Source organism: Variovorax sp. LjRoot84 (assembly GCF_964254305.1).
Lineage (GTDB): Bacteria > Pseudomonadota > Gammaproteobacteria > Burkholderiales > Burkholderiaceae_C > Variovorax.
On sequence record NZ_CAXUTE020000003.1, the window covers coordinates 278,216 to 333,517 of the forward strand.

The following is a 55,302-nucleotide window of genomic DNA, read 5'->3' on the forward strand; positions in this document are numbered from 1 at the left end:
CGGCCAACATACTGCGACGCCGCGCTCGATTGCTGACGCGGAGAGGATGGGCCTCTCCATTGTGGCATTCGGCGAAAACGCTGGAGAAGACATGCTCGCAAAATCTCTGAGGTTCCTGTTCCTGGTAGCAGGCGTGCTGTCCGCTGCTACAGCGCAAGTCTCGGCCCAACCCATCAAGGTCGGCGTCCCAATGATTCTTTCGGGGGCGGGCGCCCAGTTCGGCGCCCCGATTCTGGATGGTGCGCGCCTGTATGCAGATCAGGTGAACGCCAGTGGCGGCGTGCTTGGCCGCAAGATTGAACTGGTGCCGCGCGACACGAAGTCCCGCCCGGAGGAAGCCGTGCGGGTGGCCCGGGAGCTGATCCTGCGCGACAAGGTGAATTTTCTCGTCGGCACCTTTACTTCGGCCGAGGGAACGGCGATCTCGCAGGTCGCAAAGGAGAACGAGATCGTTACGATCGTTCCGGGGCCCAAGACTGACCGCCTGACCGCGCCGGATCAGCTGCATCCCTACATCTTCCGCACTTCCGGAAACACGACCACCGAGGGCCGAGTGGCGGCGGAGATCGTCGCCTCGATGAAGGTCAAGCGAGTAGGGACAATCGCTCCGGATTTTGCCTATGGCCGTGACGCGGTGACGGCCTTTGCCGCGCATCTTCGCAAGCTGGTGCCCGATGTGCAGATCGTGGACCAACAATGGCCAAAGCTCAACGAGTCCGACTACACGGCCTTCGTCACCGCACAGCTTGCAGCGAAGCCAGAGGCAGTGTTCTCGGTAATCTGTTGCGGCAACTTCGATGCTTTCGCCAAGCAGGCCAGCGCGCTTGGCTACTTCAAGCAGCTTGGGCCGCGCCTGGTAGCCGTCGGCGAGGCGGGATCCGTGGAGATGTTGAAAGCGCTGCGTGACGAATATCCGCTAGGCATCTGGGGTAACACCTACGACGCCGACAACTGGGAGTCACCGCCGGCGCACAAGGCATACCTCTCACGCGTGCGCGAGGTCACCAAGCAGGCCGTTCCTTCTTCATGGGTCATCCAGGGCTATATCTCCATGCAGTTCCTGGTCGAGGCGATCAAGAAGGCCAACTCAGTCGATGCCGTGAAGGTTTCAGCGGCCATGAAGGGATTGACCATCGCTTCGCCGCAAGGGCCGATCACGATGCGCGCCAAGGATCAGCAGGCCGATCGGGCGCATCTATGGGGCCAAGCGGCCAAGGTCGCCGGCTCGGAGACCCCGGTTCTCACCAACATCCGCAGCATCGCCGTCGGCGGCCTGATGGACTAGTCAGCCGGATGCGGGAGAAGCCATGGACCTCTCTTTTGTTCCGGCACAGCTGGTCAGTGGACTGACGACGGCCATGACGCTGTTCGTCACGGCCTCAGGCCTGTCGCTCATCTTCGGTGTGATGGGGATTCTCAACTTCGCGCATGGCAGTCTGTTCATGCTTGGCGCTTTCCTGCTCGCCTCGCTGGCGCGGCTGCTTGGCGCCTCGGGCGTCGGCTTCGTGGCCGCGCTGTTCATCGCATCGGTCGCGGTGGGGGTGATCGGGGCAGCCCTAGAACGCTGGCTCATCTCACGTCTTTACGGCAAGGAGGAGCTGTTTCAGCTGCTCTTCACCTATTCGCTGGTCCTGGTGCTGGCCGACTGCGTCCGGATGGTGTGGGGAGTCAACCAGCAATCCGTGATGCGACCGGCGATGCTGTCCGGATCCTTCGAACTCGCTGGTGCGACACTTTCCCACTACAACCTGCTGCTCATTGGCGTGGGTTTCGCCATCGTGCTCGGCCTGTGGTTCCTGCTGCATCGCACCCGCATCGGGGAGCTGATCCGCGCTGCGTCGCAGGATCGAGAAATGCTGTTGATGCTCGGCAAGAACGTGCGCTGGATTCAGACCGGCGTCTTCGCGCTCGGGGCCTTCCTCGCCGGCTTGTCGGGTGCGCTGATGGCGCCGCTGGTGTCGGTGGTTCCAGGCATGGACTCCGAGATCATCATCGTACTGTTCATCATCGTGGTGATCGGCGGGCTTGGCTCACTGGCCGGCACGCTTGTGGGTTCGCTCGTCTACGGCGTCGCCTACTCATTCACCGTGTACTTCTTCCCTCAGCTTGCCCTGTTCGTTGTCGCAGCCCTCATGGTGATCACCCTCACCTTGCGCCCGCAGGGCCTGCTCGGTCGGCGGATTGGCTAGTGCTCCCGCAGATAGGTGCATCATGAAGAGTCATATTGAAGCCACGCTCGCGCTGATCCTGTTTCCTTTGGCGCTCGGCATCGGCATCTTCGGCTCCCGCCTCTGGCTGAACTTTGGCGCCGAGGTGGCGATCTGGGCATTGTTCGCCGTCAGTCTGAATCTCCTGGTTGGCTTTGGCGGCATGGTGTCGTTCGGCCATGCCGCCTACTTTGGCCTCGGCGCCTATGGCGCGGGGCTCGCCGCCATGCGCTGGGGCATCGGGCTCGTTCCGGCCACATTGATCGGCATGGGCTTGGCGGCACTCTTCGCGTTGCTGTTCGGCATGCTGTGCGTGCGGCGATCGAAGGTCTATTTTGCGATGTTGACACTCGCATTCAGCCAGCTGGTGTGGGCGGTGGCCTTCCGATGGAACGACCTCACCGGCGGTGATCAGGGGATCAATGGCTTGCCGATGCCGCAGTTCGGGAACCTGCTGGGGTGGACCAATCAACGCTGGTTCTACTGGATCTGCCTCGTCCTGCTGTGCGCCGTCCTGTACCTGTTGTATCGTCTGGCGCGCTCTCCATTCGGCACCCTTCTCAATGCGGCGAAGCTCAACCCGGAGCGGGTGCAGTTCCTCGGTACCTCGGTGCCGAGGGTGCAGCTGGTGGCCTTCGTGATCGCCGGTGCGCTGGCGGGACTCGCTGGCTCGCTGTTCGCCTTCCATACCAGGGGACTGTTTCCCGACTATCTGTTCTGGACAAAGGGTGCCGAGGCGCTGAACATGGTCGTTCTGGGCGGCATGAATCAGTTGCTCGGACCGGTGCTCGGAGCCGCCACACTGCTGTTCATCAATCAGGAGGCTACCGCCTTCACCGAGTACTGGTCCGCAGTGACCGGTGTGATGCTTGGTGCGCTGATCCTCTTCGCACCCGGGGGGCTTGCGGGCGGTCTGCAGCGATTGTTCGAGCTAACCAAGCGCAGGGGTGCACGCAAAGCCGGCCAATCCGTGCCCGATCTTGAAGCCGATCTCCGGAGGCCTCAATGAGCGTGCTGATCGAGATCGAGGGCCTGAGCAAGACCTTCAGCGGCTTCAAGGCACTGAGCGATGTGGGTTTTGCCATCCCCGAAGGCAAGATCACGGCGGTGATTGGGCCGAACGGCGCTGGGAAGTCGACCTTGTTCAATCTCATCACGGGCAAGCTTGTGCCCACCAGCGGGGCAATCCGACTTCGGGGCCGCGATATCACCACGCTGCCACCGGAGGCGCGGGTACGCAGCGGGTTCGGCAGGACTTTCCAGCGCACCAGTGTTTTCGGTGAAATGAGCGTGCGGGAGAATCTTCGGACCGCGCTGTTGTGCCAGGGGCGTCACGTCTGGTCGTTCTGGCGCGCGGCAACTGCTTTCTTCGAGTCGGACGTCCAGGCGCTCGCGTCTCGCTTCGAGCTCGGCGACGCGTTGGATCTGCAGGCCAAGACCATGTCGCACGGCGATCAGAAGCAGCTCGAGCTGGCCATGGCCGTCGCCCAAACGCCCAAGGTGCTGTTGCTGGACGAGCCTCTGGCAGGAATGTCGCCGGTGGAAACACGAACAGCCGTCGCAGCCATCGTCGACGAAGTTCGCCAGCGCGGCATCACGCTCCTGTTCACTGAACATGACATCGATGTTGTGTTCGAGATTGCCGACGTGATCGTGGTGCTGGACAAAGGGCGCTTGATCGCCAGTGGGCCAGCGGCGCAGATCCGTGCCGATGCGAGGGTGCAGGCTGTCTATCTCGGCCAGAGCGACGCGCTCGAGGCGCCGGCACTGCAGTGACCAACAGGCCTTCTCCGAACCTATCCGACCATGGAACCAATCCTTGAAGTTCTTGCGCTGAAGGCTGGCTATGGCTCCAGCCAAATTCTCTTTGACATCACATTCAATGTCTATGACGGTGAATGCGTCTGCCTGCTCGGCCGTAACGGGATGGGCAAGACGACCACGATGCGCAGCGTGCTCGGCCTGACACGCCGCCTCGGTGGCAGCGTGCGCTTCCGCGGTCGCGATCTCGGCCGAGCTTCGGGCTTCGAGGTTGCCAGGCTGGGCATCAGCCTCGTCCCAGAGGACCGACGCATCTTCGCTGATCTGACCGTCGAGGAGAATCTGCGAGTTGCGGATGCGCGCGGAGAATGGACGCTGTCACGCGTCTATGCGCTCTTTCCCGAGCTTCAGGAGTTCGCGACTCGCAAAGGCGGGCTGCTGTCGGGTGGACAGCAGCAGATGCTGACCATTGCGCGTTCGCTAATGACATCCCCCCGCCTCCTGCTGCTCGACGAGCCGTCGGAAGGAATCGCCCCCATCGTCGTGCAGCGGCTGCGCGACCAGATCCGGGAACTCAAGCGGTCTGGGCTGACCCTGGTGCTGGCCGAGCAGAGCCTGGCATTCTGCCTGGCAGTGTCTGACCGGGTCGTTGTGCTTGAGAAAGGACACGTGCGCTACAGCGGAACAACCTCCGCATTCTCGAGCGATGCTGCATTGCAGAAGCGGCTGCTTGGCGTAGGGCACTGATTCACACTACCGAAGAAAACCATATGACAGCAAAGATCACCGAGAACGCGCCGGCGGAAGCCTACGGCCCCTCAGATCGCCGATTCCCCTTGCGCAAGCGCGAGGGATTCGTTCCCCAAGTGCAGCGCTGGTCCTTCCAACTGCCGCCCGACTGCATGCAGATGCGCGTGGGGTTCCTGGCGGTGCAAGGCCTGGACGATGCAGCGCTCGAGCAAAGCGCCTTCTTTCGATGGGCACAGAGTGCGCTGTCGCATGCTGCCGGGCCGACGACCTTTGATCACGCTCGCTTCACCGACGCGCAGGGATTGCGCAATCACGTGATCGCAGCCTACTGGGTTGACGAGCGTCGGTTCGAACGCTGGCGCTCTGACGACGTGCTGCAGTCGTGGTGGGCCTCGAATGAGCGTCTGCACGACAAGACGGGCGTGTGGCGCGAGATACTGCGCGTGCCGCGTGAACGCCAGGAGAGCATCTACTGGCGGGACTATCCGGCAGGCCTGATGTCGAGCGACGAGGTGGCGATCTATCCGACCCCTTACTGTGGCTACTACGGTGCGATGCGCGATCGCATTCCGCTGGCCGCGCGTGATCCCCTGGATGCGCCGGAAGACTCCGGGCTTGTTGAGCGGACCGGGCGTGCTGGGTACGGCGAACGCTGGCGTATCACCCCGCCTCACAATCTGGCCGTGATCCGCTCAGCCAATACGTGGGGACGCATGGACGAGGAGCAACTGGCCGACTACGAGAAGAACCTCAGGCAGCCGCTGGACAACGGCATGGCCTACTTGCGCGAATCACCGTTGCCTACCGGATGTGCCTCGTTGCGCATGCAGCGCAAGTTCGACACGCAGGGGCGCCCACTGCCCGAGGAGCATGCGCTCGGGCATTTTCTTTCGCTACGCCACATGGAGGCTTGGGCGGAGAACCACGCGACGCATGCGGCAATCTTCAAAGCCGCGATATCTCGCTACAAGCGCTACGGCACGGACAATCAGCTGCGTACCTGGCATGAGGTCTATGTGCTTCCGGCCGGCGATCAGCTCTTCGAGTACATCCATTGCGGCCCGGAAACCGGTCTGCTGCGATGGTTCGACGGCGAGCGTGTGGGCTGAGAAAGCCTGTTTCGCGGCGCCGGGGGCTTGCGCCACGCGAGCGGGCAGCACGTGGGGGAAAGTCCGCGGGGCAACAAACCGGGCGCGGTCCTGAGGACCCCGTTGCCGATGCTGCATTCTGCGTGCCCCACACACGAGGCCAGATGCGGGCGCGTCGGCTAGCCGCGCGGCTTCACGTCGGGGGGGCCGTTGAGCCATTCTTGCTTCGACTCAAAGAGCCGCTGCAGGTAATCAGTGACGGCCCGGATTCGGGCGGAGTATTGGAGATCATGGTGCACGCTCACCCAGAGCGTTCGCATCACCCTCGCCGTATCGGCTAGCACCGGCACCAGCGTTTCCTCTTTCACGACGGAGAACTTGGGAAGCAACACCAGGCCCAGCCCAGAGGCTGCGGCGGCCATCTGCGCCAGCATGCTGTTGGACTGGAAGCTCATCTGAGGTCTTGTGATCAGTTCATCGAGCCAGCGTACGGCGTCGAGCTGGATCAGGTCGTCCAGATAGCCCACGAACTGATGTTTCGGAAGGTCGGACAGCCCCGCGGGTGTTCCGTGGTTCTCGAGATAACTCGGCGACGCATACAGGTACAGCGCGAAGGAGCCCGCTGTCTCGCATGCCAATCCTTGCCCGATCGGTTTGAAAAAGCTGACGAAGACGTCGGCTTCCCTGCGACTGACATTGACGATGGAGGGGGAGGTCACGAGTTCCACCCGCAGCTTGGCGTACTTGCGCAGCAGCGACGCGAGTTGGCGAGCCACGAAGGTGGTACCGATACCCTCCATCATGGCGATGCGCACGCTGCCCGATGGCTCTCTGTCGGTTCCGCCGAGCTCCTCCTGCAGCGACAGGACTGCGCGCTCCATGTTCTCGGCCTGAAGCGCGAGGACATGAGCCAGCTCGGTAGGCTTGAGTCCGGCGCGGCGACGTTCGAACAGGGGACCGCCCAAGCACAGCTCCAACTGCGACAGCCGGCGGCTGACCGTGGAGTGATCGATGTGGAGCTGCCTGGCCGCCTGGGACAGGCTGCCGGTGCGGTTGATATGCAGGAACAGGCGCACATCGTCCCAATTGAGATTGGTGAGAGGTACCTTCTTGGTCGTCATGCAGCCTTCGTGGTCGTATGCAATGTTGCTCCTCTGGGCTTAGATATCAGTTTGTACAGTGATGCGCAATACAGAAGAACACTGCGCTTGAACCACGGTGGGAGTGGGAAAGCAATTTGCGTTCCGTCGCCAGCGGCGGTGTGCCACGGCATCGCTGGGCCATGGCGTTTGACGCATGGGCTGGCGCGCGAGGGGGCGAGCGGCCGTTTTCTTGGCGAAGAGGGGTTCTCAGCCCGAGGTTGAAGGTTGGGCTGGAGAACGGGGCGGAAAAATTCAGCCCGTGGGCTGCTCGACGTGCGCCTGGCGTCGGTACAGGAAGTCCATCAGTGCCCGCCTGCACTCTGCGTAGGTCGGGTCGGTGGCCAGGCTGACGCGGTCGCGTGGGCGTTCGATCGGGACGTCCAGGATCTCCCCGATGCGTGCCGCCGGACCATTGGTCATCATGACGATGCGGTCCGCAAGGAGCACTGCTTCGTCCACGTCATGCGTGACCATGACGACGGTGCTTTCGGTTTTCTCGACGATGCCGAGCAGCTCGTCTTGCAACTTGGCGCGCGTGAGCGCGTCGAGCGCACCGAACGGCTCGTCCATCAGCAGGACCTGCGGTTCCATCGACAGTGCCCTGGCGATGCCGACGCGCTGCTTCATGCCCCCTGAGATTTCGCTGGGCTTCTTGTGCGCGGCATGAGCCAGGCCGACCATCTCGAGCGCCGCCTCGGTGCGGCGATCGACCGCGGAAGCGGACTCCCCCCGAAACACGCTGCGCACGGCCATGCGCACGTTGTCGAAGCAGCTGAGCCACGGCAGGAGAGAATGGTTCTGGAAAACCATCGCGCGCCGAGGGCCCGGTCCACGGATGACCTCCCCATCGCACGAGACGGTTCCTGCGGTCGGGGATGCCAGGCCGGCGAGAAGATTGAGCAGCGTGGATTTGCCGCAACCGGAGTGGCCGATCAGGGCGACGAACTCGCCTCTGCGGATTTCCAGATTGATCTCGCTGAGCGCAGGAAATTCGCCCTTGGGCGTGCTGAAGGTCTGCTGCACACCGCAAACCCGCAGGAACCCAGGCGTCGCGCTCGAGGCCATCAGGGCAGTGGAGAAAGTTGGCCGCAACATCGTCTGACCTTTCATTCGCGAAAGCTCAGCTGCTTCATCAATGCGCCCAGCAACTGGTCGAGCACCAGGCCGACGATGCCGATCATCACGATGGCGACGATGATGCTGGAGATCTGCAAGTTGTTCCATTCGTTCCACACGAAGAAGCCGATCCCGCTCTGGCCCACCACCATCTCCGCCGCCACGATCACCAGCCAGGCGATACCGATCGAGATGCGCATGCCCGTGAGGATCATGGGAACTGCTGCCGGAAAGACGATCTTGCGAGCGCGTTCCAGTGGTGTGAGTCCGATGACGCGACCGACATTGGTCCAGTCCTGACGCACGCTCGCGGTGCTGTAGAGGGTGTTGATCAGTATGGGCCAGATTGAACAGATAAAGATGATGAAGATCGCCGAGGTGCCGCTGTCCTTCAGCGTATAGAGCGCGAGCGGCATCCAGGCCATGGGGGATACAGGCCGCAGCAACTGGATAAACGGATTCAGCGCCTGGCCCAGCCATGGAACCAGTCCCAGCAAGAAGCCCAAGGGCACGCCGACCAGCACAGCCAGGGCGTAGCCGCTGAACACGCGCCTGAGCGAGTCAAGCAGGTGCCAGGCGATGCCCAGGTCGTTCTCGCCGTTGCGGCGGAATGGATCTGCAAACAGTTCGCCGGCGCGCTTGAACACTTCCGTCGGGGCCGGAATGGCTGAGCGCTCGACGGATGCTCCGGGACTTTTTCCCATCAGCCTGTCGTACTCCGAAATCTCCGCCGGCGCACTGCCGCCTTCGCTGGAGGCGAGAGCCTGCCAGACTGCCAGCAAGAGCAGGCCGATCGCCAAGGTGGCCAACCACGAGCGTGAGGTCGAGCTCTGCATGATCACGTCCTGCTCAGTGACTTCAGATATTCGGCGGGGCGGTCGGAATCAAAACTCTTGCCCAAAATGGTTTCCTTGCGGAATCCGACCTCGGGTGCCCTGCCGCCGCGCTCCTCGATAAGGCGCTTTGCATCGGTGGCCAGCATGACCTGGCGGGCGAGACCCTTGTAGTCCAGATCCTCCTTGATCATGTTCCATCTGCGCATCTGGGTCAGAAGCCACACCGCGCTCGAGTAGTGAGGGAAGGGCTGAAAGTCGACGCGGCGCGGTAGGGTCTTCACGTTGCCAAGTCCATCGGCATACCTGCCGGTGAGGACCTGGTCCACGACCGTTTCGGGTTGGTTGAGATACTGGGGCTGGGAGAGGATCTTGGCCATCCCCGCGCGGTTGGCAGGCTCGGACACATGCAGGCTCGCCGCGATGATCGCGCGGTAGGCTGCCATGAAACTGTTCGGATGGGCCTTGATCCAGGCCTCGGTTGCTGTGACCGAGCAGCAAGGATGCTCCGGCCAGATCTCGCTTGAGACCAAGTGAATAAAACCTGCACCTTCGTACACGGCTCGCTGACCGCCCGGCTCGCCGCCGAAGAAGCCGTCGATGTTGCCCACGCGGAGGTTGGAGACGTACTCGGAAGGAGGAACGACGCGGTAGGACACGTCCCTGTCCGCATCCAGCCCCGCCGATGCGAGGTAGTGGCGCAGCTGGAGCATCTGGTGGGATTGCTCGAACGGCACGGCGAATCGGAAGCCCTTCCAGTTCTTCGGGTCGCGGTTGTCCTTGTGCTTCATCGCAAGGACCAGCGAATTGCCGTTCTGGTTGAGCACCGTCATCACCCGGGCCGGGATGGGAGCGCCGCCTATGCCGACGGACATGGCCAGCGCAACGGGCATCACCTGCTGGGAGATATCCAGTTCGCCGTTGACCATCTTGTCGCGGATCAGTGCGATTCCGGCGATCTTCTGCAAACTCAATTCAAGCCCCTCGCGCGGGAAAAGTCCGAGTTGCTCCGCATAGATCAACGGCGTCGCGCATGTGATGGGCAGGAATCCGACTGCGAGTCGCTTCTTCTCCGGCGCACCCTTGCGCTCCTGCGCGACAGCGGCAAGCTGGGTCAGGGGCGTGAGGGCCGTGAGTGCGGCCAGCGTCCCGGCCCGGCCCAGCGTCTTGACGAAGGCTCGGCGTAGGCTGCGCTCGGGAAAGAGGCCGTGCAGCATGCCCTCGGCCATAGCGCCGGCCAGCGCCTTGTCGGCATTCGCCGGCGTTCCTGCGAGGCACTCTTCGCTGTCACCATGCGTGCTGCCGCATGCGCAGAGGCCTGCGCTGGAAAGGCGAACGTACTCGTGAGATGGGTTCATAGTCCCTCCAAGCTGGGTTTTACGGAGCGGATCCGCGACATCGTGATGGTGAGCATGTTTCGTGCAAACGACCGCCAGGAAATTCGCAACCCTCTGTGCACAGATCCTCCATGGCGCGAGCGTGGGCGGCGCATTCACACGGAGCGCGCTGCTTGAATCGGCGGTCGCCATTCGGACGGACTTGGGTTGATTGGACGCACTTGAAAGGTTCAAGGACTTCGATCCAGTGGAGCCTGCAAAAACGCACCTCTCATTGCGTTTTTTGAGCATCTACGCCGCCGTACTGGCAACTATCCTGTGAGCCTCAGCAACGCAAGCGAGTACCTGTCATGAGTTCATTGCCCCGGGTGAAGGTTGCCGCCGCCCACGCAGCGCCGGTGCTGCTGGACAAGACCGCCACGACCGAAAAGGCGGTTTCCATCATCAAGGAGGCCGCGCTCCATGGCGCGCAGGTGATTGCGTTTCCAGAGACCTATATTCCGGCGTTCCCGGTCTGGGCGGCCCTGTGGGCGCCCATCTACAACCATGATCTGTTCGAGGCGATGGTCGAGAACAGCGTCTACGTGCCGGGGCCCGAGGTGGCCTTGATCGCCGCGGCGGCCAGGCGCTTCGGGGTCTGCGTGTCGATGGGCATCAGCGAACGCAGCACGGCCAGCGCCGGCTGCATCTGGAACTCGAACATCCTGATCGGCGAGACGGGCGAGTTGCTCAACCATCATCGCAAGCTGGTGCCGACCTTCTACGAGAAGCTGGTCTGGGCGCCCGGAGACGGCCAGGGACTTCGAGTCGCCGAGACACGTTTCGGGCGCATCGGCGGCTTGATCTGCGGCGAGAACACCAACCCGCTCGCACGCTACTCGCTCATGGCCCAAGCGGAGCAGATTCATGTATCCAGCTGGCCTCCGATGTGGCCCACGCGCAAGCCGTCGGGAGGCGGAAACTTCGACAACGTTGCGGCGAACCGCATTCGAGCGTCCGCTCATTCATTCGAGGCCAAAGCTTTCGGGATCATCTGCGCGAGCTTCATGGACAAGGCCATGCGTGATTTTCTGGTGGATCGTGATCCCGCCGTGGCGGAAGTGGTCGACGGCACTCCGCGCGGCGCATCGATGTTCGTGGACCCCACCGGCACGCAGATCGGGGACACGCTGCAGAACGAGGAGGGGATTGCTTATGCCGAGTTCGACCTGAACAAGTGCATTGAGCCGAAGCAGTTCCATGACGTGGTGGGGTACTACAACCGATTCGATATCTTCTCGCTTGGCGTCGAACGCCGCCGCCACGAGCCGGTTGTGTGGTCGGGGCAGTCCAGCCCCCAGTTCCCCCGCTTGCTTGACGATGAGTTGACGGTTGGGGTCCAGAATGAGTAGCTCCGCGTGCCTGCCACCGTTCCTGCCGCCACTTCCCGAAGGGGAGGAGCGTCGGTCGGTGGTCCACGGGGGGTCTCCCGGATTCCATCTGAAGCCGCCGCCTGATCCTGCGATGCTGCGCGACTTCATCACGTCCGATGCGCATCTCTTCGAGACGATCCACATGGGGTCCGTCGAGGTCGACGTCGAGCGCTGGCGACTGCAGGTGGACGGGTTGGTTCGCAGGCCTTTCTCGATCGGGCTGGAGGGCCTGAGGCGGCTGCCCACAGCCTCCGTCACCGCGTTCCACGAATGCTTCGGCAGTCCCCTGGTGCCGGCCAGCGGCAATCTCTTGCGGGTGGGCAACGTCCGATGGACGGGCGTGCGACTGGCGGTGCTGCTCGAGCAAGCGCAGCTCGAGACGGGTGCCACCCATGTCTGGTCGGACGGGCTCGACAGCGGCGAATTCGGCGGCCGCAAGATGAACCGGTATCGCAAGGATCTGCCGATCTCGAAGGCGCTGTCCCACGAGGTGCTTGTGGCTTACGAGATGAATGGCGCACCCCTGACGCGCGAGCGGGGCGGGCCGGTTCGGCTCATCGTGCCTGGCTGGTTCGGCACCAACATGACGAAGTGGCTGTGCAGGCTGTCGGTCCGGCGCCGGCGTGCGAGCGACCCCTTCACTACCGTCTGGTACAACCGTGACATGGAGCGCGGGGGAGCGGTGGTTCGCGAGCCGGTGTGGGAAGTCGAGCCCAATTCGCTGATCACCCAGCCCGCTCCCGGCGATACCATCTGCACGGACAAGGTGGAAGTCAAGGGCTGGGCTTGGAGCAACAACGGCGTCAGCGGCGTGGCTCTCAGCACCGATGGCGCAGCAACGTGGCAATCGGCCGAGGTCCGGCCCCGTCACGAATTCGAATGGCAGCAGTTCGCAGCGACGCTTCCGCTGCCGCGAAGGCCCAGCTCAGTGCGCATCATCGCGAGGGCCCGTGACGCCGATGGATCTATTCAGCCATTGAGCGGGGCGCGAAACACGGCCCATTCGGTCCAAATTGAGAGACGCCTGGCCAGCTCCTGAAGGGAGTGACGATGTCTTCGCAGCCCCGAACAGAATTGAACACCGCCGTCAAAGCTAGGAGGTCGATATGAATGCATCTTGTCTTTGTGGCGCGGTCGGCGACGAGGTGGATGGGTTTGCCGGCCCCATCATGCATTGTCACTGCGCGACATGTCGCAAGGCGCAGGCTGCGCCTTTCGCGACGACGGCACGCGCGGGTGGGAAGAGCTTCCGCTGGCTGAGCGGCGCCGACGAACTCGCATCGTTCGAGTCGACACTGCGGAAGCTGAGGCATTTCTGCACAAGCTTCGGTTCTGAACTGATGGATGAACGGGTGGCCCAGGCGCAAGTGATCGTGCATGCCGCGACATCGAGCTCGGATCCTGGCGTTCAACCCTCGGCACATACCTGGACTTCGCACGACGTGCCGTGGTGGTTAGCCTTCGACTACCCGCTGACCTCTTTCGCATGGGCCGTGCCGCCAAAGGCCGGTGGTTGAGGGGCGGTTCGATCCTCGAGGCCACGTTCTCTACAAGTCAGTCGGACGCGAATAGCATCGTGCGCGGTTCGCGATGCATTCGTAGCAGCAAGTGGAGGAAACATCCGTGAACGCACTCTGTATGGGACAGTCCACGTTGTCCGCCTTTGGCGGTCACGCATTCCCCAGGTTGCTGCGCGCTCTGTCGATGAATTCAGATCCCCGGACGCGATTGCGGAATGGGTCAAGAGAACTCTGAGCGAGCATTGAGGCGCGGGCGCAGCGGCAGCAACCCCGCGACTCAATGAGTGGCTCGCCTGCGTTACCCCTTGTCGCTGGCAACGGCGCGGTACTCCCCGACCAGATGACTGACCAACGTTGCCGCGGGAAGGCCGGGTGCTGATGGTGCGCCTTGGCGGCATCGTAGGCAGTCCTACCAGTTCTTCGGCGCCCTGATCGTGCTGGGCCTGCTGTACTGCCTCTGGTGGCACGCGAGGAGCTCCCATTAGCAGGGTGCGGAAATACTCCCCTTCAAAGCGAGTCCTCCCTGCCGGCCGAGGGTTCGCTTTTCACATGGTGCGTCAGGCAGGGTTTTTGCGAGCCGTTTTCTCTGATTTGAGGATGTTTTGCGCGCCTCTGGTTGCCTCAGAGCCCCTGCGGACGGATTTGTCCCAGCGAACGCATGCGCGTCAAGTTGTAGGCCGTCATCGTCAGCACGAACAGGTGGTCCACGCGCTTGAGTCCACGCACCATCACCTGACGAATTCCGCCCACCGTCTTGGCCCAGCCGAAGCCCTGCTCGATGAGTTTTCGTTTGCGCTGTGACAGCGCATAGCCTTCGCTCGCAGCGATGGCATCGGGCACCGCGGAGCGCCGCCCCGAAGTGTTCTGGGCTACGTGCGGTATCACGCCCATGTCCTGACATGCCTGGACGAACTCCTGCGCGTCGTAGCCCTTGTCTGCACCGAGTGTGACCTCGGTATCCGGACTCGCGGCCGCTTGACGGGCATCCTTGATCATGACCTTGGCCGCTTCGCGCTCGGCAAAGCCGTCAGCCTGTGTGACCATCGCGTTGGCGATCAGGCCATGGCGGTTGTCCGATAGGGTATGACCCATGTAGCGCAACTCGCTGGCGGTCTTGCCCTTGCGGTACAGACGCGCATCGCCATCGGTGCGCGAGGCGTGAGTGTCGTTGCTGCGGCTCTGGCCTTTGAAGCTGGTGCTACCCGTTGTGTTGTTGCCCGCATCATCGTCGCCGCCGTCCTTGCGCACAAAGCTCCTGTGGCTGGCCCACGCCTGAATAAGGGTGCCATCGACGCTGAAGTGCTCGCCCGACAGCCAGCCCTTGCGATCCGCGGTTTCGACGATGTGGTTGAACAGTTCGATGATCGCGTCGTGCGCGATCAGCCGTTCGCGGTTCTTGGTGAAGACGCTGGGCACCCAGACCGCATCGTCCATGGCCAAGCCAATGAACCAGCGATACAAGAGGTTGTACTGGGTCTGCTCCATGAGTTGACGCTCCGAGCGGACGCTGAAGAAGATCTGCAAGAGCATCGCGCGCAGCAGCTTCTCTGGTGCGATGCTGGGACGCCCGCCCTTGATGTCGGCCTCATACATGCCGGCGAATAGGTTGTCCATCTTGAGCAGCGCTTCATTGACCATCGCGCGGATCGGGCGCAGAGGATGATTCGCGGGTACGAAGTCCTCCAGGCGGCGCATCGTGAACAAGCTCTCGGTGAAGGTGTCGGCTCCGCGCATCGTCTGGGGTCTTGTCTTGCAACTGTCGGGGGATCAACTTCCAACGCTTGAGGGCCGTCGCACGCCGACCGGCGGGAGAGGTATTTCAGCACCCTGTTAGGCGGTTATGACGAACCGCATCCCTCAGCAGCATTCACCAAGCCAAAGGGCTCGAATGCGAACCAGCAATCCGCAGGGCGATCCGTCGAAGGTGCGCCGACTACGCTCCGGCCAGAATCCACGCAGCGGCTTTTTCCGCGATCATGAGCGTAGGACTGTTGGTGTTGCCGCTGGTGATGGTCGGCATTGCACCGGCATCTACCACGCGCAAACCGGCGACGCCCCGCACCCGAAGATGGCTGTCGACCACTGCCGTGGGGTCGTCCGCGCGCCCCATCTTGGTCGTTCCGACAGGGTGGAAGATGGTGCTAGCAATGTCACCGGCCAAACGCGCAAGGTCCTCGTCGCTCTGGTACTGCAGACCAGGCTTGAACTCCTGAGGCCGGTATCTGGCAAGCGCGGGCTGAGACACGATACGGCGCGTCACGCGCAAGCTGTCCGCTGCTACCCGGCGATCTTCCGGCGTGCTGAGATAATTAGGCGCGATCGCAGGTGCATCTCGATGGTCGGAGCTGCGGATCTTCACGGTCCCGCGGCTTGTAGGATTGAGGTTGCAAACGCTCGCGGTGAAAGCCGGAAATGCGTGCAACGGATCTCCGAAAGCTTCCAGGCTGAGCGGTTGAACGTGGTACTGAATATTTGGGCTCTGCTGGCTGGGATCGCTTCGGGTGAAGGCGCCGAGCTGCGATGGCGCCATGCTCATCGGCCCACTACGCTTGAACAAATATTCAAGCCCGATGCGAGCCTTGCCCGTGAGCGTCGAGGCCAGTACGTTGAGCGTGGGCGCATCCTGCACCTTATAGACCGCGCGGATCTGCAAGTGGTCCTGTAGATTGGCACCCACCCCGGGCAGATCGGCGATCACTTCGATGCCATGCTCGCGCAACAATGCACCCGGTCCGATCCCCGAAAGTTGCAACAGTTGCGGCGAGCCGATCGCCCCCGCGCACAACACCACCTGCTCGGCGGCCTTCACGGACACGCGCGTTCTGCCGTCCCAGACCTCCACACCGGTACAGCGCACGCTGCCATCAGGCTCGCGCTGCGTCAGCAGGCGCGTGACCTGCGCTTTAGTCCAGAGCTCAAAGTTGGGTCGACCGTAGCAGGTCGGCCGCAGGAAGGCTTTGGCAGTGTTCCAACGCCAACCCGCCTTCTGATTGACCTGGAAGTACCCCACGCCTTCGTTGTCGCCGCGGTTGAAGTCGGCCGTGGCGGGGATCCCAGCCTGCTGCGCCGCTTGCGCAAAGGCGTCCAGGATGTCCCAGCGCAGGCGCTGATTCTCCACCCGCCACTCGCCGCCATGTCCGTGGTACTTGGCGAAGGAGGCGTCGCTCTGGCTCGCGTTCTCCTTGTCGCCAAGGGAGTGGTTCTCATGGCGCTTGAAATCGGCTAGCACGTTGTCCCAGCGCCACGCATTGTCGCCGGTAACCTCAGCCCAGTGATCGTAGTCACGCGCTTGTCCGCGCATGTAGATCATCCCATTGATGCTTGAGCATCCTCCCAGCGCCTTGCCGCGGGGATAGCGCAGCTGGCGGCCATTGAGCCCGGGCTCGGCTTCGGTCTGGTAAAGCCAATCAGTGCGCGGGTTGCCAATGCAATAGAGGTAGCCTACCGGGATGTGGATCCAGTGGTAGTCATCCTTGCGCCCAGCTTCGATGAGCAGCACCCGTTTGTGCGGGTTGGCCGACAGCCGGTTTGCCATCAGGCATCCCGCCGTGCCGGCCCCGACGATGATGTAGTCGAACGCGATGTTGTCGCTCATGCTTGTCTGGATCTCTCTTGGAATTTCTTGTCGCGCTGCGATATATCCCGTCGCGAGGGGAAACATCGCAGTAGCAGCGCCTGGACGCTTTACTTCGCCGTTGGCATCACGAACTCGGCGCCCTTGGGCGTGCTCTCGGGCCAGCGCTGCATGATCGACTTCTGCTTGGTGTAGAAGCGCACGCCCTCTTCACCGTATGCATGCATGTCGCCGAACAGCGAGCGCTTCCAGCCGCCGAAGCCGTGCCAGGCCATGGGGACCGGGATCGGCACGTTGATGCCCACCATGCCCACCTGGATGCGGCGGCTGAACTCGCGCGCCACGTTGCCGTCACGCGTGAAGCAGGCCACGCCGTTGCCGAATTCGTGAGCGTTGATCACGTCGACCGCTTCCTTGAGGTCACGTACGCGCATGCAGCCCAGCACCGGGCCAAAGATTTCTTCCTTGTAGATGCGCATCTCGGGCTTGACATGATCAAACAGCGTGCCGCCCATCCAGAACCCTTCTTCACAACCGTTGCCGGCCTTTGCGCCATCGAAGTCGCGGCCGTCGACCAGCAGCTTCGCGCCTTCCTTCTGCCCGATGTCGATGTAGCCCGTGATGCGCTCGTGCGCGGCGCGCGTGACGATCGGGCCCATCTCGGCCGCGAGGTTCTCGCCGTCGAGCACCTTCAGCGTCTTCGTGCGCTCGATCAGCTTCGGCATGATCTTGTCTGCCGCGTCGCCCACCAGCACCGCGACGCTGATCGCCATGCAGCGCTCGCCGGCCGAGCCGTAGCCCGCGCCGATCAGCGCGTCGACGGCCTGGTCGATGTCGGCGTCGGGCATCACCACCATGTGGTTCTTGGCGCCGCCCAGCGCCTGCACGCGCTTGCCGTGACGCGCGCCGGTCTCGTAGATGTAGTTCGCGATCGGCGTGGAACCGACGAAGCTGATGGCCTTGACGTCGGGATGCTCGATCAGCGCGTCGACCGCTTCCTTGTCGCCCTGCACGACGTTGAACACGCCGTCGGGCAGGCCTGCTTCCTTGAACAGCTTGGCAATGAGCAGCGAAGGGCTCGGGTCGGTCGGGCTGGGCTTGAGGATGAAGGTGTTGCCCGCCGCGATCGCGACCGGGAACATCCACATCGGCACCATCACCGGGAAGTTGAAGGGCGTGATGCCGGCCACCACGCCGAGCGGCTGGCGCAGCGTCCAATTGTCGATGCCGGTGGAGACCTGGTCGGTGTAGTCGCCCTTGAGCAGCTGCGGGATGCCGCAGGCGAACTCGACGATGTCGATGCCGCGCGCCACCTCGCCCTGCGCGTCGGTGAAGACCTTACCGTGCTCGGCGGTGATGAGGTGGGCCAGCTCGTCCTTGTGCTCGTTGAGCAGCTCGAGGAACTTGAACATCACGCGCGCGCGGCGGATCGGCGGCGTGTCGGCCCACTTGGGGAAGGCCGCCTGCGCGGCAGCCACCGCCGTGGCGACGTCGGCACGATTGGACAGGGCGACGCGACCGGTGACGCAGCCGACAGCCGGGTTGGTCACGTCCTGGGTGCGAGCTGACGTACCTGCGACAACAGTACCGCCGACAAAGTGATTGATATTTGAAATACTCATGACTGCCTCCTAAGAGAACTGCAGTCTGACGAGATAGTTCGAAGAAATCCAATGAGAAGTACAGTAATCTGATATAAGTTTTTTAAATAATCGTCATGCCGGCCCGACCTCACCTTCCCATTGAGCCTCAGGCCCTGCGTGCCTTCACAGTTGTGGCACGCGAGGGCAACGTCTCGCGCGCAGCCGAGCGATTGCACCTGAGTCAACCTGCAGTGAGCCTGCAGCTCAAAGCCTTGGCTGGTGCCACGGGTCTCAAGCTTTTCCAACGCACGCCTCAGGGCATGGCCCTCACCCCTGACGGCGCCGCGCTGCTCCCGCTGGCTGACAAGGCGCTCGCCGGGCTGGGTGAGTTCGCCAGCGCCGCTGCCGCGCTGCACAACGCGGTGCGCGGACGCCTGCGTATCGGGACGATCCTGGACCCCGAATTCACACGCCTGGGGGCTTTTCTGCGCCAGATCGTCGAATCCAGCCCGCAGATCGACACGGTGCTGCACCAAGATATGAGCGGAGAGGTTCTGGCTCTCATCGACAGCGGCCGAATCGACGCTGGCTTTTTCCTCGACCTGCCCGACCACCCGGTAGGTGCCCCCTGGGCGCGCAAGGCACTCACGCGCTTCACTTATCGCGTGCTCGCGCCGGCGGGCTGGGGTCCACAGGTGCGCGGCAAGGACTGGAAAGCCCTGGCCGCGCTGCCCTGGTTGGCCACGCCACCGTCCAGTGTCCACAACCGCCTGCAGCAACGTGTGTTCGGCCCTGGATCGCTCACGGGCTTGGAACCTCGGCGTGTATCCATGGTGGACCAGGAGCCCTCGATGCTCGACCTGGTGCGCAGCGGAGTGGGCCTGTCGCTGGTGCGCGACTCGATCGCGATCCACGAGGCGCAGGCACGTGGCCTGTGCATTGCCGACCGCGTGTCGCTCGACTGCGAGCTGAGCTTCGTGTGCCGCGCCGAACGCACGGCAGAACCCGTCATTGCGGCGGCCTGGGCAGCGCTCGATGCGGTGTGGACCTAGGAGGCCGGGAAGAAACATCTGCGCATCCCGCTCCCTCTTTGTAGGCCGCGCCTCGGCCTGGAAAACAACGCTGTCGACGAGTTGGAACTCCTCACGTCGCAAGGCTGCGTCACCTGGCAACCCATTCGGTAGGACTACATCCCATCTCCTGCCGGAACATGAAGGTGAAAGCCGAAGTGGAAGCGTAGCCGAGCTCGAGGGCAACTGTTGTCACGCTGCGTCCCGCGCCCAACCATTCCAGCGCCCGGAAAAGTCGCAAGCGATGGCGCCAATCCCGCAAGGTGATTCCTACCTCCTTCTCGAAGCGCCGTGCAAGCGTTCTCGCAGAAGCACCCAGTTCGCTCCCCCATTCCTCCATGCCGCGTGAGTCACCGGGATTGGCATAGAGGGATTCACAGATCTTGCGCAATATGGTGCTTCGTGGCCAAGGCAGGTGGAAGTCCTGCACTTGCAAGCGATGCAGTTGCTCAACGATCAAGTCATTGATCTTCTCAATGTAGGCGGTCTTCTCGTGCCCTCGTTCAATCTCCTCCATTTCCACGACAAGCGCTCGGAGAAGCGGCGACACCCTGAGTACAGTGCAGGCCTTCGGCATGTCCAGAGGGGAGAGATCGGCCACATAGAGGTTTCGAAACTCGGCGCCATAAAAGGTGCCGACGGTATGCGATACCCCCGTGGGCACCCAAATAGCCTGCTCGGGGGTAATCACGTACCGCGAGCTCTCCACCGTCACGATCAAGGACCCGGCCTTGGCATACACGAACTGGTTCCATCGGTGCGTATGCTCCGGAAAGATCTGCCGTGGGGACAGGCTCTCTGATCGCAGGAAGACCGGCGCGGGCAGCGTGTCGATCTCCGGAACAGCCAGGGAACTCCAGCCGTCGGCCTGCTGCGTGCTCTTCGCTTTGCTTGTCATCTCATCGATACATGTAGTCTGCCCATCGAAAGACGGGCAAGACAATAGTTCATAGCATCCCGATTATTCGTTCACCAAACATTCAGCGAATCAGATGCAGTCATCCACCATCCCACCTTCAACAAGCAGTGAGCTCGATCGTTGGCGGGTCACCGCCGCGGGCATCAGTGCCCTTGTTCTGACCGTTGGCGTAGCGCGGTTCGCATACACCCCCCTTTTGCCGATCATGCGCAGTGAAGCGGGACTTTCGGGTCTGGCGGGGGGATGGTTGGCCACGTCGAACTACCTTGGCTATTTTGCTGGATTGTTGATCGCATCCACGCTCAGCAATCTGAACCACAAGTTTCACCTCTATCGGCTTGGTCTGGTGGTGGCCGTCCTCAGCACCGCCGGAATGGGAATGACCCAGGATTTCCGTCTTTGGGGCTTCCTCCGCTTCATCTCCGGGTTCTCAAGCACCGCGGGCCTGCTGCTCGCATCCGGGCTCGTCCTCAACTGGCTGATCCGGCACAACCAAAAGCCCCAGCTGGGACTGCACTTCACCGGGGTCGGGCTGGGAATCATCGTTTCCAGCTTGGTGCTGGCCGCATTGGCGGGCAGCTATTCATGGAGGTTTCAATGGATCACGCTGGGGTTGCTCGGAGCGGTGTTTTTCGTGCCCGCATGGTTCTGGCTCCCCGCCCCCCGGAGCATCAATGTTCGCACCCAGGTGCCAGTCCCTTGCGCACCCTCACCGCGCTGGATGTACCTGATGATCGCGGCTTACTTCTGCGCCGGGTTTGGCTATGTCGTCAGCGCAACGTTCATCGTTGCCATCCTCGAAAAACTGCCCATGCTGTCGGGTCGAGGAACCTGGATCTGGGGGCTCGTGGGTCTGGCAGCAGTGCCATCCTGCTTCCTTTGGGACCGGATCGCGCATGCGGTAGGTCAAGTTCCGGCACTGATCCTCGCCTATGGCCTGCAAACCATCTCGATCGCCTGGCCCGCCGTCAGCGACAGCGCCTGGACAAACATGTTCAGCGCCGTTCTCTATGGTGGCACGTTCGTCGGCATCGTGAGCCTGACCCTAGCGATCATCGGAAGACACTTTCCAGCGAATCCAGCCCGGGCCATGGCGCGCATGACACTCAGCTACGGCGTGGCTCAGATCGCAGCGCCAGCCATGGCGGGGTACATCGCGAGCGCCACCGGCAGTTATCGAGGCGCGCTCGTCGTTGCGGCGCTCGTCATGGGATTCGGGGTTCTGCTGCTTGTCGTCCTCGGCCGCGAAGACGCAAGAAAGATGAAACGGGCCGCGGCGGACACGAAAGACTTTCGATCGAATCCTAGAGTGACGTCACCTCCCACCAGCAATCGCGATTGCATTGGCAACACGATTTCGTGACTCGGCATCAACGCGTTTCGGTGAGTGCATCATGGAGGGCGGCCTCGACAAGGCCATCAATCTCCGGCCTTCTCCGCAATGAACGGTGGCGCGAGCTGGATCGAGTCTGCGCCCTGGCGAACATAGAAGCCCTTGCTCCAGCACGCCCTGGCAATGTCATAGGGTCGACGGCCCGGCGCGTCGGGCGTAGCCGCGATACCGATGCCGGCAGCCAATCCAAAGTTGCGGATATCAATGACGTGCTTCGCCTGGGCGAGGGAATGCACGGCATCTTCGAAGTATGGTGCAAGGGCCGCAGCGCGACCGACCATCTCTTCGTTCACAAGCACCATCAACGGGAAGTTGGCGTATGAAGAATAGCACCAGGTACCAGCACCCAGCGAGATTTGATCAGTGCGTCGGTGCACATTCCGCAGCGGTTGCGACGCGGCACTCGCCGCGTTCGAGGAACACGGTCTGGTCGGGCAGATCGCGCAGGAGGCTGCCGTTCGACTCGGTGACGAGCACGCAAACTTCCGGCGCCAGGGTGCGCAGTTTGCGCAGCGACTCCGCATATTGGTGGGCCAGTACCGGAGCGAGCCCCTGGAATGGCTCGTCGAGCAGAACCAAACTGCGGCCGACCATCAGCGCGCGGCCCAGGGCGGCCATCTTGCCTTGGCCGCCCGACAGCGCGGATCCGGAACGCGGCAGAAGATCCTTCAGTTGCGGCACGACCTCGACGGCTCGCTCCAGACTGCGGTCCACTTCCGCCCGCTTCACGCCGAGAAGTTCGCATGGCAAGCGCAGGTTCTCCTCGACCGTGAACGTGGGAAACATGACCCGATCCTCGGGGGCATAGCCGATCCCGATACGCGTACGTCCATGGGCGGGCACTTCGGACAGATCCTGACCGTTGAGTTCGATACGCCCCTCGTCGAGCGCAATCAGTCCCATGATCGTTCGCAGCAGGCTCGTCTTGCCGGCACCATTGCGCCCGACCACGGCGGTAAGCTGTCCCGCCCGGGATTCCGAGGTCACGCGTCGCAACACGGTGATTCCTGCGAGGCGGATACTGATTCCGCTTAACTTCAGCATGTCATTCTCCCAGCACGTTGGTACGGATCTCCGGATCGGCCAGCACTTGCTGCGGCGGGCCGTCCGCAGCGATGCGGCCGGAGATCCAGGCGGCGACGCGCGTTGCATAGCGCGCCACGACGTCCACGTCGTGCTCGACGAAGATCGTGGTGATCTTCTGCGCGTCGAGCGCAGCCATGATCGTGGACATCAGTGAATGCTTCTCCTCCGTCGAGACGCCGCTGGTGGGCTCGTCGAGGATCAACAGGGTGGGCTCCAGGACCATCGCCATGGCGATGTCCAACAGCTTGCGGTGGCCTTCGGGCAGCGCCTTGCACGGTTCGTCACCACGATCGCGCAGGCCAACCAGTTCGAGCACGTGGTCGACGGTCTTCGACGGCACTGACGTTTCCAACGCGCTCCAAATCCCCAGGCGCCCGGTCTTGCCGGCCGCGGCGATGCGGACGCAGTCACGCAGCGTGTGCTCCAGGAAGAGCTGCGGCAACTGGAAGGAGCGCACCATGCCCTTGCGGGCAATCGACCGAGGCGGCAGCGCCGTCACCTCTTCGCCGCGGAAGCGAACCACGCCGCTGCGTGGTTTGATGAGGCCGGTGCAGATGTTGATGAACGTCGTCTTGCCGGCTCCGTTCTGGCCGATGACCGCCAGCCTTTCGCCTTCACGCAGCTCGAAGTTGATGTTGTCGGCCACCACGATGGCGCCGAACGCCAGATTGAGACTCTCAGTCTGCAGCAGCGTAGCCGGCATCACTTTCCTTCTTCGGGCTTGCGCGCGCTGCGCAGCAGCAGGCCTGCAATGCCTTCGGGCGCAGAGAACACCATTGCCAGGAGCACGATGCCAAGCGTCAGCTGCCACGCACCGGTGATGTACGCGGCGGCATACAGCTTCACGAACTCGAAGATCGCCGCGCCGACGAAGGCGCCGAACGGACTGACGACGCCGCCGAGGATAGCGATGAAGACGAACTCCCCGGACCGGACCCAGTAGCCCATCTCCGGCGTCACCAGGCCTTGCGCCACGGCGAACACCGCTCCGGAAAGCCCGCACAGGGCGGCCGAGATCACGTAGCCTGTCAGAAAGACACGGTAGGTGCAGAACCCAACGTACTCCAGGCGCGTCTCGTTGGTCTTGATCGCGGACAGCGCCTGACCGGCCACCGATCGGTAGTAGCGGTGCACGCCGTAGGCGACCGCGATCGCCAGCGCAATGGTCAGATACAGCAGCACGGTCTCGAAGCCGTCGCGCTCGAGCGCCTGCCCGAAGATGGTCGATCGCGTCACGCGCAACCCATCCGTGCCGCCGGTGTAGTGGAAGAACTTGCCGAGTGCCGCGAAGAGCACCATCGACAGCGCCAGGTTGAGCATCCCGAAGAAGATGGTCCGATAGCGAACCACGAACGAGCCGACGACCAAGCCGCACAGCGCGGCGAACGCGGTCCCCATCGCCATCAGCAAGACCGTGTCGACGCCCTTGAACCAACGCGAGCCGTACGCGACACAGTAGCCGCCGAGGCAGGCGTACATCGCATGACCGAGCGAGACCTGGCCCGCGCGGATCAGCACCGAGACGCCGAGCGCCGCGATGCCAAACGAGGTTCCGAAGAGCAGCGGCGTCTTCAGCCACGGCAGTGCGATCGGCAGCAACATGGAGCCCAGCACGAGCAGTGCGGCGGCGACATGGATGCGCGACGGCCGGGCCAATGCGCCGGTGCGCGGCGCGGCAGCGGCGCGCTGCGGGATGGTTTGGATCTGCGCCATCACACCCTCCGCGCCTGGGCCACCGTGAACAGTCCCTGCGGACGGATCAACAGCACGAGAGTCATGATGATGTAGGGCATCAGCACTTCGAGCTCAGGCATCAGGTACACCGAGAAGGAACGCGCCAGGCCGATCAGCGCGGCAGCCACCAGGGCGCCTTCGATCTGGCCAAGGCCGGCCGTTGCAGCCACCGCGAATGAGAGAACGATCATCTCGGCACCGATGCCGAGCACCCAGGAGGTGGTCTGCACGGACAGCGCGCCGCCCAGCGCGCCGAGCGTCGAGCCGAGGACGAACGTCAGGAAGCACACCCGCTTGACGTTGATGCCGAGAGTGGTTGATACCTCGCGGTTGTGGGCCACTGCCACCACTTGGCGGCCAATCAGCGTCTTGCGCAGCGCGATGCGCAGCCCGAAGAAGACGGCCAAGGCCACGCCGGGCAAGACCAGCAATTGGTACGTGGTGTACGTGATCCCGAAGATGTCGACGACGCCCAACGCCGTGACGAGCTCACCAGTCGAGTACGGCGTCCCACCCCAAACGATGCGCTGCAGATCCTCGAAGATCATGAACGCCGCGAACGTCACGAGCAGCTGCAGGACCGGATCCTTGTCGTAGATCCGACGTATCAGCAGCCGCTCGAGCAGCCCGCCCAGCAGGCCGCCCACGATGATGGCGGCCAGCGGGATCAGGAGCACCGACCAGTACGGCGAGAAGTGAATGGACGCCACGGTCGCGACCAGCGTCGCGGTGAGGTAGCCGCCGATGGCGAACGTGCTCCCATGAGCCATGTTGATGATGTTCATCACGCCGAAAATGATCGTGATGCCGACGGCAACGAGAAATAGAAGTGCGCTGTAGGACAGCCCGTCCAGGACTGCGAGCAGCACGGTTTGCGCGTTCACTTGGACGCGGCGCCGTTGGCCGGGAAGGTCACGATGCTCTTGTCGTGGACGACGGACGGCTTCAGCGTCGAGACCCACTTCAGCGAGTTCTGTCCGACCGGCGCGGTCACGAGCTCGGGCGGGTACATCGTGATTTGGTCCAGCACGGCGAAGTTGTACTGCGGCACCTTCTTCGTCACGCCCCACATCTGCCACTCAAGTCCCTGCCCGTCCTCGCGGATGTGGACCTTGTTGGTCAGCCCGGTGAACTCGGCTTGGTGCAGCGCGTCAGCGACCTGCTCCTCCGTCGGCCAGGCGCCCTTGTTGCGCTTGATTGCTGTCTCGTAACCAACCTGGAGGGCGGCGAGAGCTTGAGCCATGTGGAAAGCTGAATAGATGGGGTAGGCACCCGTGCGCTGCTTGAAGCGCTCGACAAATGCCTTGAACTTCGGGTCGTCCTTGACTTGCGGATGCAGAAAATAGTGGTCACCACGGGCACCGACAATCACACCTTCAGGGAGCACATTGCCAAGACGCTCGAGTGAGCTCTCCCCCTGCGCCAGAACGAACTGCGAGTTGCGCATCAGTCCACGCTGAGCGGCTTGGCGGACAAAGGTATCCAAGTCACCACCCCAGGAGGTGGTGAACACCACGTCCGGACGCAGCGCCTGAAGGCGGCTGATCTCCGTCGAGTAGTCCGTCGCACCGAACTTGGGGAACAGTTCGGCCACCACCTGCACGTCCGGCTTTAGTGCCTTCAATGCAGTGAGCGCCATCTCCCAGGAGTCCCGGCCATAGGCGTAGTCCTGGTTCACAACCGCAATTGTCTTGAAGTTGGGATGCTTACGCAGCAGGTAGAGGATGCCCGATACCTGCTCTGTGGTCGTGTTGGCCTGGCTGCGGACCACGTACTTGTAGCGCCGATCCTCCAGGATCTTCTGCGTCGCACAGTCCCACATGATGTTGACGACTTTCAGGTCCTCGGCCACGGGCGCAATGATGTTGCAGCTGCCGCTTGAGATGGACGCGAGCATCACCCGCACGCCCTGTTCCTGAACGAGACGCCGGTATTCCGACAGCAACCGGTCGCCGCCCACGCCTTCGTCGATGAAGATCGGCACGATCTTCACGCCAGCGATCCCGCCCTTGGCGTTGATGTCCTCGATGAGTATCTCGGCGGCTGCTTTGCCTGACAGGCCAAAGACCGACGCGGGTCCCGTGAGGAACGTGGTGATGCCGAGTTTCAGCTCGGCCGGCTTGCCGGACTGTGCGTGGGCTCCGAATGCCAATGTCGCGGCAAGCGCGCCCGCGGCAAAGCGGCTGAGAATGGTCTTCAACATGGTGACTCCTACCTCGTGTTCGATACTGGGTTCTGGATGCGGCCGCACGCTCCCGGCTCGGTGCGGGGCCCTGGCTGCCGGAGCCGTTCGGTGACGACATCTTCGGTGGGAATGGTTTAGATCAAAGAGCCACTTTGGGACAAACTTGGATAGACCACTATCCATGCCACGCAGACCCACCACCGTAGAGATTCCGTCGCTGGGCTCCCTTGACCGCAATTCAGGACAAGTCGGGCGCCAGCTGGCTCATGGCCTGCGCAATGCCATCAAGAACGGAGAGCTCAAGCCAGGCGAACCGCTTCCCTCGACGCGCACGCTGACCAATGCATTGCGGCTGGCCAGGGGCACGGTGATGGAGGCCTTTGATCAGCTTGTTGCCGAAGGCTTTCTCGAGGCGCGCACCGGGACCGGAACCCGTGTTTCGATGGCTCTTCAGGGCAGCGCGCCCCTTGCTCAGCCGCCCCATGAATGCACGACCCCAAACCATGTTGAGACAAAGCTGTCGCCAGTCGCTCGGCAGCTTGCCGATGTCGCCCGCTGATTCGCACCGCAACGACCGGTTCCGTTCGCCGTGACGGTGCCAGTGGGTGCGGCGGCCCCCGACGACACCTGGCGCCGTCTGGGCAGCAAGCTTCGTGTGATGGGCAATGGCGCTCCTGGGGGGTACGGAGACCCGCAAGGATTGTTGAGCCTGCGGCGCGCCGTCGCGGAACACATGCGCAAGGCGCGGGCCGTCCGCTGCGACCCGGAGCAAGTCGTCATCACCTCCGGCACGCAGCAAGGGCTGTATGTCGCCGCACGCCTCCTCGTCGGTGAGGGCGACACGATGTGGGCCGAGGATCCTGCCTACCCGGGGCTGATCTCCATCCTCGAAGGGCTGGGCATGGGTACGCGCGTGCTGCGGGTGCCGGTGGATACCGAGGGCATCGATGTCGAGGCCGGGACGCGGGCGGCACCAGAATCGCGCGCCGCGTTCGTGACGCCATCGCACCACTATCCGATCGGCATGCCAATGAGCATGGCACGGCGCACAGCGTTGCTGGCATGGGCGCGTCGCGCCAACGCCTGGATCGTCGAAGACGATTACGACAGCGAACTGCGGTATGCCGGTCACCCCTTCCCGTCGCTCCAGGGCGTGGATCCAGCGCGCGTCATCTACCTGGGCACCTTCAGCAAGATCCTCTATCCATCTTTGCGCTTGGGGTATGCGGTGGTGCCGGACGGATTGGTGCAAGCCTTCATCGGCGCACGCGCACTGATCGATAGACACCCACCGACTGCCGAGCAGCACGTGCTCGCTGCGTACATGCAGGAGGGCCATCTGCAGGCCCACGTGCGAAGGATCCGGGCGGTTTACGCCTCACGTCGGAGCGCGCTGATCGCAGCGATCGAGCGCTGGCTGAACGACTGGGTGGTGCTGCAGCCAAGCGACCAGGGCATGCACGTGGTTGTGCGGCTGCGCGGAGCTGAGAACGATGTCGAGTTGGCCTCGCGTGCAGCGGCCGCTGGAATCGCGATGCGTCCGGTCTCGCCGATGTTCGCCGGCGGCGCCGGCCGACCGGGCTTCGTGCTCGGGTTCGGCGGATTTCCCGAGGCCGACCTCGATGCGGCGGCCAGGAAGCTCGCCAACTTGTTCGCGGACGAGGCGCGCGCTCGCAGCCCACACGCCATCAGTCCGCGGGCAACGAGGACCCCGACCCCTTCGCGAGGCGCAAAGCGAGCTTCTTCCGCACGGCCGGCAACTCGGACGCGATGATGCTGTACACGTACGTGGCGCGCAGCACATCGTCGCCCTCGACGATCTGCGCAGGATGCCGTCGAGCTTGGCGCCCAGCCGGCACAGGGAAAGCTGCGCAGCCTGTCACAGACTTTGGGCGAGTTGCTGCCGCATGCCGCGTTGTTAGGTGCCCCGGTGCAGGCAAAGGTACGCAGGCCCGGGTTCATTTGCCAGAAGTACGGCATTCCTCATATCTCCACCGGCGACTTGCTGCGCGCCGCGGGCAAGGCCAGCACACCGCTCGGGCTCCAGGCCAACCCGCCGACACGAGCCGTCCTTGCTAGCCCGCGTGCGTCTCGCCGCGGTGAGTGGCTTCCCCGGTCCTCTGGACGCCTTGCTTAGCCCTTTAAGCGCTGCTGCCTGCATGTGATGTGCGGCAACTTTCCTCGTGGCCTCCGTCCCTACCGCCGACTGAGCAGCCACTGCAGGTTCCGTCGTACGGCGGGCCACTCAGTCGCAACAATGCTGTACACGTACGTATCCCGCAGCAAATTGCCTTCGACAATCTGATGGCTTCTCAAAATGCCGTCCAGATTGGCACCAAGTCGTTCGATCGCGGCCCGGCTGCGCAAGTTGAAGGAAGACGTTCGAAACTCGACGGCAATACAAGACAGCGTCTCGAACGCGTGCTTGAGCAGCAGCTCCTTGCATTCTGTATTGACCCCAGTGCGCTGGGCTGATGCTCGGTACCAGGTCGAGCCAATCTCCAAACGCCGATGCTGAGGCTCAATATTCATGTAGCTGGTCATCCCGAGGACGCGAGCGGTCTGCTTCTCTTCTACGACGAACGCAAGCATGCTTCCCGCTTCCTGCAAAGCCAGCCGCCTTTCGATCTCAGCCTCAACTTTGTCAGGTGCCGGTATTCTTGTGTACCAGAGATTCCATACCTCACCATCGGCAACAGCCTCGCTTAGTGCAGCGGCATGTCGACAGGCCAGAGGCCTGAGCGCGACTGCCTCGCCGATCAATTCCACGGGTTCAATCCATGCCAAGGGTCATTTCTCCCCTGCTACAGAAGAATCGACAATGTCATGCATCAACGCGTCTCGACGAGTGCGTCATGGAGGGCCTCGACGAGACGATCAATCTCCGCCTTCTCCGCAATGAACGGTGGCGCGAGCTGGATCGAGTCTGCGCCCTGGCGAACATAGAAGCCCTTGCTCCAGCACGCCCTGGCAATGTCATAGGGTCGACGGCCCGGCGCGTCGGGCGTAGCCGCGATACCGATGCCGGCAGCCAATCCAAAGTTGCGGATATCAATGACGTGCTTCGCCTGGGCGAGGGAATGCACGGCATCTTCGAAGTATGGTGCAAGGGCCGCAGCGCGACCGACCATCTCTTCGTTCACAAGCACGTCGAGCGTCGCGATACCTGCCGCGCAAGCGACCGGATGGGCCGAATAGGTATAGCCATGAGGAAACTCGACCGCAAACTCCGGAGAAGCCACACCCATGAACGTATCGTAGACATTGCTCGAAGCGACGACTGCGGCCAGCGGCTGCGCGCCATTCGTCACCTGCTTGGCGATGGTCATCATGTCCGGCACGACCCCGAATGCTTCTGCGCCCGTCATCGTGCCAAGCCGGCCAAATCCGGTGATGACCTCGTCGAAGATCAGCAGAATGTCGTGCGCCGTGCAGATTTCCCGCAGCCGCTGCAGATAGCCCTGGGGCGGCAGGATCACGCCGGCGGAACCAGAGATCGGCTCGACGATCACGGCGGCAATGTTCGACGCATCATGCAAAGCGATCAGGTCGATCAGCTCGTTGGCAAGTTCGGCGCCGTCCTGCGGTAGCCCGCGGACAAAGGCGTTGCTTGGAAGCTGAGTGTGGGCAAGATGGTCGGCATCCACACCAGGGCCAAAGAGTTTGCGGTTACCGCTGATGCCCCCCACGGATAGTCCACCGAAATTGACCCCGTGATAGCCCTTTTGCCGACCGATGAAGCGGGCCTTGGTCCCTTGCCCCCGCAGACGCCAGTAGGCTCGTGCCAACTTCAGCGCGGTATCCACCGCCTCCGAGCCAGAACTGGTGAAGAACACATGGTCAAGCCCCTGCGGCATGAGCGCTTTGATCCTGTTCGCGAGTTCAAACTGCGCAGGATGGCCGTGCTGGAAGGCGGGCGAGTAATCCAGCTTCGCAATCTGCCTCGAGACAGCCTCGGATATCTCGGGCCGCCCGTGCCCCAGTCCCGAGCACCACAGGCCCGAAAGCCCGTCAAAGATCTTCCGGCCATCTGCATCCGTGAAGTACGCTCCTTTGGCTTCGACGATGACCCGCGGGAACTCCTTGAACTGCCGGTTTCCGGTGAATGGCATCCAGCAGGCATCGATCCATTGCGGATCCAGGCTGCGGGACGGCTGTTGATGCTGTTTCAGGAGAGTATGCATAGCTGCTTCCAATTGAGGAGATGAGTTGCAATGGTCAGGCAGCCCCGACGCTGAGGTACCGATCCTTGACGGCCTCGTCGGCCAAGAATTGCGCGTTGCTGCCCTGGTACACGATCGTCCCTTGCTCGATCACGTAGTGCCGATCGGCCAATTGCGTGCAGACCTCGAGGTTCTGCTCCACCAGCAGGACCGCCACGCCAGCACGCCGGATCTCCTTGAGCTGGACAACGATTTCATCGACGATGACCGGTGCCAGCCCTTCGACCGGTTCATCCAGCATCAGAAGCTTGGGGTTGTTGAGCAGCGCGCGTCCGATCGAGAGCATCTGCTGCTCCCCACCAGAGAGCTGCCCGCCGCCGTTCTTGCGGCGCTCGTGCAGGCGCGGAAAGATTCGATAGATGTCGGCTAGTGCCCACGGGGAACCGCGCCTCTGACCGAGCAGAAGATTTTCTTCGACCGTCAGGAGTTTGAAGATTCCTCGGTCTTCGGGCACGAGGCAAACACCGCGAGACGCGATCTGATGGGAAGGCAAGCCTTGCAGCTCGACGCCGGAAAACACGATCTTGCCGCCCGTGGCTCGGACAGCGCCCGCAATCGTTTTGAGCGTGGTGGACTTTCCGGCCCCGTTTCGGCCGAGCAGGGTCACCAGTTCCCCGTCCCCGACCTGCAGATCAATGCCCTGCAGAACGTGGCTTTTGCCATAGTGGCTGTGCAGCCGATCCAGGCGAAGAATCATTTGCGGCCTCCCGTGATCATGCTGCCCAGGTAGGCAGTTCGCACGCGCTCGTCGTCACGCACCGCATTGGGTGCGCCCTCCACCAGCACCTGTCCCTGCTGCATCACCGTCACTGTGTGGGAAATGTCCATGACGATCCCCATGTTGTGCTCGATCAAGACGACCGTATAGTCGCGACCCAGATCGGCAATTAATGTCTTCATGTCGTCCAGATCGTCGATCCCCATGCCGGAGGTGGGTTCGTCCAGGAAGATCGCTTTGGGCTGGGCCGCAAGGGCCATTCCAACCTCCAGCCGACGCTGCTGACCATGCGACAGCGAGCCGGCCGCTGAGCGTTCCTGGTTTTGAAGACCGAGGCGCTCGATCACCCGATCCACCAGCTCTGCACAAGACCACCGGCCCTGCGGCAAGCGCCAGAGATTGAACGCTCGTTTTGCATTCACACCCTGCGCCGCCAATCGCAAGTTCTCGCGCACCGTCAGGGTGGGAAAGAGGCTCGTAACCTGGAACGACCTGGCCATGCCTTTGCGCACCCTTACGTGAACGGGTTCGCGGGTGACGTCCTGACCATCGAAGGTGATGCTGCCGCCGGTCACACCCAGCGTGCCGGTGAGCATGTGGAACAGCGTCGTCTTGCCCGCCCCATTGGGACCGATGACCGAGTGCACGGTGTTGCGCCTCACTCGCAGGTCCACGCCACCCAGGGCCACGAACTTGCCGTAGTGTTTGGTGACCTGCCGTGCCTCCAGAAGGAATTCAGTGCTCATACCCGCTTCTCCTCAACCCGATTCGCACCGGCCTTCGTGAGTCTCGCCGCCACGGCGCGGAAGGCGTCTTCGACAAGCCCCCACAAGCCCCGCTGCATACCCAGGCTGATGACTACGAGAAGCACGCCCAGCAGCATCAGCCAGCGCGGCCACAGCGTGGATAGCCAATCGGCTGCGAGCACGTAGAACAAGGCACCGATCAACGACGCGGCGAGATTGCCAACGCCACCGATCACCGTCATCACGAGGATCATTTCACTCACATGAAATTCGGCGTTCGCGAGCGGTGCAACACCGACCATCATCGCGTTAAGTCCTCCGGCCAACGCCGTCACAGCGCCCGAGAGCATGAAAGCGAGCAACTTGAAGCGCGCTACGTTGTAGCCGATGGCACTGGCGCGCACCTCGTTGTCCCGGATCGCCAGCAACGTGCGCCCGAAGATCGATGTCGTCACCCGGTGCAATGCGACGAAGACCAACAGGAAGATGACCGCAACCATCGTATAGAACTGCCACGCCGTGGTGTTGTTCCAGATAACCACTCCGAACACCGACACAGGCGGTCTCGGTATGTTGAGCAGCCCGTTGTCGCCTCCGGTCAGGGAGGGAGCGCTGTACGCCAGAAAGTAGAACATCTGTGCGAAGGCGAGTGTCAGCATGACGAAGTAGGTTCCCTTCTGTCGAATCGACACGATGCCAACCAGGCCCGCCGCGAGGCCCCCGACGACGACGGAGGCCACCAGCGCAAGGGGCATTGGCATCCCGGTGCGAGTCAACATCAGGCCGATCGCGTAGCTGCCGAGCCCGAAGAAGATACCCTGCCCGAAGGACAGCAATCCGGTATAGCCCAGCAGCAGGTTGCAACCGAGAACGGCCAACGCATAGATCAGGACTTCGCTCGCCAAGGAGCCAGAACCCAACAGGAGCGGCAGCGCCAGCACCACGGCGAACGCGACTGCGATATCAAGATTTCGGCGCATGGTTCAGCCTCGCTTTCCAAGCAGGCCATTGGGGCGCAGGAGCAGAACCGCGGCCATGGCAACATAGATCATCAGACGGGCACCCTCGGGCCAAAGGGTGCTCATCACGCTCTGCACGACGCCGATGAGAATGCCGCCGACGAGTGCTCCTGTGAAACTTCCCAGGCCACCGACTACCACGACAACGAACGCGACCGCCAACGCTTCGATGCCCATGAACGGTTCGACGCCCCGGATGGGTGCCGCAAGGACACCCGCGATCGCCGCAGTCGCCGCGCCGAGCGCAAAAACCAAGCTGAAGAGGCGAAAGACGTTGATGCCGAGCAGAGAGACCATCTCAGGCGACTCACTCCCGGCGCGCACCGCACTGCCCAGACGAGTGCCTTCGAGCACCCACCAAAGCAATACGGCCAAACCGGCCGTCACGGCGATCACGAACAGACGGTACTTGGGATAGATGAAATCGCCCCACATGACCACGCCTTCCAGGCCCGACGGGACTGCCACGCTGTCGCCCAGCGGACCCCACTGCACGATTACCAGCTCTTGGATGATCAGCGCGACGCCCACCGTGATGAGGATGTGGAACTCGTGCGGCTTGGAGTAGACATGTCGGAGCAGGGCCTTCTCGGCGGCCCAACCAACAGCGGCAGCGAGCAATGGAACCAAGAGCAAGGCAGCCCAGAAGCTCATCCCTTGCCTTATGACCTCAAAGCAAAGATACGCGCCGAGCAGATAGAAAGCGCCGTGGGCGAAATTGACGAATCGGAGCAAGCCGAAAACGATGGACAGTCCAACGGCCAACAGGAAGTACAACATTCCTATGCCGATGCCATTGACCGTCTGTAGAAAGTAAACACTCATATGCGGCGACTCCGGTGGTTCGCGGCCGGCTTCTCAGCTCAGCTTGCAGCCGGTTTGTTCGACGGCCAGGAAGGACTGGCCGGAACTGACCACGTCAACATAGTCGTCGGCATCCTTCATCTGCTTCTTGGCTTTTCCGCGCACCAAGTAGTAATCTTTGATGACCTGGTGGTCTTCCTTGCGGATTTGCTCTTGGCCGGTAAGGCCCGCGTACTTCATACCCTCCAGCGCCGAGATCACCGCCCTCGGCTCGGCCGAACCCGCCTTGGCGATTGCGTCGATGATGCATTTGGTGCAAATGTAAGCAGCTGCCAAGGTGTAGTTCGGCGTAACTTTCAGTTCCTTGGTCACCTGCGTGATCAGCTCACGGTTGGTCGGCGAATCGACTTTGTGCCAGTACTGTGCACCGAAGTAGATGCCCTCTGTGGTGTCTGCGCCGAGCGACTGAAACTGCTCCAACCCGGACGTCCAGGGCACAAGAATCGTCATGTTCTTGTGCATTCCGAAGCTGATGGCTTGACGCAGCGCATCGGTTGACTGCGTACCGAAGTTGAGCAGCACCAAGACATCCGGCTTGGCTGCGATGGCATTGGTCAGATAGCCGCTGAACTCCTTCTCCGCCAGCGAGTGGTAGCTGTTACCGACCAGCTCAACGCCCTTCTCCTTGAGCACATCCTTGGTGGCGGCCAACATTCCTTCGCCAAAGACGTATTGGGCCGTGATGGTGTACCAGCGCTTCGCCTTGGGCTGAGCCTCGATGAGCGGACGCACCGTCTGGGCGATGGCGCCATGGGCAGGCACTGGCCACCGAAACGTCGCGGGATTGCATTCCTTGCCCGTGATCTCGTCTGCACCGGAATAGCAGAAGAAAACGCCCCCGAGTCGGTTGACCTCCTTGCCCATCGCCAGCGCTTCGGGGGACAGGATCCCGCCAACAAAGAACTTGGCGTTCTTTTGCTGTGCGGCCTCCTGCACCTTGCGCACAGCCGTCGCCGGCTTTGCCTCCGTATCAAAAACACTGTACCCGAGGCGACGACCGATCACGCTCCCATACCGCTGGATCGCCATGCGCACACCGAGCTCTCCGTACTTGCCGTTGACGGCGAATGGGCCGGACATTGGGAAAGGTGCGCCGAATTCGATGCCTTCGGCCGCTTGCGCCGACGCCAAGCGAGAAAGCGACAATGGGGCGATGCCAGCGGCGGCCAGCGCAAACAGGTCACGTCTATTCATTTTGAATCCTTGAGTGTTTCAGTTGGAGAAGGGATGCCGGCGACTCAGCTCGCCACGAGGAACCTATGGCGAGTTGAGAAGTTGTGCGACTGCGGCCGCTATCGACAGCAACCGGCCGTCTTCGCCTCGAGCGCCAACCAGTTGGATGCCGATCGGGCGACCGTCGCTTGTCAGACCACAAGGGACAACGGTGGCGGGTTGTTGGCTCAGATTGATTGGAAAGCTGAAGCCGGTCCAGTCAGTCCACCGGGACATACCGCTGCCTGGCGGCGCCTCGTGACCCGCCTCGAACGCGGCGACCGCCGCGGCGGGCGAGACGAGGACGTCGTACTCGCCCAGCAGCTGATCCATTGCGCTACCGAATTCGGCTCGACGCATCTGCGCGGAGACGAGTCCCCTGGTCATCTGCCCGCCGAGACGGGCTGCCTCCAGCAACCCTGGATCAACGCGGCTTCGATCTCTTTCAGGGATCGAGTCGATGCGGGCCGCCGCGCCACAGAGCCAGTGGTGCTGAAATATGTCCAGGACGTCGTCGCGGGGGAGTTGCACAGGCTCCACACAAGCGCCTGCGCCTTCGATTCGGCGAACGGCGCATTCAACGATCTGAGCGACCTCTGGATCGACCTTTCCCGTAGCGGGCTGCGACCAGTAGCCAACTCGCGCGCTAGTGAGCGCGGTCTGGCCACGCTCAGACGATGCAGGGCTGTGTGCACACTGTGTCCAGTCGCGCACGTCTCTGCCCGCCATCACCGTGAACATGGCCTGCGCGTCGGCGACGGTCCTGGCGATGGCTCCAATATGGGACAGGGTTCCGAACGCGCTCACTGGAAAGGCGGGAACGCGCGCGAAGGTCGGCTTGAATCCCACAGTGGCGGTGAAGGAGGCCGGAATGCGCGCCGATCCTCCGCCGTCGGTAGCGAGATGAAAGACACCGGCGCCAGTGGCGGCCGCTACGGCCGCGCCACCGGACGACCCCCCCGCGGTCACGTTGGGCATCCATGGATTGCGCGTGATGCCACTCGAGGGACTGTCCGTGACCGCCTTCCAGCCGAACTCGGGCGTCGTGGTCAGGCCGAGAAAGACGGCTCCGGCGCGGCGCAGTCGCCCGACCGCTGGCGCGTCCTCACGTTGAGGCTGCGTCTGTGTCGTCAAGCTACCGAAGCGAACCACCCAGCCCCTGACCCAGACGATATCCTTGATCGTGGTCGGAACGCCGTCGATCGGCGACAGCGGTGTCCCGGCTCGCCAGCGCTGCTCGGCCGAACGGGCCTGCTCGATCGCGCCCTGGTGATCGATGTACGTGAACGCGTTGAAGAGGCTGTTGATCGCTTCAGCCCTGGCGAGTGCCGCACGGGCGACTTCGACGGGAGAGAGTTCGCCCGAGCGATAGAGCGGGACCAGCTCTGCCGCGCCCAGGCGGCAAAGCGGATCGGCGTCCGAAAGGGGAGACTGGATAGAGGGGTGCATGGGTCGGTTCCGATTGCGCGGCGCGAAGGACCGCGTTGAGCGCCCCTTCATTCCCGCAGACGCTGGCAAAGCCATCACGCCAGTTCGAAGTACTCGTTCTCCAGCCGCTTTCCCTCCTCCCAGACGTGGAAACACGCATCCCAGAGGGCGAGCCTTCCATCCCGATACTGCAGGAACTCAATCCCGCGTCCTTCCATGTTCTTCTTGGTTCGCGAGTCGACCCACTGCCCGGTCCAGCTCCTTGTCACCTTCTCTCCGTCGATGGACAGCAGCACCTTCTTGAGGGTGTAGTTGATCTGTCGCTCAAGACGCTTTTGCAGCCACCGCCTTGCGGCCTCTTTCCCATGGATATCGGGAAGTGACGCGAAACGGATCACCACGTCGTCGTGATACTTCGAAATCAGGCCCTCCACGTCACCTGCCTGGAACCTTTCTTCAGACAACTTCAATGCCGCTTCGGCAGCTTCCCACGTGATAGGTGCCGTCGTTTTCTGACGGGGTTCCAATTGATCGACCATCTCCGCTTCCTTTCGCTTGTCATTCCAACAATCAATTCGTTCGCCATTGCTTCCGTCGAAACCAGCCCCACTTCACTGGTCAGCGTTCGACTCAGAAGAGGAAGGGCTACTTGAGGCACTGCATAGGACCAATCTCTGCGCACTCCTAGTCGAGCCGAATGCCGGTCTGATTCACGAGCTGTTGCCACTTCTGGATCTCGGCCGCCTGGAAGGCCCCAAGCTCTTCGGGTGTGCCTCCGCCTCCGGCGTACTCGACGAAGTCCAAGGCACGGATGTAGGCTTCATTGCTTTGGAGCGCGTTGACTTCCGCATTCAGCTTCGTGACGATTTCCTTGGGAGTGCCCTTGGGCGCGTACACCGCGTACCAGGTGTCCACCTCGACGTTCGTGGTTCCTAGTTCTGAAAGCGTCGGCACGTTCGCGTTGAACTTCCCCCTAGCCTTGGAGGTCACGGCCAACGGGATCAGCTTGCCGCTGCTGATGAGTGCTCGGGAGGTTCCCGTGTTTTCAATGGAGAAGCTGATCTGTCCTCCCAGCAAGTCATTAAGCATGCCTCCCGCATTCGTATAGAGGATGGTTTGCGCCTGAATTCCGGTTGCGGACTTGATCAGATCGATCCACACGCGCGCAGTAGTGTTGGCAGCGCCGAAGTTGATCTTGCTGGGGTCGGCCTTGGCAAGCTTGACCAGTTGTTCCATGCTGCGCACGCCTGACGCGGGCGTTGCCAATACGACCATGGCGCCTTTGCCAATGAAGGCGACCGGCGTGAGGTCTGACTGAGGGTCAAAGCCCAAATGGCTGTAAAGACTCTTATTGGCAGCCACGCCGGAGTTGGCTGCGAGCAGCAGCGTATAGCCGTCGGGCTTCGAGCGAGCTACGTATGCAGTGCCAATATTGGTGCCTGCTCCCGGACGGTTCTCCACCACGACCGGTTGGCCAAGGCTTTTTCCGAGATTGCTCGCAAGGGATCGCGCCAACCCATCCACTCCCGTACCTGCAGCGTACGGTACGACGAGCGTGACGGCACGCGTTGGATAACTCTGCGCACGCGCCTGAGGCACGAGAGAGGCGCAGAGACAGAGGAGCAACGCTTTGATATGTTTCATTAGATTCTCCAACTCGCTATACATGAAACGTGCCGAACGAGTTCGGAACGGACGTGGCGCTCCCTGGCGATGGTCCGAACGCCATAGGAGACGGTTCAGCGCAGTACTATTTCGTGTGCGCAGTTCAGGGGAGATTGCCCGGCCGATCGCAGGAAACGAGCTCCCACTTGGCAAGCTTCTTGCCGCGGAAGGTCAAGATCTCAGATCCTCGTGTCCGGCGCGGCTGTCCCTGCGAGGCCTCGCCTGCCCATTGGATATCCAGCTCCGTCAGCACCACATTGCCTTGCACCAGGCGGACGGTTTTCTTGAGGTTGTAGGACGTGAAGGAAGCCAACCGCTCTCTGATGAAGGGCTCGAGTTCCCGTTTGCCACGCATGACCGGCAGATCGCCATAGCGGATTTCGACGTCCTCCTCAAGACCGTCGAGAATGGCCGCGAGGTTGCGCTCGTTGTACAGCGACGCTCGCACGTCGAAATGCGCCTGCGCCTCCTCAACGGTCTGGAATGGCGGCACTGCTGTCGAGATCGTTGTGAGCATGTTCGTCTACCTTTTTTTGTGCTCTTGGGGCTGAACTCTTGTTCGACGTCGTTCGGAGGTTAGGCGAGCCGCTACGAACTGCTCGATCTATGGGCTTGTAGTCATTGCAAGCAAGCTCTTGAATTCCCTGATGGGGCCTGCAATGTCTCGAACCGAGCCCATTGCACTCACGCCACGCAAAACTCCCCCGGCATCGGAGGAGAGGAACAACCGGGAGTGGCCAATCGTCTCGAGCTTGGTTTCGATACCCAGGGAGGGAAGGCCAGCGACCTGGAGCGCAAAGTCGTACTGATTGCTCCAGAACCAAGGCACCGCGTCAAACGCAAGTTGCTGACCGAGCATATTTCGGGCTGCAGTGTCGGCCTGATCCTCGGCGTTGCGCCAGTTCTCTAACCTTATCGCCCGCCCATAGCGTTGGCTGTCGTAGCAGCACACATCGCCGCACGCAAAAACGCGGTCATCGGCGGTACACAGATACTGATCGGTCCGTACGCCGTTGTCGGTCGACAAGTCTGCGCTCGCGGCCAGATTCACATTGGGACGGACACCAAGGCCATAGACCACAGTGTCACATGCCAAGGCTTCGCCAGTCGCAAGGTGCACGGCTTGCACCCTGGTCGCCCCCTCGAGTTTCGCGACCTCAACGCCGAATCGCATATCCACGCCTCGCCGTTGATGCTCGGCCACCACCGCCTGCGAGACGATGGCGGGCACACTCCTGCCCATGGCCTGAGGTGCACGTTCGAGCACTGTGACCGTGCAACCGCGCTCCAGCGCTGCAGCCGCAACCTCCAGACCAATCACACCGGCACCGATGACAACCAGACGGCAGCCGCTTTGAAGCGAATCTGCAATCGCATGAGCATGTTGGGGCGTACGCAAGGGCAATACCCCATTCAAATCCGCACCTGGCACTGTGAGCGGATTGATACTCGACCCCGTGGCCAGCAAGAGCCGGTGGTACGCGACGTCTCGTCCTCCCTCCAAGACCACGCGTCCGGAATTTCGATCAATGCGATCAACACTCTGGGCGAGCAGCAGCTCGATACCATTCTCCGCATACCAGGGCGCAGCGTAGAAGGCACACTGTTCACCTGTCTTCTTGCCTAGAAGCACCGCTTTGGACAGCGGGGGACGGTCATACGGAAGGCACTGCTCCTCGCCAATCAGGCTGATGCCTCCGGTCCAACCATGCTTGCGAAGAGCGGCGGCAGCCCTGGCTCCGCTGTGACCCGCACCAACGATCACGATGGGGTCTGGATAGGTGATCATGGTGTGCTGTTCGCGCCAGGCGTCTATTGAGCGGCCTTGGCTTCGGCACACGCCAACATGGCGTCACCGATCATCCGCTCGCCTTTCGCATTCAGGGCTTCCCCGGCGCTTTGAATATCGCGCACTTCCTTGTTCTGGCTCAGCTTGGCCTTGCCCACAAAGCGCGTTATCTCGATCTCGATTCCGACGATGGCCTTGAGCATCATGTCGATGTAGTCTTTGGGACCGTCAGTCATCTTCCATGGCACTGGCTGCGACGCCTCGTGAGTGCGGGTGAGCCGAGCCACCATGCCACGGACATATCGCTCATCGTCCCGAATGGTGGCGCGCCCGTAGACATGGGCCACGATGTAGTTCCAACTGGGTACCTGCTTGTGGAACTCATGCTTGCTGGGATACCACTGGGGCGAGATGTAGGAATCCCCAGCACGAAACACCACCAACACTTCGTCGCCGCTGGCGATGTCTTGCCACACCGGGTTGTTGCGCGCAACGTGGGAATGCAGCACCCCCATGGCGCCTTCCTTGGCGTTCAGTTCGAACGGAAGATGGTTGGCGTCCAGACCACTCTTGCCATGCGTGAACAGAATGCCGAGAGGATTCTTGACGATCAGGTCGTGCAGAACCTCAGGACGCGATTCTTCGAAATGGGCGGGAACGTACATGTTTACCTTCTGTAGTAGTTTGCGTTTCAAGCCGGACGCGATGCGTGGATCGAATGCAGTTCAGATTTCGATCATTTCGAAGTCGCTCTTGCCGCCTCCGCATTCAGGGCATACCCAGTCCTCGGGCACATCTTCCCAGCGTGTTCCGGGCGCGATGCCCTCGTCAGGCAATCCTTGCTCTTCGTGGTACTCGAAGCCACAGAGGACACAGAGCCAACTCTTGAAAGCCACCACTTCCCTTTTCGCTGTCGTGCAATCACTCATGGGGTGCCTCGCTTGTGTCCTATCAGCTCTCGAAATGAGCCTTCCGTCCAAAGTAGTATCGTTCGGTCTGGCACAGCGATGTAGACCAGTATTCATCTATTTAAAGAGGCCAGAATCCCATGGCGAGAACTGCAAAGACCCCAGAGGTGCCGTCCATTGGGCAACTGGACCGCAAGATGGGCGGGCTAGGGCGGCAGCTCGCTCAGAAGTTGCGCCAGGCGGTGAAGGAGGGCGACCTACAGCCGGGGGAGGTGCTGCCATCCACGCGTGCGCTCGCCAAGTCGCTGGGCGTCGCACGCGGCACCGTCCTCGAGGCGTTCGAACAACTGATCGCCGAAGGATTTCTCGAAGCCATACGAGGCGGGAGCACGCGCGTAGCTTCATCGTTAGCCGACATACGTCCAGTGTCTGGCGCTGCGCGCAGGGCGAAGACAACTGCAAAGCCATTGCCATTGCCATCACCAGCCGGGGCATTCGCTGCGATCGCCCGGCAATTCCTTCCGTTGCCGCCAGTGCCGTTCGCTGTGTCCGTGCCCGCTGGAGCCGCTGCTCCTGGTGAGGTATGGCGCCGTCTGGGAAATCAGATTCGCGCTCGCGGGAAAGGCGTGCCAAGCAGCTACAGCGACCCCCAGGGCGCCCTGCCATTGCGGCAGGCCATCGCCGAATACGTTCGAAGGTCTCGTTCCGTGCACTGTGACCCTGGCCAGATCATCGTGACTGCCGGCACTCAACAAGGGCTGTATCTTTCTTGCTTGACACTCCTGGGCAACGAGGACTTTGCATGGGTTGAGAACCCTGCCTATTGGGGCATCACGGCAATTCTGGAAACCTTGGGGCCAAGTGGCCGCATGGTGCGCGTTCCGGTCGACGCGGAAGGCTTGGTCGTCGAAGAGGGCTTGCGGCTGCGTCCCGACGCACGCGCTGCGTTTGTCACCCCGTCCCATCAGTATCCGCTCGGCATGCCGTTGAGTATGGCGCGCAGGAACGCGCTACTGAACTGGGCGCGTTCCAACGCGGCCTGGGTCGTGGAGGATGACTACGACAGCGAATTGCGTTACGCAGGACATCCCTTCCCATCATTGCAGGGCCTTGATCCTGATCACGTGATCTATCTTGGCACCTTCAGCAAGATTCTCTTTCCATCGCTTCGGCTCGGATACGCCATCGTGCCTCAGCGACTGGTCGAGGCATTCTGCGGGGCTCGCACGCTGCTGGATCGTCATCCCCCCAGCGCCGACCAGCATGTCCTGGCAGCCTACATTGCCGAGGGGCATTTGGATCGCCACATTCGGCGCATCCGGGGTGTCTATGCGGAGTGCCGCAGCCAGCTTTCGCAAATCCTGCAGGAAGCACTTCCAAATGACTTGGCATGGCTGCAGCCGAGCGACCAGGGCATGCACTCGGTGCTGTGGTTAGCCCCGGGTATCGATGATCAAGCCGTCTCCATTCAAGCAGCCAGAGCCGGCGTAGCCGTACGCCCGGTGTCTCGCATGTATGCGGGTGGCAGCGGACGCCCCGGCTTGATCTTGGGCCTGGGAGCATTCACCACGGATCAGATCGCAGATGCCGCGAGGAGGCTCACGTCCATTATTGCTGCTGCTGCCGTGCCCGAGCGCCGCAAGTCCCGCAGGTGATCGATGTCGATCCCGTCCTTGCGCACGCACTCGACCGCATCGCTCATCCGGCCGCATACTCCAGGCGAGCACGATGTTCGTCAGCAATGCATGGGACCCAGAGATCGCCTTCATCTCGTCGCGCCGCCGTCCCGCGCTCGGATGCGACCTTGCCGGTCCAGACCGCACGTTGCAGCTGATGCACCGATACATCGCAGCTCAAGAGCTCAAGAGCGTGTGGATCTCGCGCCGGAAGTCGGGAATTGCGAGAACGCCTGCAGGCCGAAGCGCGGATCCACATCACGCACGAGATCGTGCCAGACGACGCCAACGTCGGGCAGGGCAAAGTCGCCGGGGCAGCTCGTACGCCTTCGCTGCCTGCAGCTGGCGCCACGCGCCCCAACTGCTCGAAGGCCGGATCGTGCGCTCGGCAGCCACATTCCAATGACTGCAAACCTCCCAGAAACGCCCTGATGCGCTGGTGGTCGGTCGGCAGCGCGTTTCGCACTTCGGACGCAGGCTCTTCGGCGCTGCGTCAAGCACCTTGCTCAGCAGTCGATCGGCTTCGACGCACCGCGCCTTGAAGGGCTCCGCTGCATCGCGCAGCACGTCCCGGGCGCGGCGCGCCTGGTGGCGTGCGACGCCGTCCGAACGTTCCGGTGTCGTCTTCACCTTTGGGGGGCGAGGAGAATCTTGCTGAAACTCTTCGCCATCGCTCCGTCGATCAACCCCGTGCATGAAGCCTCACATCGGTGCTGGCTACATGCTCACTTACGGTGAGGCATGCACCCCTTAGTGCCCCTCATGGAGGCATTCAAAATTCTGATTGATCGCATCTGAATAAACCGTTTCTCGCCTCCCGCAATGGCTCCCTAATATCCGAGCTGGTAGCCAATCTTGCCTTGAAGACAGAAGGAACGTCAGATGATCTCGAATCGCTTTACGCAGAAGTTCGGCCTCAAACATCCCATCGCGCTTGCGCCCATGGATCCTGCGTCCGGGGGGGCGCTCGCTGCTGCCGTGGCGGATGCTGGCGGCCTCGGGCTGTTGGGAGGCGGCTACGGTGATCACGCCACACTGCGGCGTGAGTTCGAGCTCGCAGGTAACTCCAGGATTGGTTGCGGCTTCATCACTTGGTCGATGGCTCGTGACGTCTCCCTGCTCGAGTACGCACTCGCACAGAAGCCGCTGTGCATCATGTTCTCCTTCGCCGACCCTCAACCCTTTGCGAGGTACGCCCACGATGCCAAGGTACCCATCATCGTCCAGGTGCAGACGCTGGATCATGTCCAGCGCGCCATCGACATCGGTGCGACCGTGGTTGTCGCGCAAGGAACTGAGGCGGGAGGACACGGCTTCAACCGCCAAACGACCATGACGTTTGTGCCAGAGGTCGCCGACTATCTCCAAGCAAAGAGCCCGGAAACGATGCTTCTCGCAGCTGGTGGGATTGCCGACGGTCGAGGGCTCGCGGCTGCCTCGATGCTCGGCGCCGATGGCGTGCTGATGGGAACGAGGTTCTGGGCGACCCAGGAGGCACTGATCCACCCCGCCGCGATGCACAAGGTCTTGGCCGCCCGCGGTGACCAGACCATACGCACTTCGGTGTACGACATCGCCAGGGCGCGGGACTGGCCCGAGGAATATACCGGCCGCTTGATGGTCAACGACTTCATTCGGCGCTGGCACGGTCAAGAAGAGGCCCTCAAGCAGATCCAGAGTGCGGAGAAGGCAGCCGTCGAGGAAGCCTACGCTTCGGGCGACTACGAGTACGCCAACGTGACCGTGGGACAGGCGATTGGGCTGATCAGAGACATTCTGAGTGCCAAGGAGGTCGTGGAGCGGACGGTCGAACAAGCCGAGCGACTACTAGGAAGGTCGAGCATCAGCTCGGGAAAGTAGCAGGTGCAGCGTGCCACTGCTGAAGTTTGACCTCATCGAAGGCCGCAGCAAGGAAGAGATCGCGCTGCTGCTCGACGTAGCACATCGAGCAATGGTGAATTCGTTCTCCGTTCCCGAAACCGACCGCTACCACGTCGTTACGCAGCATCCGCCGCACGAGCTCGTCCTTCAGGACACAGGGCTCGGAATGAAGCGCAGCGTCAACGTGATCGTGCTTCACGTCGTCACGCGTCGGCGCACGCAAGCCGACAAGGAGGCGTTCTACCAGCGCCTGTGCTCAGATCTGGAACGTGAGTGTGGTCTTTCCCCAGACGACCTGATTGTCTCTCTCGTCGAGAACGGCGACGCAGATTGGTCGTTCGGGAAGGGACGGGCCCAGTTCCTGACCCGAGAACTCTAGTCAACAGCCACCGTGAAGGACGCACCATGAAAGCTTCGCCGCAAACGCTCTCTTCAGAGCCTATAAAACTTGGACTTCTGTTGACGGCGATTCAGATCGCCGTCTATGCAGGTTTCATCCTGCTTTGCTGCTTCGACGTACCTGTCCTCAGAGCAGAAGCCTCGGCGGGTGTTCCGCTGTCCTTCGTTCTGGGATTCGGCGTTATCGCTTGCGGAGTCGTCCTCACAGCTGTCTACGTGTTCGCAGCCAATCAAAGAGAGGGCAACTAGCATGAGGAAACTCGCTGTCGGAGGGCTATGCCTTCCCCTTGTCGCCGGCGCACAGGCCGGCCAAAGTGCGCCGAGTCCGGCCGGAGTTGGAGGAATGGCGATCGTCCTGTTCCTGCTGGTGATCGCGATCACACTCGGAATCACGTGGTGGGCCGCGCGCCGCACGAAATCCGCGAGCGACTTCTACTCTGCAGGCGGACAGATCACTGGATTTCAGAATGGCCTGGCCATCACAGGGGATGCACTGTCTGCAGGGGCGTTTCTTGGCCTGACCGCGCTTGTCTTCTCGAGTGGCTTCGACGGGCTCATCTACGCCATTGGCTACACCACAGGTCTGCCAATCGTTGTTTTCCTGATGGCGGGTCGCATGCGACGCCTTGGGAAGTACACCTTCACCGATGTTGTGTGTTCACGGCTGCCAGGAGCAAGCATTCGCGTGTTCTCTGCGTGCGCTTCTCTCACGATCGTAGCGTTCTACCTGATCGCCCAGATGGTCGGTGCAGGCCAGCTGATCCAGCTGCTCTTCGGGATTCAGTACAACTACGCCATCGCGCTGGTCGGTGTTCTCATGGTCATGTACGTCATGTTCGGCGGCATGATGGCGACGACCTGGGTGCAGATCGTCAAGGCAGTGCTCATGCTCTTCGTTGGCGCCATGATCTGCCTTCTGGTGTTGAAGAGCTTCGGCTTCAGCCTCGCTTCGCTCTTCGAACGCGCGTCCGCTGCGACCCCCGCCGGCAAAGATGTGCTGGTACCGCGTGCGCTGTCCAAGGATCCGCTTTCCGCGCTGTCTCTTGGCATCGCTCTCATGTTGGGCACGGCGGGCCTGCCGCACGTGCTGATGAGGTTCTTCACGGTGCGCGATGCGCGTGCCGCTCGCAGCTCCGTCCTCTGGGCAACGATCTTCATGAACAGCTTCTACGCGATGGTCTTCGTCATCGGCTTCGGGGCGTTCACGATGCTGCGTGAGACGCCGGGATTCCTCGACGCCAAGGGCGCGCTGATCGGTGGCGGCAACATGGCCGCGCTGCACCTGGCGCACCTGTTAGGCGGTGAGGCGATGTTCGGGTTCGTCTCCGCCGTCGCGTTCGCGACGATCCTCGCCGTCGTGGCCGGTCTGACGCTGTCCGGTGCCGCAGCGATCAGTCATGACATCTACGGAAGCCTCAACAGGAGCGGAAAGGACGATACGACCACGGAGATGAAGATCATGCGGATCTCCACGCTCGTGCTCGGAGTCCTGGCCGTGATCCTGGGGATCTCGTTCAAGGGCCAGAACGTCGCCTACATGATCAGCCTGGCGTTTTCAATCGCGTGTTCATCGACCTTCCCGGTGCTTCTGCTGGCCATCTACTGGAAGAAGCTCACGCCGTTGGGCGCCATCCTCGGCGGCGGCGCGGGCCTGGTGTCTTCGCTCGTCCTAACAGTCCTGGGGCCCTCGATCTGGGTCAAGGTGCTCGGACACGCGTCCGCGGCATTCCCGCTCGATCCCCCTGCGCTTGTCACCGTACCGCTTGCCTTCCTGGTTTGCATCGGCGTCTCGCTGGCTACGCAAGCCAAGGGAAGCGATGCGGTGAAGGCGATGGCCTTCCCGTAGAGGCAGCGGCCGCATCACCGACGACACGTCAGGCGGTGCGGCCTCTTACGACTCGGCCGAGGTGTGACGCGTGGCGGTCTTGCCCGGCACTTCGCCGGTCTCGGTATTGAAGGCGCGTACAGCGAGAGCGTTCCCTGAAGTACTCAAGGCCAAGACGCTCGGCGCGCCCCGGCGTCAGCGGCAACACCGGGTCTTTGCGATCGAGCGCCTGAATCGCCGTCTTCTCGCAGCGAGCTTGCGCGTGGACCAGTGCGTGGAGCCGTCAGCGGGCGTGTGCTTGGTCGTGCGCGCCAGCACACGCGCTTCGATGCGATCGGCAACTTGTAGCGTTCGCGCCCGGAATGACGAGCGAACAACCCTGCCAAACGTTCAGCAGCAAAGCGCTTGCTCCAGCGATCGATTTGGCTGCCACGGCCATCGAGCTTGGCTCTGATGTCGGACCAAGTCAGTCATTCAGTCTATCGGCAAGCAGCAAGATCAGGCGCGCACGACGCGTCGAATCCGCTCGAACGGCTTTGGCACTGGCTCGCCGCTGTAGCTCCATGATTTCGGTTTCGGTCAATGCTACTTCCTGTTTGAACGTTTCAGTTCTCACTAGCCGACCGTCCCACGCATTCAAGCAGCAGCTATCTCCTGAAGAGCCAGTTCCTCTGGAACTTGCCGCAATGCCTTGACAGGAATGCACTCCTCAAAATAGCGCATCAATGTTCCGTAGTACGCGTTGCGTCGGCGGATGAATAGAGTCGGCGCGATCGCGATGGAGCGATCCACAGCGTGCACATGCAGTAGAGATCGCGCGCCGGAATGCTCGACCACAGTCCGCGGCAAGAGAGTGACTCCGACATCTGCGGCGACGCAGCCCAGTATTCCTTCAAGCGTTCCGAATTCCAATCGCTGGAAGGACGGGCGTCCCAAGCCGATGAGAGCCTGTTCCAGACGTTGTCTGTAAGAGCATCCGGTGCGAAACATCAACGCAGACAGCGGTGCTGTCTCTGCACGCAGCGCTGCAAGGCTCGACCAGCGATGGGACGTCACCAACACCAATTCCTCTTCGAAAGCCTTTTCAGCCACCAACGCTGAATGGTCGATCGGCCCGGCGACGAACGCCCCATTCACTTCGTTGTTCAAAACCATCTCGACAAGAGATGCCGTCGGGCCGGCTCGCACGGCGAGCTGAACAGCCGGATGCTTGGAATGGAAGCTCGCCAAAACGGATGGAAGCCGGACGGCGACTGTCGTCTCCATGGCGCCAATGGTCAACAGGCCGCGAGCCTCTCCATCATCTCTTGCCACCGTCGTGGCCTCTCGCACCAGCGCCGCGGCGCGTTCGGCGTAAGGAAGCAACCGCTCGCCAGCACTGGTGAGAACAACACCACGACTGTGGCGCTCAAAAAGCGGGACGCCTACCTCCTCCTCCAGCGACTTGATTCGCATGGTTACGTTCGACTGGACGGTGTTCAACTCCCTCGCGGCCCTGGTGATGCCTGTGCATCGTGCAACGGCTGCGAACGTGGCCAGATCGGAAATTTCCATGTCAGACCCATCTCTAAAAAAAAACGCCAACCGCTGATGCGATCGGTATAGGAGAACCAAGCATGAACCGTGCCAAGGATTCGGTTCGCCACCGGAACGATGCGTCGGGCTCACCAAGAGGCTGGCGGTCGACTTGGCAGAGGGGCATCTCGCCTGCAAGGGGCGCCAAGTGCCGCGCCGCGTTCCGAGCGCGCTTAGCGTGCTTGTTGGCGGGTTCAGGGACTCAGGAGACGGTGGAGGCCTCACAGTAGTGCGGTCGCGATCCATGTTGGCTGGCAATGCGCTCCAGCTCGGAGCCATGTCCCAAGTGATTTCTCCAGCGGCATTAGATATTTCGCTTTGTCTTTCAGTTTGCGCATTCTCCCAATGCGGAACTGGCTTCAGCCATATCGGGATCCCCTCCGGCTTGGCAGTGAACGACCCTATCTGCGCATCCTGCCGAGCCTGCTTCTGCTGGCCATCGGCGCTGGCATTGGCACGCCGGCCTTGACGTCATCGATCCTCGGCAGCGCGGAGCCGTCGCGCTCGGCCACGGCATCGGCGATCTTCAGCGCGGCCCGCCAGGTCGGCAGTGCCATCGGCGTTGCCCTGTTCGGCGCGCTTCTGGTGGGCCTGCCGGCACAGGTCGCTGCGGGTGCGGGGTTTTCGTTCGACCTGTCGGCGTTTCTCAGGCTTGCGGGTGTGTTGCTCGCCATGCTGTACCTGTGAGCTGGGGCGCTTGAGCGTCTCTCGCGCCGCAACGTCAGATCGCATGCGCCGCCTGTAGCGCGTGGCGGACCTCGGCGATCGCCGCCGCCACCCGAGGGTCATCGCGGCTGCGCGCGCGCGGCAGTTCGATCGGGACCTGCGCCGTGATGCGACCCGGCTCGGCCTCGAACACGATCACACGGTCGCTCAGGTACACCGCTTCGTCGATGTCGTGCGTGACCAGCAGGACCGTGATGCGGTGCGCCTGCGCGATGTTCAGCAGCAGCTCCTGCAGCTTCAGCCGCGTGAAGGCGTCGACCGCCGAGAACGGCTCGTCGAGCAGCAGCAGCCGCGGCTGCACGAACAGGCCGCGCGCGATCGCGACGCGCTGCGCCTGCCCGCCCGACAACTGCTTGGGCAGCCGCGTGCCGAGTCCGGCGAGCCCGACCTCCTGCAGCAGCGCATCGACCCTGGCCGCGTCGATGGCGTGCCCGCCGAGGTCGAAAGCCACATTGCGCGCCACGCTCAGCCAGGGGAAGAGGCGCGGCTCCTGGAACACGAAACGGATGTCGCGCGTCGGCCCGGTCACAGCGCGGCCATCGAGGCGGACCTCGCCTTCGTGGTCGCGGTCCAGGCCCGCGACGAGGCGCAGCAGTGTGCTCTTGCCGCAGCCGCTGGCGCCGACCAGCGACACCACTTCGCCGGGGCGCAGCCGCAGATGGATGTCGCGCAGCACCTCGCGCGCGCCGAAGCGTTTGCGGGCGATCCGGACGTCGAGCAGCGCGCTCATGCACGCGTGTCCAGCGTGTCTCGCCAGGACAGCCATCGCGCTTCCAGGCGCTGCATGCCCGTGTCGGTGAGCTTGCCCATCACGGCCAGCAGCACGATCGCGGCAAGCACGATGTCGGCGCGGCCGGTCTCGCGGCCATCGGTCAGCAGGTAGCCCAGCCCTCGCGTGGCGGCGATCAGCTCGGCTGCCACCATGAACATCCACGCCAGCGATAGCCCGTTGCGCAGGCCGGTGAGCAGCGCGGGCAGCGCGGCCGGCAGCAGCACGCGACGCGCCATCGCGAGCGGCGAGAGGCCCGCCATCTCGGCCACCTCCACCAGCTTGCGGTCGACATCGCGAAACCCCGAGGCGACCCCCATGTAGACCGGGAAGAAGGCGCCGATCGCGATCAGCACGATCTTGGAGCCTTCGTCGATGCCGAGCCACAGCAGCAGCAGCGGGACCCAGGCGAGCGAAGGAATCGCGCGCAGCGCCTGGAAGCTCGGGTCGAGCAAGGCTTTGGCGCGCCGATCGAGCCCCACCAGCACACCCAGGCCGATGGCCAGCAGTGCGCCGGTTGCGAAGCCGGCGAAGACGCGGACCGTGCTGGCGAGCACGTGCGCGCCCAGGCCGTTGGCGGACAGCTCGACCAGCGTGCGAGCGATCTCGCTCGGCGGCGGCAGCAGGTGCGCCGGCACGGCTCCGAGGCGAACGGTCAGTTCGAGCAGCAGCAGCGAGCCGGCCGGCAGCAGGGCGCCCCACCAGCGCGAAGGGCGACGCGGCGCCGCAGGTGCAGGCGGCTCCGACGCCTCCGCGACGGGCGCGGTCGGCACTGCCGGCACCAGCCCGGGAGGGTAGTGCGCGCTCATCCGCTAGCCTTCAAGCGGCGCTGCCCGCCAGCCCGCGGGCGAACTGGGTATCGACAAGATCCGCGATCGCCCTGTTGAGGTCGGTGCCGGGCTTGACGAGTTGCTCTTCCAGCAGGATGGGAGCGGCCGCCTGCAGCGCCTTCACATGCTCGCTGGAGGGTTGGGGATTGCTGAAGTCGGTGCGCAGCTTGAGCTGCAGCAGCGCGACCTCCAGGCTGACCTTGGCCTCCTCGGCCAGGATCTTCGCCGCCTCGGTGGTGTTGGCCAGGATCCAGCGGCGTGCGCGCTCGTAGGCAGCGATCACGCGCTTCACCTCGGCCGGATGCCGGGCGAGGAATTCCTCCCGCACATTGAGGAAGCCATAGGTGTTGAAGGCCACGTTGCGGTAGATCAGCCGCGAACCGGCATCGAGCTCGCTGGCCGCCATCAGCGGATCCAGCCCTGCCCACGCATCGACGCGGCCTTGCTCGAGCGCCGTTCGGCCGTCGGCATGCTGCAGCGCGACGTGTTCAATGTCGCTGCGCTTGAGCTTGACGGTCTGCAGTGCGCGCAGCAGGAAGAGATAGGGATCGGTGCCCTTCGTCGCGGCGACCTTCTTGCCCTTGAGGTCGGCGAGCGAGCGGATCGGCGAATCGCGCCGCACGACCAGCGCGGTCCATTCGGGGCGCGAGAAGATGTAGGGCGCCCGGATCGGGTTGCCGTTGGCCTTGGCCAGCAGCGCGGCGAGCCCGGCGCTCGAGCCGATGTCGATGCTGTTGCCGTTGAGATATTCGAGGGCGCGGTTGCTGCCGGCGCTCAGCACCCACTTGACGCCGATGCCGTCCTGCTTGAACGCCTGCTCGAGCCAGCCGAAGCGCCGCAGCACCAGGCTCGACGGCGAGTAGTAGGCGTGGTCGAGCCGGATTTCCCTCGGAGCATCGGCGGCTCGCACCATGGCGGGCAGCGCGAGGCCGGCGGCGCCGGCCGCCGCGCCTTGGAGGATCGATCGACGTTTCATGATTCAGCTTTCTTCGAGGGTTGTCGCGGTGGAGCAGGCTTCCACAGCGCGGCGGCATACAGGTCTTCGTCGAAGTCGGGCGCAACCTCGACGCGGATGCGCTGCTCGTGCAGTTCCAGGTCGGCCAGCGCCAGGTCGCGGCTGATATGCGCGACCACGGCCGGGATCTCGCGGCGCATGCTCGGCACGTCGCCCAAGGGCAGGCCGGCGCTGACGAAGCCGCCCGGGTTGTACAGGTGGATGTCGCGCAGCCAGGGCGCAGCGCCGGGTGTCTTCTCGAGGTATTCGAGACCCTCGCCGAGGTAGGGCGAGCCGCCCAGCTCGTCGTCCCGTTGGTCGGCCGGCAGTTCGAAGCGGTCGCGCCAGCACAGGATCACCGTGACCCGGCCGATGCCCGCGCGCTGCAGTGCGAAGGCGAAGGCGCTTCCGTTCTGCCCACCGCCGACGATGGCGACGTTGTATTCGACGCCGGGCCGACCGAGCACCCAGTTGTCGGGCGCGGGGCCGAGCAGCCGCAGCGTTTCGCGCGCGAAGCGGTCGGGGTCGACGGGCCTGGCGTGAAGCGGGGGCGGGCAGAGCGTCATGCCTCAGCGCAGCGCGATGCCGGCCGTCCTGATGGCCTGTGCGTATTTGGGACGCTCGGTCTGCAGGCTGGCTGCCAGTTCGGCCGGCGTGCCGCCCGCGATCTTGAAGCCGAGGTCTTCGAGCTTCGTACGCACCTCGGCCGACTGGAGCACGGTCCGGATGTCCCGGTTGATCTTCTCCACCACCGCAGGCGGGGTGCCGGCCGGCGCGAAGTAGCCCTGCCAGCTTTCCACCGAGAAACCGGGCAGGCCGGCTTCGGCCATGGTGGGCACGTCGGGCAGCGCGGGGGAACGGTAGGGCGTGGTGACGGCCAGCGCGTGCAGGCGGCCGGCGCGCACGTATTCGGTCACCGCCGCCAGCGTGATCAGCGTCGCGTTCGTGTGGCCGGCCAGCACGTCCACGGTGGCCGGTCCGCCGCCGGGATAGGGGATGTAATTCACCTTCGCGCCGGTTTCCTGCGTGATGATCTCGTGCGCCACATGGGCGATGCCGCCGTTGCCGGGCAAGCCGAGGCTGATGCTTTCCGGCTGGGCCTTGGCGCGCGCCAGGTAGTCGGCGAAGGTCTTGAGTCCGGTGCCCGGGTTCACCACGAGGATCTGCGGATTCACCACCGCCTTGATGATGGGCGTGAAGGCCTTCTGCGCGTCGTAGGGCAGCTCGCGGTAGAGGATGGCGTTGAGCGTCAGGCCTTCGCCCTGCTGCAGCAGGGTGTAGCCGTCGGGCGCCGCCTTCGCCACCTTGGCCGCACCGATGGTGCCGCCGGCGCCGGTCACGTTCTCGACCACCACCGACTGGCCCCATAGCGCGGCGAGCCGGTCGGCCAGCGTGCGCGTGAGCTTGTCGGCGCTGCCGCCGGGCGCCACCGGGACGACGATGCGCACGGGCTTGCTCGGGAAGCTGCCCGCATCGGGAGCGCCGAAGCTCGTGGGCGCGTGCAGTGCGACCAGCGCCAGAGCGGCTGCCGCAGCCAGCGCGCGAAGAAGGGAGCGTGTGCTCGTCATGGGGTTCGTGGAGTCAGCAAAGATGCGGCCGACTCTAGGCAGCAGAAGCGCGGGCGCGAACGAATTTCCGCGGATATCGATAGTCGATTTGCTTCGTTGGTGCGCGCACTCGCGCGGCGTAGGGTCGCCAGCCTCCACACATGCCGAATCCCCACGCACTCACGATGACTTCGACCGCCCGCGCCGCCCACCCGTTCATCACGTCCCATGGGCTGAAGGCCGCGCTGGCCGACGGCGAGGAAATCGCCGTGCTCGACGTGCGCGAGACCGGCGTCTACACGCACCGCCACATCCTCTTCGCCGCATCGGCGCCGCTGTGGCGGCTCGAACTGCTGATCGACCGGCTGGTGCCGCGCCGCGGCACGCGCATCGTGCTGGTGGATGCCGACGAAACGCTGGCCCACCAGGCCGCCGCCAAGCTCGTGCGCCTGGGCTGGAACCAGGTGTCGGTGCTGGCTGGCGGCACGGATGCCTGGGCCGCCGAGGGTTTCGAGATCTTCAGCGGCACCAACGTGCCGAGCAAGGCCTTCGGCGAGATCATCGAGCACCGCAAGCACACGCCCTGGATCGATGCGGACGAGTTGCAAGAGCGCGTCGCGCGCGGCGACAAGCTGGTCGTGGTGGACAGCCGCACGCCCGAGGAGTTCGCGCAGTTCAGCCTGCCTTTCGCGCACAGCCTGCCCGGCGCCGAGCTGGTCTACCGCATCCAGGAAATCGCGCCGGACCCCGAGACCCTGGTGGTGGTCAACTGCGCGGGGCGCACGCGCAGCATCGTCGGCGCGCAGACGCTCATCGACGCGGGAATTCCGAACCGCGTGGTCTCGCTGAAGGACGGCACCATGGCCTGGCTGCTGGCGGGCCGCGCGCTGGCGCACGGCCGCCACGCCGCGCTGCCCGAGCCCGGACCGGCCACGCTGGCCACTGCGCGCGATCGGGCCGAGGTCGTGGCGCGGCGTGCCGGCGTGCGCCTCATCGATGCAGACGAGCTGGCGCGCTTCGAGGCCGAAGCCGGCGAGCGCTCGCTCTACCGCTTTGACGTTCGCACCGAGCAGGAATATGTGGCCGGCCATCTCGAAGGCTGGCGCTGGGTCCCCGGTGGCCAGCTCGTGCAGGCCACCGACGAATACGTGGCCACGCGCCGTTCGCGCATCGTGCTGGCCGACTGGGACGGCGTGCGCGCCCTCACCACCGCGGCCTGGCTCGCGCAGCTGGGCGGCCACGAGGTGTTCGTCCACGCGCCGCCTGCGCTCGCCCCGCGTGTCACCGGCGCGGAGCCGGTGCGCGTGCTGCCGTCGCGAGCGGCCGCGCCCCTGGTGTCGCCGCTGCAGGCTGATGCCTTGCTCAATGCGGGCCAGGCGGTCGCCTTCGACGTCGATCGGCGCGCGGCCTATGAACGGCACCACGTGGCCGGCGCGCGTTTTGCCGTGCCCGATCGCCTGCAGTCCTTCACCGCCGAGCTGCCGCCCACGCAGACGGTGCTGCTGGTCTCGCCCGACGGCGTGCTGGCCCGCATCGTCGCGGCCGAACTGGCCGCGCGCACACACCGCGACGTGCGCGCCATCGCAGGCGGCACCGGAGCCTGGGCCGCCGCGGGACTGCCCACGGCCAGCGGCGCCGAGGGCGTGCTCACCGGTGACGACGACCATTGGTACAGCCCCTATGCGCATGCGGACCACGCCGCGCGCGATGCGGGCTTTCGCGCCTACCTGGCCTGGGAACTCGGCCTGGTGGCGCAACTGGAACGCGAAGGCGAGGTCGGCATCAGGCTCATACCGGC

Annotated in this window: 51 protein-coding genes and 4 pseudogenes (1 of these 55 running past the window's edge); 20 read left to right on the forward strand and 35 right to left on the reverse strand. The window is 63.1% G+C overall.

The genetic code is table 11. From position 1 onward, the window contains the following. Positions 1–46: 46 nt before the first annotated feature. From ACSQ9I_RS39665 to ACSQ9I_RS39690, 6 genes are read left to right on the forward strand one after another with little or no spacing between them, the layout of a single operon-like run. Positions 47–1,285: an ABC transporter substrate-binding protein gene (locus ACSQ9I_RS39665; RefSeq protein WP_436317369.1), complete on the forward strand. Its 1,239-nt coding sequence runs from the start codon at positions 47–49 to the stop codon at positions 1,283–1,285. Between the two features lie 22 nt (positions 1,286–1,307). Further along, complete coding sequence (locus tag ACSQ9I_RS39670) at positions 1,308–2,189, forward strand: branched-chain amino acid ABC transporter permease (protein ID WP_436317370.1); 882 nt, start codon at positions 1,308–1,310, stop codon at positions 2,187–2,189. Positions 2,190–2,211: 22 nt separating this feature from the next. After that, positions 2,212–3,216 carry a branched-chain amino acid ABC transporter permease gene (locus tag ACSQ9I_RS39675; protein WP_436317371.1) on the forward strand — a complete coding sequence of 335 codons (1,005 nt, stop codon included), beginning with the start codon at positions 2,212–2,214 and terminating at the stop codon, positions 3,214–3,216. Further along, on the forward strand, positions 3,213–3,983 hold the full coding sequence (locus ACSQ9I_RS39680; RefSeq protein WP_436291241.1) for an ABC transporter ATP-binding protein: 771 nt from the start codon (positions 3,213–3,215) through the stop codon (positions 3,981–3,983). Before ACSQ9I_RS39675 ends, ACSQ9I_RS39680 begins: the two co-directional genes overlap by 4 nt. Positions 3,984–4,013: 30 nt before the next feature. Further along, positions 4,014–4,715 carry an ABC transporter ATP-binding protein gene (locus ACSQ9I_RS39685; RefSeq protein ID WP_436291240.1) on the forward strand — a complete coding sequence of 234 codons (702 nt, stop codon included), beginning with the start codon at positions 4,014–4,016 and terminating at the stop codon, positions 4,713–4,715. A gap of 23 nt (positions 4,716–4,738) precedes the next feature. Next, on the forward strand, positions 4,739–5,827 hold the full coding sequence (locus ACSQ9I_RS39690; protein WP_436317372.1) for a phenylacetaldoxime dehydratase family protein: 1,089 nt from the start codon (positions 4,739–4,741) through the stop codon (positions 5,825–5,827). 158 nt (positions 5,828–5,985) lie between these two features. Here ACSQ9I_RS39690 and ACSQ9I_RS39695 read toward each other — a convergent pair whose 3' ends face one another. From ACSQ9I_RS39695 to ACSQ9I_RS39710, 4 genes are all read right to left on the reverse strand, one after another. Beyond that, on the reverse strand, positions 5,986–6,927 hold the full coding sequence (locus tag ACSQ9I_RS39695; RefSeq protein ID WP_436317373.1) for a LysR family transcriptional regulator: 942 nt from the start codon (positions 6,925–6,927) through the stop codon (positions 5,986–5,988). 273 nt (positions 6,928–7,200) lie between these two features. Then, entirely contained in the window at positions 7,201–8,013 is an 813-nt protein-coding gene (locus ACSQ9I_RS39700; protein ID WP_436317560.1) for an ABC transporter ATP-binding protein, read from the reverse strand. 41 nt (positions 8,014–8,054) lie between these two features. Next, complete coding sequence (gene ntrB, locus ACSQ9I_RS39705; protein ID WP_436317374.1) at positions 8,055–8,864, reverse strand: nitrate ABC transporter permease; 810 nt, start codon at positions 8,862–8,864, stop codon at positions 8,055–8,057. A gap of 38 nt (positions 8,865–8,902) precedes the next feature. After that, positions 8,903–10,255, reverse strand: coding sequence for a CmpA/NrtA family ABC transporter substrate-binding protein (locus ACSQ9I_RS39710; RefSeq protein ID WP_436317375.1), 1,353 nt, complete (start codon positions 10,253–10,255; stop codon positions 8,903–8,905). A 329-nt stretch (positions 10,256–10,584) separates the two neighbouring features. Between ACSQ9I_RS39710 and ACSQ9I_RS39715 the strand changes: the two genes are divergently transcribed. The 3 genes from ACSQ9I_RS39715 to ACSQ9I_RS39725 all read left to right on the forward strand — a co-directional run bounded on the left by ACSQ9I_RS39715 (position 10,585) and on the right by ACSQ9I_RS39725 (position 13,163). After that, positions 10,585–11,625, forward strand: coding sequence for a carbon-nitrogen hydrolase family protein (locus ACSQ9I_RS39715; RefSeq protein ID WP_436317376.1), 1,041 nt, complete (start codon positions 10,585–10,587; stop codon positions 11,623–11,625). 112 nt (positions 11,626–11,737) lie between these two features. Continuing rightward, positions 11,738–12,685, forward strand: a complete 948-nt coding sequence (locus tag ACSQ9I_RS39720) for a molybdopterin-dependent oxidoreductase (protein ID WP_436317377.1) — start codon at positions 11,738–11,740, stop codon at positions 12,683–12,685. Between the two features lie 67 nt (positions 12,686–12,752). Then, on the forward strand, positions 12,753–13,163 hold the full coding sequence (locus ACSQ9I_RS39725) for a GFA family protein (RefSeq protein ID WP_436317378.1): 411 nt from the start codon (positions 12,753–12,755) through the stop codon (positions 13,161–13,163). 624 nt (positions 13,164–13,787) lie between these two features. Here the strand turns inward: ACSQ9I_RS39725 and ACSQ9I_RS39730 are convergent. The 3 genes from ACSQ9I_RS39730 to ACSQ9I_RS39740 form a co-directional block, all read right to left on the reverse strand. Next, positions 13,788–14,900, reverse strand: coding sequence for an IS5 family transposase (locus ACSQ9I_RS39730; protein WP_436311868.1), 1,113 nt, complete (start codon positions 14,898–14,900; stop codon positions 13,788–13,790). 199 nt (positions 14,901–15,099) lie between these two features. Continuing rightward, entirely contained in the window at positions 15,100–16,761 is a 1,662-nt protein-coding gene (locus ACSQ9I_RS39735) for a GMC family oxidoreductase (RefSeq protein ID WP_436317379.1), read from the reverse strand. A gap of 89 nt (positions 16,762–16,850) precedes the next feature. Next, on the reverse strand, positions 16,851–18,362 hold the full coding sequence (locus ACSQ9I_RS39740; protein ID WP_436317380.1) for a CoA-acylating methylmalonate-semialdehyde dehydrogenase: 1,512 nt from the start codon (positions 18,360–18,362) through the stop codon (positions 16,851–16,853). 95 nt (positions 18,363–18,457) lie between these two features. Here ACSQ9I_RS39740 and ACSQ9I_RS39745 point away from each other — a divergent pair, with 95 nt between their 5' ends. After that, positions 18,458–19,375 carry a LysR family transcriptional regulator gene (locus tag ACSQ9I_RS39745; RefSeq protein WP_436317381.1) on the forward strand — a complete coding sequence of 306 codons (918 nt, stop codon included), beginning with the start codon at positions 18,458–18,460 and terminating at the stop codon, positions 19,373–19,375. Between the two features lie 109 nt (positions 19,376–19,484). On the opposite strand, the gene ACSQ9I_RS39750 is transcribed toward ACSQ9I_RS39745, so the two are convergent. Beyond that, positions 19,485–20,291: an AraC family transcriptional regulator gene (locus ACSQ9I_RS39750; RefSeq protein WP_436317382.1), complete on the reverse strand. Its 807-nt coding sequence runs from the start codon at positions 20,289–20,291 to the stop codon at positions 19,485–19,487. Positions 20,292–20,385: 94 nt separating this feature from the next. Here ACSQ9I_RS39750 and ACSQ9I_RS39755 point away from each other — a divergent pair, with 94 nt between their 5' ends. Then, on the forward strand, positions 20,386–21,675 hold the full coding sequence (locus ACSQ9I_RS39755; protein ID WP_436317383.1) for a YbfB/YjiJ family MFS transporter: 1,290 nt from the start codon (positions 20,386–20,388) through the stop codon (positions 21,673–21,675). Between the two features lie 7 nt (positions 21,676–21,682). Here the strand turns inward: ACSQ9I_RS39755 and ACSQ9I_RS39760 are convergent. The 6 genes and pseudogenes from ACSQ9I_RS39760 to ACSQ9I_RS39785 all read right to left on the reverse strand — a co-directional run. Further along, positions 21,683–22,010: pseudogene (locus ACSQ9I_RS39760) on the reverse strand (aspartate aminotransferase family protein); the annotation flags it as partial. Between the two features lie 55 nt (positions 22,011–22,065). Further along, the gene (locus ACSQ9I_RS39765) at positions 22,066–22,749 is read right to left on the reverse strand and encodes an ABC transporter ATP-binding protein (protein ID WP_436317384.1); all 684 of its coding nucleotides are present in this window, start codon (positions 22,747–22,749) and stop codon (positions 22,066–22,068) included. A 1-nt stretch (position 22,750) separates the two neighbouring features. Continuing rightward, a complete protein-coding gene (locus ACSQ9I_RS39770) occupies positions 22,751–23,437 on the reverse strand; it encodes an ABC transporter ATP-binding protein (RefSeq protein WP_436317385.1) in 687 nt (228 codons plus the stop codon). Positions 23,438–23,493: 56 nt separating this feature from the next. Further along, complete coding sequence (locus tag ACSQ9I_RS39775; RefSeq protein ID WP_436317386.1) at positions 23,494–24,504, reverse strand: branched-chain amino acid ABC transporter permease; 1,011 nt, start codon at positions 24,502–24,504, stop codon at positions 23,494–23,496. Then, a complete protein-coding gene (locus tag ACSQ9I_RS39780) occupies positions 24,504–25,409 on the reverse strand; it encodes a branched-chain amino acid ABC transporter permease (RefSeq protein ID WP_436317387.1) in 906 nt (301 codons plus the stop codon). The genes ACSQ9I_RS39775 and ACSQ9I_RS39780 overlap by 1 nt, the downstream gene beginning before the upstream one ends. Next, positions 25,406–26,728 (reverse strand): ABC transporter substrate-binding protein, encoded by a 1,323-nt coding sequence (locus ACSQ9I_RS39785; protein WP_436291223.1) that lies wholly within the window; start codon positions 26,726–26,728, stop codon positions 25,406–25,408. Before ACSQ9I_RS39785 ends, ACSQ9I_RS39780 begins: the two co-directional genes overlap by 4 nt. Positions 26,729–26,891: 163 nt before the next feature. Between ACSQ9I_RS39785 and ACSQ9I_RS39790 the strand changes: the two are divergent. Both ACSQ9I_RS39790 and ACSQ9I_RS39795 read left to right on the forward strand, forming a co-directional pair. Then, positions 26,892–28,484 (forward strand): annotated as a pseudogene (locus ACSQ9I_RS39790) (PLP-dependent aminotransferase family protein). Positions 28,485–28,636: 152 nt separating this feature from the next. After that, positions 28,637–28,760, forward strand: a pseudogene (locus tag ACSQ9I_RS39795) (nucleoside monophosphate kinase); the annotation flags it as partial. A 146-nt stretch (positions 28,761–28,906) separates the two neighbouring features. On the opposite strand, the gene ACSQ9I_RS39800 reads toward ACSQ9I_RS39795, so the two are convergent. The 14 genes from ACSQ9I_RS39800 to ACSQ9I_RS39865 all read right to left on the reverse strand — a co-directional run bounded on the left by ACSQ9I_RS39800 (position 28,907) and on the right by ACSQ9I_RS39865 (position 41,303). Then, on the reverse strand, positions 28,907–29,497 hold the full coding sequence (locus tag ACSQ9I_RS39800) for a GNAT family N-acetyltransferase (RefSeq protein ID WP_436291222.1): 591 nt from the start codon (positions 29,495–29,497) through the stop codon (positions 28,907–28,909). Positions 29,498–29,541: 44 nt separating this feature from the next. Beyond that, entirely contained in the window at positions 29,542–30,894 is a 1,353-nt protein-coding gene (locus ACSQ9I_RS39805) for an aspartate aminotransferase family protein (RefSeq protein WP_436291221.1), read from the reverse strand. A 34-nt stretch (positions 30,895–30,928) separates the two neighbouring features. Continuing rightward, positions 30,929–31,630, reverse strand: a complete 702-nt coding sequence (locus tag ACSQ9I_RS39810; RefSeq protein WP_436291220.1) for an ABC transporter ATP-binding protein — start codon at positions 31,628–31,630, stop codon at positions 30,929–30,931. Next, complete coding sequence (locus ACSQ9I_RS39815) at positions 31,627–32,397, reverse strand: ABC transporter ATP-binding protein (protein ID WP_436317388.1); 771 nt, start codon at positions 32,395–32,397, stop codon at positions 31,627–31,629. Before ACSQ9I_RS39815 ends, ACSQ9I_RS39810 begins: the two co-directional genes overlap by 4 nt. Next, entirely contained in the window at positions 32,394–33,377 is a 984-nt protein-coding gene (locus ACSQ9I_RS39820; RefSeq protein ID WP_436291218.1) for a branched-chain amino acid ABC transporter permease, read from the reverse strand. The genes ACSQ9I_RS39815 and ACSQ9I_RS39820 overlap by 4 nt, the downstream gene beginning before the upstream one ends. A 3-nt stretch (positions 33,378–33,380) precedes the next feature. Then, the gene (locus ACSQ9I_RS39825) at positions 33,381–34,241 is read right to left on the reverse strand and encodes a branched-chain amino acid ABC transporter permease (protein WP_436291217.1); all 861 of its coding nucleotides are present in this window, start codon (positions 34,239–34,241) and stop codon (positions 33,381–33,383) included. 33 nt (positions 34,242–34,274) lie between these two features. Beyond that, positions 34,275–35,474 (reverse strand): ABC transporter substrate-binding protein, encoded by a 1,200-nt coding sequence (locus tag ACSQ9I_RS39830; RefSeq protein WP_436317389.1) that lies wholly within the window; start codon positions 35,472–35,474, stop codon positions 34,275–34,277. 63 nt (positions 35,475–35,537) lie between these two features. Continuing rightward, the gene (locus tag ACSQ9I_RS39835) at positions 35,538–36,941 is read right to left on the reverse strand and encodes an amidase (RefSeq protein WP_436291215.1); all 1,404 of its coding nucleotides are present in this window, start codon (positions 36,939–36,941) and stop codon (positions 35,538–35,540) included. A 74-nt stretch (positions 36,942–37,015) separates the two neighbouring features. Further along, positions 37,016–37,459 (reverse strand): nuclear transport factor 2 family protein, encoded by a 444-nt coding sequence (locus ACSQ9I_RS39840; protein ID WP_436291214.1) that lies wholly within the window; start codon positions 37,457–37,459, stop codon positions 37,016–37,018. 145 nt (positions 37,460–37,604) lie between these two features. Then, a complete protein-coding gene (locus ACSQ9I_RS39845; protein WP_436291213.1) occupies positions 37,605–38,564 on the reverse strand; it encodes a Bug family tripartite tricarboxylate transporter substrate binding protein in 960 nt (319 codons plus the stop codon). A gap of 124 nt (positions 38,565–38,688) precedes the next feature. After that, entirely contained in the window at positions 38,689–39,102 is a 414-nt protein-coding gene (locus ACSQ9I_RS39850; protein WP_436291212.1) for a DUF1348 family protein, read from the reverse strand. 87 nt (positions 39,103–39,189) lie between these two features. Then, entirely contained in the window at positions 39,190–40,374 is a 1,185-nt protein-coding gene (locus ACSQ9I_RS39855; protein ID WP_436291211.1) for an NAD(P)/FAD-dependent oxidoreductase, read from the reverse strand. A gap of 23 nt (positions 40,375–40,397) precedes the next feature. Next, complete coding sequence (locus tag ACSQ9I_RS39860; RefSeq protein ID WP_436291210.1) at positions 40,398–41,039, reverse strand: FMN-binding negative transcriptional regulator; 642 nt, start codon at positions 41,037–41,039, stop codon at positions 40,398–40,400. Positions 41,040–41,099: 60 nt separating this feature from the next. After that, on the reverse strand, positions 41,100–41,303 hold the full coding sequence (locus tag ACSQ9I_RS39865; RefSeq protein WP_436291209.1) for a rubredoxin: 204 nt from the start codon (positions 41,301–41,303) through the stop codon (positions 41,100–41,102). 119 nt (positions 41,304–41,422) lie between these two features. On the opposite strand from ACSQ9I_RS39865, the gene ACSQ9I_RS39870 reads away from it, so the two are divergent. Then, positions 41,423–42,937: a PLP-dependent aminotransferase family protein gene (locus tag ACSQ9I_RS39870; protein ID WP_436291208.1), complete on the forward strand. Its 1,515-nt coding sequence runs from the start codon at positions 41,423–41,425 to the stop codon at positions 42,935–42,937. Here the strand turns inward: ACSQ9I_RS39870 and ACSQ9I_RS39875 are convergent. Continuing rightward, positions 42,910–43,186, reverse strand: a pseudogene (locus ACSQ9I_RS39875) (Tn3 family transposase); the annotation flags it as partial. The gene ACSQ9I_RS39870 and the pseudogene ACSQ9I_RS39875 overlap by 28 nt on opposite strands. 654 nt (positions 43,187–43,840) lie before the next feature. On the opposite strand from ACSQ9I_RS39875, the gene ACSQ9I_RS39880 reads away from it, so the two are divergent. From ACSQ9I_RS39880 to ACSQ9I_RS39895, 4 genes are all read left to right on the forward strand, one after another. After that, positions 43,841–44,818: an NAD(P)H-dependent flavin oxidoreductase gene (locus tag ACSQ9I_RS39880; protein ID WP_436291207.1), complete on the forward strand. Its 978-nt coding sequence runs from the start codon at positions 43,841–43,843 to the stop codon at positions 44,816–44,818. Between the two features lie 10 nt (positions 44,819–44,828). Then, complete coding sequence (locus ACSQ9I_RS39885; RefSeq protein WP_436291206.1) at positions 44,829–45,218, forward strand: tautomerase family protein; 390 nt, start codon at positions 44,829–44,831, stop codon at positions 45,216–45,218. Between the two features lie 26 nt (positions 45,219–45,244). Next, positions 45,245–45,487 carry a DUF485 domain-containing protein gene (locus ACSQ9I_RS39890; protein ID WP_436291205.1) on the forward strand — a complete coding sequence of 81 codons (243 nt, stop codon included), beginning with the start codon at positions 45,245–45,247 and terminating at the stop codon, positions 45,485–45,487. A 94-nt stretch (positions 45,488–45,581) separates the two neighbouring features. Beyond that, a complete protein-coding gene (locus ACSQ9I_RS39895; RefSeq protein WP_436291204.1) occupies positions 45,582–47,084 on the forward strand; it encodes a sodium:solute symporter family transporter in 1,503 nt (500 codons plus the stop codon). Between the two features lie 615 nt (positions 47,085–47,699). On the opposite strand, the gene ACSQ9I_RS39900 is transcribed toward ACSQ9I_RS39895, so the two are convergent. Further along, entirely contained in the window at positions 47,700–48,617 is a 918-nt protein-coding gene (locus ACSQ9I_RS39900) for a LysR substrate-binding domain-containing protein (protein WP_436291203.1), read from the reverse strand. 366 nt (positions 48,618–48,983) lie between these two features. Between ACSQ9I_RS39900 and ACSQ9I_RS39905 the strand changes: the two genes are divergently transcribed. Then, positions 48,984–49,325 carry a hypothetical protein gene (locus ACSQ9I_RS39905; RefSeq protein WP_436291202.1) on the forward strand — a complete coding sequence of 114 codons (342 nt, stop codon included), beginning with the start codon at positions 48,984–48,986 and terminating at the stop codon, positions 49,323–49,325. A 34-nt stretch (positions 49,326–49,359) separates the two neighbouring features. On the opposite strand, the gene ACSQ9I_RS39910 is transcribed toward ACSQ9I_RS39905, so the two are convergent. From ACSQ9I_RS39910 to ACSQ9I_RS39930, 5 genes are read right to left on the reverse strand one after another with little or no spacing between them, the layout of a single operon-like run. After that, entirely contained in the window at positions 49,360–50,094 is a 735-nt protein-coding gene (locus ACSQ9I_RS39910; RefSeq protein ID WP_436291201.1) for an ABC transporter ATP-binding protein, read from the reverse strand. Continuing rightward, positions 50,091–50,942 (reverse strand): ABC transporter permease, encoded by an 852-nt coding sequence (locus tag ACSQ9I_RS39915; protein ID WP_436291200.1) that lies wholly within the window; start codon positions 50,940–50,942, stop codon positions 50,091–50,093. Before ACSQ9I_RS39915 ends, ACSQ9I_RS39910 begins: the two co-directional genes overlap by 4 nt. A 10-nt stretch (positions 50,943–50,952) precedes the next feature. Continuing rightward, entirely contained in the window at positions 50,953–51,939 is a 987-nt protein-coding gene (locus ACSQ9I_RS39920) for an aliphatic sulfonate ABC transporter substrate-binding protein (RefSeq protein ID WP_436291199.1), read from the reverse strand. Then, on the reverse strand, positions 51,936–52,523 hold the full coding sequence (locus ACSQ9I_RS39925; RefSeq protein ID WP_436291198.1) for a hypothetical protein: 588 nt from the start codon (positions 52,521–52,523) through the stop codon (positions 51,936–51,938). Before ACSQ9I_RS39925 ends, ACSQ9I_RS39920 begins: the two co-directional genes overlap by 4 nt. Before the next feature lie 3 nt (positions 52,524–52,526). Beyond that, positions 52,527–53,525: a tripartite tricarboxylate transporter substrate binding protein gene (locus ACSQ9I_RS39930; protein ID WP_436317390.1), complete on the reverse strand. Its 999-nt coding sequence runs from the start codon at positions 53,523–53,525 to the stop codon at positions 52,527–52,529. Between the two features lie 164 nt (positions 53,526–53,689). Here ACSQ9I_RS39930 and ACSQ9I_RS39935 point away from each other — a divergent pair, with 164 nt between their 5' ends. Next, positions 53,690–55,302 carry the 5' portion of a rhodanese-like domain-containing protein gene (locus ACSQ9I_RS39935; RefSeq protein WP_436317391.1) on the forward strand. 7 nt of this gene lie beyond the right edge of the window, so 1,613 of the gene's 1,620 nt are visible here — the first part of the coding sequence; it begins with the start codon at positions 53,690–53,692; its stop codon lies off the right edge, out of view.

Excerpts from the sequence above, each read along its gene's own strand:
- ACSQ9I_RS39665 (WP_436317369.1), top strand. The coding sequence starts at position 47 with ATGGGCCTCTCCATTGTGGCATTCGGCGAAAACGCTGGAGAAGACATG.
- ACSQ9I_RS39670 (WP_436317370.1), top strand. The coding sequence starts at position 1,308 with ATGGACCTCTCTTTTGTTCCGGCACAGCTGGTCAGTGGACTGACGACG.
- ACSQ9I_RS39675 (WP_436317371.1), top strand. The coding sequence starts at position 2,212 with ATGAAGAGTCATATTGAAGCCACGCTCGCGCTGATCCTGTTTCCTTTG.
- ACSQ9I_RS39680 (WP_436291241.1), top strand. The coding sequence starts at position 3,213 with ATGAGCGTGCTGATCGAGATCGAGGGCCTGAGCAAGACCTTCAGCGGC.
- ACSQ9I_RS39685 (WP_436291240.1), top strand. The coding sequence starts at position 4,014 with ATGGAACCAATCCTTGAAGTTCTTGCGCTGAAGGCTGGCTATGGCTCC.
- ACSQ9I_RS39690 (WP_436317372.1), top strand. The coding sequence starts at position 4,739 with ATGACAGCAAAGATCACCGAGAACGCGCCGGCGGAAGCCTACGGCCCC.
- ACSQ9I_RS39695 (WP_436317373.1), bottom strand. The coding sequence starts at position 6,927 with ATGACGACCAAGAAGGTACCTCTCACCAATCTCAATTGGGACGATGTG.
- ACSQ9I_RS39700 (WP_436317560.1), bottom strand. The coding sequence starts at position 8,013 with ATGGCCTCGAGCGCGACGCCTGGGTTCCTGCGGGTTTGCGGTGTGCAG.
- ACSQ9I_RS39710 (WP_436317375.1), bottom strand. The coding sequence starts at position 10,255 with ATGAACCCATCTCACGAGTACGTTCGCCTTTCCAGCGCAGGCCTCTGC.
- ACSQ9I_RS39715 (WP_436317376.1), top strand. The coding sequence starts at position 10,585 with ATGAGTTCATTGCCCCGGGTGAAGGTTGCCGCCGCCCACGCAGCGCCG.
- ACSQ9I_RS39720 (WP_436317377.1), top strand. The coding sequence starts at position 11,738 with ATGCTGCGCGACTTCATCACGTCCGATGCGCATCTCTTCGAGACGATC.
- ACSQ9I_RS39725 (WP_436317378.1), top strand. The coding sequence starts at position 12,753 with ATGAATGCATCTTGTCTTTGTGGCGCGGTCGGCGACGAGGTGGATGGG.
- ACSQ9I_RS39730 (WP_436311868.1), bottom strand. The coding sequence starts at position 14,900 with ATGCGCGGAGCCGACACCTTCACCGAGAGCTTGTTCACGATGCGCCGC.
- ACSQ9I_RS39735 (WP_436317379.1), bottom strand. The coding sequence starts at position 16,761 with ATGAGCGACAACATCGCGTTCGACTACATCATCGTCGGGGCCGGCACG.
- ACSQ9I_RS39740 (WP_436317380.1), bottom strand. The coding sequence starts at position 18,362 with ATGAGTATTTCAAATATCAATCACTTTGTCGGCGGTACTGTTGTCGCA.
- ACSQ9I_RS39745 (WP_436317381.1), top strand. The coding sequence starts at position 18,458 with ATGCCGGCCCGACCTCACCTTCCCATTGAGCCTCAGGCCCTGCGTGCC.
- ACSQ9I_RS39750 (WP_436317382.1), bottom strand. The coding sequence starts at position 20,291 with ATGACAAGCAAAGCGAAGAGCACGCAGCAGGCCGACGGCTGGAGTTCC.
- ACSQ9I_RS39755 (WP_436317383.1), top strand. The coding sequence starts at position 20,386 with ATGCAGTCATCCACCATCCCACCTTCAACAAGCAGTGAGCTCGATCGT.
- ACSQ9I_RS39765 (WP_436317384.1), bottom strand. The coding sequence starts at position 22,749 with ATGCTGAAGTTAAGCGGAATCAGTATCCGCCTCGCAGGAATCACCGTG.
- ACSQ9I_RS39775 (WP_436317386.1), bottom strand. The coding sequence starts at position 24,504 with ATGGCGCAGATCCAAACCATCCCGCAGCGCGCCGCTGCCGCGCCGCGC.
- ACSQ9I_RS39785 (WP_436291223.1), bottom strand. The coding sequence starts at position 26,728 with ATGTTGAAGACCATTCTCAGCCGCTTTGCCGCGGGCGCGCTTGCCGCG.
- ACSQ9I_RS39805 (WP_436291221.1), bottom strand. The coding sequence starts at position 30,894 with ATGCATACTCTCCTGAAACAGCATCAACAGCCGTCCCGCAGCCTGGAT.
- ACSQ9I_RS39810 (WP_436291220.1), bottom strand. The coding sequence starts at position 31,630 with ATGATTCTTCGCCTGGATCGGCTGCACAGCCACTATGGCAAAAGCCAC.
- ACSQ9I_RS39815 (WP_436317388.1), bottom strand. The coding sequence starts at position 32,397 with ATGAGCACTGAATTCCTTCTGGAGGCACGGCAGGTCACCAAACACTAC.
- ACSQ9I_RS39820 (WP_436291218.1), bottom strand. The coding sequence starts at position 33,377 with ATGCGCCGAAATCTTGATATCGCAGTCGCGTTCGCCGTGGTGCTGGCG.
- ACSQ9I_RS39825 (WP_436291217.1), bottom strand. The coding sequence starts at position 34,241 with ATGAGTGTTTACTTTCTACAGACGGTCAATGGCATCGGCATAGGAATG.
- ACSQ9I_RS39830 (WP_436317389.1), bottom strand. The coding sequence starts at position 35,474 with ATGAATAGACGTGACCTGTTTGCGCTGGCCGCCGCTGGCATCGCCCCA.
- ACSQ9I_RS39835 (WP_436291215.1), bottom strand. The coding sequence starts at position 36,941 with ATGCACCCCTCTATCCAGTCTCCCCTTTCGGACGCCGATCCGCTTTGC.
- ACSQ9I_RS39840 (WP_436291214.1), bottom strand. The coding sequence starts at position 37,459 with ATGGTCGATCAATTGGAACCCCGTCAGAAAACGACGGCACCTATCACG.
- ACSQ9I_RS39845 (WP_436291213.1), bottom strand. The coding sequence starts at position 38,564 with ATGAAACATATCAAAGCGTTGCTCCTCTGTCTCTGCGCCTCTCTCGTG.
- ACSQ9I_RS39850 (WP_436291212.1), bottom strand. The coding sequence starts at position 39,102 with ATGCTCACAACGATCTCGACAGCAGTGCCGCCATTCCAGACCGTTGAG.
- ACSQ9I_RS39855 (WP_436291211.1), bottom strand. The coding sequence starts at position 40,374 with ATGATCACCTATCCAGACCCCATCGTGATCGTTGGTGCGGGTCACAGC.
- ACSQ9I_RS39860 (WP_436291210.1), bottom strand. The coding sequence starts at position 41,039 with ATGTACGTTCCCGCCCATTTCGAAGAATCGCGTCCTGAGGTTCTGCAC.
- ACSQ9I_RS39865 (WP_436291209.1), bottom strand. The coding sequence starts at position 41,303 with ATGAGTGATTGCACGACAGCGAAAAGGGAAGTGGTGGCTTTCAAGAGT.
- ACSQ9I_RS39870 (WP_436291208.1), top strand. The coding sequence starts at position 41,423 with ATGGCGAGAACTGCAAAGACCCCAGAGGTGCCGTCCATTGGGCAACTG.
- ACSQ9I_RS39880 (WP_436291207.1), top strand. The coding sequence starts at position 43,841 with ATGATCTCGAATCGCTTTACGCAGAAGTTCGGCCTCAAACATCCCATC.
- ACSQ9I_RS39890 (WP_436291205.1), top strand. The coding sequence starts at position 45,245 with ATGAAAGCTTCGCCGCAAACGCTCTCTTCAGAGCCTATAAAACTTGGA.
- ACSQ9I_RS39895 (WP_436291204.1), top strand. The coding sequence starts at position 45,582 with ATGGCGATCGTCCTGTTCCTGCTGGTGATCGCGATCACACTCGGAATC.
- ACSQ9I_RS39900 (WP_436291203.1), bottom strand. The coding sequence starts at position 48,617 with ATGGAAATTTCCGATCTGGCCACGTTCGCAGCCGTTGCACGATGCACA.
- ACSQ9I_RS39905 (WP_436291202.1), top strand. The coding sequence starts at position 48,984 with ATGCGGAACTGGCTTCAGCCATATCGGGATCCCCTCCGGCTTGGCAGT.
- ACSQ9I_RS39910 (WP_436291201.1), bottom strand. The coding sequence starts at position 50,094 with ATGAGCGCGCTGCTCGACGTCCGGATCGCCCGCAAACGCTTCGGCGCG.
- ACSQ9I_RS39915 (WP_436291200.1), bottom strand. The coding sequence starts at position 50,942 with ATGAGCGCGCACTACCCTCCCGGGCTGGTGCCGGCAGTGCCGACCGCG.
- ACSQ9I_RS39920 (WP_436291199.1), bottom strand. The coding sequence starts at position 51,939 with ATGAAACGTCGATCGATCCTCCAAGGCGCGGCGGCCGGCGCCGCCGGC.
- ACSQ9I_RS39925 (WP_436291198.1), bottom strand. The coding sequence starts at position 52,523 with ATGACGCTCTGCCCGCCCCCGCTTCACGCCAGGCCCGTCGACCCCGAC.
- ACSQ9I_RS39930 (WP_436317390.1), bottom strand. The coding sequence starts at position 53,525 with ATGACGAGCACACGCTCCCTTCTTCGCGCGCTGGCTGCGGCAGCCGCT.